Genomic DNA, 57,671 nt, shown 5'->3' with positions numbered 1-57,671 from the left:
CACCCGCAGCGGCCGGTTCCCTGGCGTTATGGAAGCCTGCAGCGCCGCGCCGGTGCCGACGGCCCGGACCGGCAGCAGCGGCGCGGGGCCGGCGACGGTGAGGAACGAGCCGTCCTGGCACAGCAGCTCCCAGGGCAGATGCCGCAGCCGCTGCTCCGCGGTAATGCGCAAGGTGGCTCCGGGCGGCCGGCCCAGCATCGGGGTCATCCACCGCTGATCACCGTCGACGAACGCGGCCAGTTTCGCGCCGAGATCACGCAGCCGCGGCGAGCCGTACACCCGCTGGGCGATCGCGTCCCGGCTGTAGTCACGGTCCACCAGGTCGATCAGCTCGTCGACCGTGGCCCGGTCCAAGCCACGGGTCTGCGGCGCGGTCCCCTCCGTGGACAGGCGCACCTCACAGTAGCTGGAGGTCTGCTCGAAAATCTCAAGCTCGAACGTGTTCAGCTGGCTCACCGATCGTCTCCGGCCGTCAGCGCTGCGGCGTCTCGGCCTGCTGGAAGACAATCTCCAGCTGCTCCTGGCTGATGTCGGACAGGGCGATCGAGGTACCGTCGCTGAACAGGATCTTGACGGTGCCGCCATCCCGGCGGCGGGCATACCACCAGTCCCAGAGCGTCTTGGCCGTACCGACGCCGGAAAACACCAGCCCGATCACGGCGATCACGATCGCAGCGGACCGCTCGACCTCGACCGGCGAGACGCTGTCACCGGGCGCGGCGTTCGCGGTGAGCACGGCGTGCAGCTCCGCGGCCCACTGCGTGGCCTGCGCGCCAGAAACCTCAACTGTGGCAGTACCCATTGCCTAGCCTTCCTGGTCCTGAAGTTGTATGAGGAATGCCCGCATCGCTTGCAGCTCCGGATGTTCCGTTGACTCAGCCAGAGCGATCGCACGGCGCTGGATCTCGACAGCATCATCGGTGCGCGCCATCTGCGCGAACAGCACGGCCATGTTGAAGCTCGCCATCGCCTCAGCACTGCGATCGCCTACGGCGCGGACGAGCTCAAGAACCTCATGCAGCGCATCCACCGCCCCGGCCAGATCACCCTGCTGAAACCTGACGAACCCGATGTTGTTGAGCGTGGCGGCTTCGCCGGTGCGGTCGCCGACCTCCCGCCGGATGGGCAGCGCCTGCTGGTAGTAGGCCAGGGCCTGCTGCCGATCCCCGAGTTTGTCGTACACGGCGCCGATGTTGCTGAGGGTGACGGCCTCGCCGGTGCGGTCGCCGACCTCCCGCACGATGGGCAACGCCTGCCCGTAGAAGGCCAGGGCCTGCCGCCGATCCCCGAGCCCGTCATGCGCGGCGCCGATGTTGCTGAGGGTGAGGGCCTCGCCGGCGCGGTCGCCGACCTCCCGCACGATGGGCAACGCCTGCCCGTAGAAGGCCAGGGCCTGCCGCCGATCCCCGAGCCCGTCGTACACGGCGCCGATGTTGTTGAGGGTGGCGGCCTCGCCGGCGCGGTGGCCGACCTCCCGCCGGATGGGCAGCGCCTGCCCGTAGAAGGCCAGGGCCTGCCGCCGATCCCCGAGCCCGTCGTACACGAGGCCGAGGTTGCTGAGGGTAGCGGCCTCGCCGGCGCGGTCGCCGACCTCCCGCATGATGGGCAGCGCCTGCCCGTAGAAGGCCAGAGCCTGCCGCCGATCCCCGAGCCCGTCGTACACGAGGCCGAGGTTGCTGAGGGTAGCGGCCTCGCCGGCGCGGTCGCCGACCTCCCGCACGATGGACAGCGCCTGCCCGTAGAAGGCCAGGGCCCGCTGCCGATCCCCGAGCCCGTCATATACGGCCCCGATGCTGCTGAGGGTGGCGGCCTCGTTGCTGCGGTCGCCGACCTCGCGACACAGGGCCAGGGCCTGCCCGTAGTCGGCCAGCGCCAACCGAGGGTGTCCGGTGGCTCGCCGGGCCCAGCCGCGGTCGTAGAACGCGCCCGCATCCGAGCCGAGCGTCAGCGTGGCGCTGGCCAGCGCCACGACGTCCGCGAACCGGGACGTCCGCAGCCACACCCGAGCCACCAGATGCCCGACGGACCGGGCGATCACCGGTTCCCGACCAGCCACCGCCAGCCGATGCACCTCCACCGCCCGAGCGAAGGTGACTGCGGGCTGGCCTCGATTGAACGATTCCGGTCCCGCTGCCCCTGCATCGTCCATCAGGCCTAGCGCCTTCCCTGCCTCGGCTCTGCGACCAACGAAAAGCCCCACCCCGACCGCATCCACCCAAGCGGTGCGGCGGCTCGGTGAACCGCGAACGCCGCAGCCATTCACGTTTACACACGCGTCAATATCGAACAATCGCAAACCGGACACACGAACCAGAACACATAGCCCCGCACCACACACCGAACGGCCACCACATTCCTAACCGCCAAACCATTGGGCACAAGGAGAGCAGTCCACGCCATTCAGCGTGAGCGTGCGGCGCCAGTACCGCAGTCGCGCTGGCCGCAGCGGACCGACGCTTGCGCACCGTCACCCAAGCTCGTCGGACCAGAACCCCCATCACAGAGCCGTCGGCTCGACCTTGCGCAGCTCGAAGTGCTGCTGGAACGCTTGCCACTCGTCCTCGGTCGGCTCACGGTATTCCGCGGCCGGGCGGACGGCGCGGCGAGCATCGAGGAACGCCGGTTAGGGTTCGTACGTGGTGATCTTCCGTGAGGTCGGGGTGTGGCCGAATGGCGGCTTCGCCGACCGGCCGTGGTTGCCCGAGCCGGACGAGGACGCCTTCGCCGGCAGCGACGAGGCACCGGCGTCGTGCGGCGCCGAAGACCTGCAGTGGCCCTACGTCTAGCAGACCCTGGAGGCCCGATCAGGGCTGGCCTGATTGAGCGTCGCGGTGCGGGGAAGAGCGGTGCCGTGGACTCCGATGCACGGACCGGCGCGGCGATCGAGGAACACTGGCGGGCGTCGGAGGCCGACGAGGTCGAGGCGGAGCACGCCATCTACGCCGAGGACGCGATCCTGGACTACCCCCAGTCGGGTGAGCGGTTCCGGGGCCGCGCGACGATCGCCGCGCAGCGGGGCGGGCACCCGGCCCACCGGCACTTCACGGTGCTGCGGATCTCCGGCCACGGCCACCTGTGGGTGAGCGAATGCGTCATCACGTACGACGGCGCGCCCACCTACTCGGTGAGCATCATGGAGTTCGCCGGCGAGCAGGTGGTGCACGAGACCCAGTACTTCGCGGACCCGTTCGGCCCGCCGGCGTCGCGGGCCGCGCTCGCGGAGCGGATGCCCGGTTGAAGCGGGGGCGGATGCCCGGTTGAAGCGCAGCGCACCGCTGGCTCGCTTCCGCGCTTCGCGCGACCAGGGGCACAGCCACGACCGGGGCGGACGCCCAGCTGAACCCCGGCGGGGCTGTGGCAGCATGGCCGGATGGGACGACTCGACAGCCAGCGGGAGTACTGGGACACGGCCGGCACGACGAAGACGTTCGGGTACCCAATCGAGCTCGGGTGGCTGGACCAGGTGCCGCGCGACGCGCCCGTCCTCGACTACGGCTGCGGATACGGGCGGCTGACCGCCGAACTGACCGGCCAGGGGTTCACGGCGGTCGAGGGCGTCGACGTCTCCCCCGCCCTGGTCGGCCGCGCCCGCGACGAGCACCCCGGGCTGCGGTTCGCGGTCCTCGACGACCCGCCGCGGCTGCCGCACCCGGACGGCTCGTTCGCCGCGGCGCTGCTGTTCGCCGTGCTCACCTGCGTCCCGGGCGACGACGCCCAGCGGGGCCTGGTGGCCGAGCTTAGCCGGGTGCTGCGGCCCGGCGGGCTGCTCTACGTCAGCGACCTGCCGCTGCAGGACGATGAGCGCAACCGGGAGCGCTACGAGCGCTTCGCCGGCCGGCACGGCACGTACGGCGTGTTCGAGACCGACGACGGCGCCGTGCTGCGCCACCACACGGGCGAGTGGCTGCGCACGCTGTTCGAAGGGTTCGACACGGTCCGGGAGCGGGAGCTCGACGCGCGGACCATGAACGGGCGCCCGGTGCGGGCGGTCCAGCTGCTGCTGCGCACGAGGGTGCGCTGATCGAACAACTCCTTGGACACCGGGCTCACAGCTTGAACACCTTCGCCGGCTGATCCGAGACGAGGCTCGCGATGGTGTCCAGGGCCTCGTCCTCGTCGAGGCGGTGCTCGGCGACGAGCCCGGCCAGGAACCCGGCGTCGAGGCGGCGGGCCATGTCGTGGCGGGCCGGGATGGAGCAGAACGCCCGGGTGTCGTCGATGAACCCGGACAGGCGGCCGAAACCGGCGATCTCGGTGACCGCGGCCTGGAACGCGCGGATGGCGGCCGGATTGTCCAGGAACCACCACGGCGCCCCGGCGTACACCGACGGGTAGAACCCGGCGAGCGGGGCGATCTCGCGCGCGTACACGGCCGGGTCGACGGTGAACAGCACCAGGTGCAGGGCCGGGTGCGTGCCGTAGCGCTGCAGCAGCGGCCGCAGCGCGCGGGTGAACTCGGCGGCGACGGGGATGTCGTGGCCGGTGTCGGGGCCGAAGGCGCGATGGGTGGCGGGGTGGTGGTTGCGGTACACCCCGGGGTGGACGGTCATCACGAGGCCGTCGTCGCACGACATCCGGGCCATCTCCAGCACCATGTGGCGGCGCAACGCGGTCGCCTCGGCGGCGGTCGCCTCCCCGGCCAGCGCGGCGGCGTACACGCGGCCGGCCTCGGCGGGCGTCATGGGCTCGGCGGCGGCGTCGGCGTGCCCGTGGTCGGCGGAGACGGCGCCGTGCGCGGCGAAGTACCGCCGCCGCTGCTCCAGCGCGGCCACGTACCCGGCGTAGTGGCCCGTGTCGGTGTCCGCGGCCGCGCCGAGGCGCCGGATCGCGTCGGGCCAGCCGGGCCGGGCCGGCTCCAGGTACCGGTCCGGCCGGAACGTCGGCACGATCCGGGCGTCCACCTGCGGGTCGGCGGCCAGCGCGGCGTGCGCGGCCAGGTCGTCGGCCGGGTCGTCGGTGGTGGCGAGGAACCGGATGCCGAAGCGGCGCAGCAGAGCCCGCGGCCGGTAGGCGTCCTCGGCCAGCCGCTGCGCGATGTGGTCGTAGAGGGCGTCGGGGTCGCCGGTGCCGGGCCGCTCGGTGACGCCGAAGATGTCGTGCAGCTCGGACGCCAGCCAATACTGCACGGGTGTACCGCGAAAGGCCGGCCAGTGCGCGCAGAACGTCCGCCACACCTCCCGCGCCCGGCGCTCCGGCAGCGGTCCCTCCCCCACGCCGAGCCGATCCAGCGGTACCCCATGGGCGTGCAGGATCCGCGTGACGTAATGGTCGGGCTGGATGAACAGCGCGGCCGGATCGGTGAACGGGGCGTCGTCGCGCAGCATCGCCGGGTCGACGTGGCCGTGCGGGGAGATGATGGGCCGGTCCCGCACCGCCTCGTACAGCCGGCGCGCGATCGGCCGGACCGCCGCGTCGGGCGGCAGCAGCCGGTCGGGGTCGGGTCGCAGAGTCGCCACCCGTGCAGCTTCGACCGGCCGGGGCCCAGGCGCAATCGGTTGCCAGGTGTTGCTATGGTCTGGCAACCGATTGCCGGACCGACGGGGAGCGCGCGTGGCCGACGCGGACGGCGGGCGCAGGTCGCCGACCACCATCTACGACATCGCCCGCGAGCTCGGGGTGAGCCCGTCGACGGTGTCCCGGGCGCTGCACAAGCCGGGCCGTACCAGCGCGAAGACCGAGGCCCGCATCCGGGCCGCCGCGGAGGCGCTCGGCTACCGCATCAACCCGCTCGCCCGGGCGCTGCCGACCGGCCGGACCGGCACGCTGGGGCTGATCCTGTCCGACATCACCAACCCGGTGTGGTTCGAGCTGATCCGCGGCGCGGAGCGGGTCACCGCCGAGCACGGGCGCACCCTGGTCCTGGCCGAGTCGCAGGAGTCGCCGGACCTGGAGCGGCGCACCGCCGAGCGCCTGGTGCCGTCGGTCGACGGGTTCGTGCTCGTCGCCTCCCGGCTGCCCGACGCCGGCATCCGCGCCCTGGCCGCAAGCAAGCCCCTGGTGGTGGTCAACCGGTTGGTGTCCGGCGTCGACTGCCTGGTGCCGGACGTGGCGCCGGGGCTGCGGGCCGCCCTGGACCATCTGGCCGCGGCCGGGCACCGCGCGCTGGCGTTCCTGTCGGGCCCGGCCGCGTCGTGGATGAGCCGGACCCGCTGGGAGATCGCCTTCGAGGAGGCGCCGGCCCGCGGCCTGTCCATTGTGGAGATCGGGCCGGGCGCCCCGACGACCGCGGGCGGGCAGGCCGCGCTGCGGCGGGTCCTGGCCAGTGGGGCCAGCGCCGTGCTGGCCTACAACGACCTGATGGCGATCGGGCTGCTGCGGGCCTGCCGGGACGCCGGCGTTGCGGTGCCCGGCCGGCTGAGCATCGTCGGCTTCGACGACATCTTCGGCTCCGACTTCACCTCGCCGCCGATCGCCACGATCCGTTCGCCGCTGGGGGCGCTGGGCGGCGACGCGGTCCGGCGCCTCATCGGCGCGCGGGACGCCTCGCCGCCGCTGGCCACCGAGTTCGTGCCCCGCGGCTCCACCGCCCCGCCGGGGTACGGGCCCTGAATCGTCACCTTGCTATATGCCAGGTTGTCTCATAGTCTCCTAACATGACTATTCAAGGCGCGGTGCTGCGCGCGCCGAGCTATTTCGTGCTGGCCGCGCTCCTCGACGGCCCGCTGCACGGCTACGTCATCATCAAGCGGGTCGAGGCGCTCTCCGACGAGGCGGTGCGACTCGCGGCCGGCTCGCTCTACGCGGTGCTCGACCGGCTGGCCGAGGCCGGGCTGGTCGAGGTGGTCAGCGAGGAGATCGTCAACGGCCGGGCGCGCCGCTACTACGCGCTGACCCCGGACGGCGAGGACACCGTGCGGGCGGAGGCCGCCCGGCTCGCCGCCGCCGCGGACATCGTGACCAACCAGGCACTGCGCCGGCGCGTGCTCGGCACGACCGCGGTGCGGCCGGCATGAGCGACCCCCTCGCCCGGCGCTACGGGCTCTTGCTGCTGGCCTACCCGTCCGAGTACCGCGAACGGCGCGGCGACGAACTGCTCGGCACCGTGCTCGACGACGCGTCGCCGCAGCAGCGCTGGCCGAGCGGGCGCGAGGCGGTGAGCATCGTGGCGCAAGGGTTGCGCGCGCGGCTCGGCGCCGCCCGGTGCCGCACGCCCGGCGCGGTGTGGTCCGAGGGCCTGCAGATGGGTGCGCTGCTGCTGCTCGGCTTCGCGGTCGCCGGGCCCGTCGACGATCTCTTCCAGGGCGCGGGGTGGTCGGTCCGGACGGGCATCGTGGTGCTCCTCGCGCTGGCCGGAATCGTCGCGACGCTGCGGGCCCGGTGGATCGTCGCGCTGGCACTGACGGCCGCGGGCCTGACCGTGCTCCTGCTGGATCGGTGGCTGTCGTGGTGGTTCGGCGCGGCCGTGGTGGCGCTCGCCGTGCTGGCCGTCCGGTTCCGCTCGGCGCGCCGGGCGCGCTCGGCGGAGTGGCTGCTGGTGGCGCCCGCGGCGGTGGCGGTGGCGCAGCTGCCGGATCGGGTGGCGTTGCCGGTGGGCGTGGCGGTCATCGCGGGCTTCGTGCTCGTGTGCCTGATCGGGGTGGCGCTCGACCCGCGGATACCGATCGCGGGCGCCTGGCTGCTGGTGGCCATCGCGTTGGACAACACCGCCGGCTTCCGGCTGTACGGTGACATCCCGGACTCGGACACGCGGTTCGTCGTGCATCCGGCCCCGGTGTCCTACGTCCTGCTCGCCATGGTCGCCGGGCTGTTCCTCGCCGGCCATGTCAGGAGCCGTCAGCTGACCCGGCTGTAGTGGCTGCCTCACCAGTCGTGGACGGTGCCGTCGGCGAGCCTGTTGAAGGGCAGGTACGCCTGCGCGTACGGGTACTTGCCGGCCTCGTCGAGGTCCAGGTCCACCCCGATGCCGGGCTGCTCGCCGGGGTGCAGCAGCCCGTTGTCCCAGGTGAACGTCTGGCGGAACACGGCGTTGGTCTTCGCGCCGTGCGGCATGTACTCCTGGATGCCGAAGTTGTGGATGGCCAGCCCGAGGTGCAGGGCGGCGGCCATGCCGACCGGCGAGATGTCGGTCGGGCCGTGCATCCCGGACTTGATCTGGTACTGCGCGGCGAAGTCGAGGACCCGGCGCAGGTGCGTGATCCCGCCGGTGTGCGTGACCGCGGAACGCACGTAGTCGATGAGCTGCTCGCGGATGATCTGCTGGTAGTCCCACACCGTGTTGAAGACCTCCCCGATCGCGAGCGGGGTGACGGTGTGCCGGCGGACCAGCCGCAGCGCCTCCTGGTTCTCCGCGGGCGTGCAGTCCTCGAGCCAGAACAGGTCGTACGGTTCGAGGGACCGGCCGAGCCGGGCCGCCTGGATCGGGGTGAGCCGGTGGTGGGCGTCGTGCAGCAGCGGCAGCTGCGGCCCGAACTCGTTGCGGACCGCCTCGAACACGGTCGGCAGGTGCCGCAGGTAGGAACGGGTGTCCCAGTCCTCCTCGGTCGGCAGGGCGCCGCGCTGGGCGGGCTCGTGGTCGTAGCGGACCCCGGCGTTGGCCTCGAACCGGGCGTTGGAGGCGATGCCGTAGATGTTGTCGAGCCCGGGCACCCCGGACTGGATGCGGATGGCCCGGAACCCCTGCTCCTGGTGCTCCCGGACGCTGTCGAACAGCTCCGGCAGCTCCTTGCCGGAGGCGTGGCCGTAGGCGAGCAGCCCGCTGCGGCAGGCCCCGCCGAGCAGCTGGTACAGCGGCATCCCGGCCGCCTTGGCCTTGATGTCCCACAGCGCCACGTCGACGGCGGCGATCGCGGCCATGGTGACCGGGCCCCGCCGCCAGTAGGCGCTGCGGTACAGGAACTGCCAGGTGTCCTCGATCCGCGCGGCGTCGCGGCCGAGCAGCAGCGGGACCACGTGGTCGCGCAGGTAGCTCACCACCGCCAGCTCCCGCCCGTTGAGGGTGGCGTCGCCGAGCCCGGTGAGCCCGTCGTCGGTCGTGAGCTTGAGCGTGACGAAGTTGCGGTCCGGACTGGTGACGATGACTTCGGCCCGCTCGATAATCATGCCGTCATCTGACCGTCTCCGTCCCGGCGTGTCAACCGGTTGCCAACGCCGCGCCGCCGACGGCCGGTCACGCGGGCGAGGTGACGCCGCGGCACACCCGCCCCGCGAATCATGGGCGCATGAGGAATCCCGAGCGGGAACGGGTCGCGTCGTTCGGGCGCGCCGAGGACGGCCTGAGCGCGTCGAGCCCCTGGTACCTGTGGGGCCCCTACCTTTCCGAGCGGGCCTGGGGCACCGTCCGCGAGGACTACAGCGAGGGCGGCACCGCCTGGGAGGCCTTCCCCCACGACCACGCGCGGTCCCGCGCGTACCGCTGGAACGAGGACGGCCTCGGCGGCATCAGCGACGCCGAGCAGCGGGCCTGCTTCGCCCTCGCCCTGTGGAACGGCGAGGACCCGATCCTCAAGGAGCGCATCTTCGGGCTCACCGGCAACGAGGGCAACCACGGCGAGGACGCCAAGGAATACTGGTGGTACCTCGACGCCCTGCCCAGCCACGCATGGCTGCGCTGGCGCTACCACTACCCGCAGCGCGAGTTCCCGTACGCCGACCTCGTCGCCGGCAACGCCGGCCGCTCCCGGGACGAGCCCGAGTACGAACTGCTCGACACCGGCGCCTTCGACGACGACCGGTACTGGATCGTCGAGGCCGACTACGCCAAGGCCGACCCGAACGACGTCCTGGTCCGCATCCGCGTCACCAACGCCGGACCGCAGCCGTCGACCATCCACCTGCTGCCGACGATCTGGTTCCGCAACACCTGGGCCTGGGGCGGCGACGGCGCCCGGCCCCGCCTCGCCGCGACCGGGCCGGACACGATCGGCGTCGAGCACGAGGGCCTCGGCCCGCTGGTCCTGCAGGCCGCGCCGGGGCCCGACGGGACGATGCCGGAGCAGCTGTACTGCGACAACGACACCAACGCCGAGCGGCTCTACGGCTCTCCGTCCGCCGTCGCCTACCCCAAGGACGGCATCAACGACCACGTCGTGCACGGCGCCGCGACCGTCAACCCGGCCATGGAGGGCACCAAGGCCGCGTTCTGGTACCGGCTCACCGTCCAGCCCGGCGAGACGGTCCACGTGTCGCTGCGCCTCGCGCCCGAGGCCGACCCGAAGGCGTTCGGCGCCGGCTTCAGCAAGATGCTCCGCCAGCGCAAGACCGAGGCCGACGCCTTCTACGCCGACCTCGCGCCCGAGGGCACCAGCGACGAGGACGCCCGCATCATGCGGCAGGGCTTCGCCGGCATGATCTGGGGCAAGCAGTTCTACCACTACGACGTCGACCGCTGGCTGGCCGGCGACCCGGGCCAGCCAGCCCCGCCGCCGGGCCGCCGCGGCGGGCGCAACGCCGGCTGGCGGCACCTCGACGCCTGCGACATCATGTCGATGCCCGACCCGTGGGAGTACCCCTGGTTCGCCGCCTGGGACTCCGCCTTCCACGCCGTCGCGCTGGCCCACCTCGACCCGGCCTTCGCGAAGTACCAGCTGATCCTGCTCTGCCGCGAATGGTTCCAGCACCCCAACGGGGCCATCCCGGCGTACGAGTGGGCCTTCGACGACCTCAACCCGCCCGTGCAGGCGTGGGCCGCGCTGCAGGTCTACGACATCGACGGGCGACGCGACCTCGCGTTCCTCACCCGGGTCTTCTCGAAGCTGGTGCTGAACTTCACGTGGTGGGTCAACCGCGAGGACGCCGAGGGCAACAACCTCTTCGAGGGCGGCTTCCTCGGCCTGGACAACATCGGCCCGATCGACCGCTCCCACCTGCCGCCCGGGTACACCCTGGAGCAGTCCGACGCCACGGCCTGGATGGCGTTCTACTGCCTCAACCTGCTGGAAATGGCCCGGGAGCTGGCCGCGCACAACCCGGCCCTGGACGACCTGGTGGTGAAGTTCCTCGAGCACTTCGCGCTCATCAGCGAGGCGATGCAGGGCAACGACCTGTGGGACGAGCAGGACGGCTTCTTCTACGACATGCTGCGCGGCCCCGACGGGTCCAGCACGCCGCTGCGGGTTCGCTCGATGGTCGGCGTCATCCCGCTCTTCGCCACCAAGGCCATGCGCGAGGAGGACTTCAACCGGGTGCGCCGGTTCAGCAAGAGCCTCGCCGAGATCCCCGAGGAGCAGGTGATCCCGGCCGGCGGCGACCGGTACGTCGCCGTCGGGGTGGCCGGGCGGGGCCGGGTGCGGCGCGTCCTGCCGCACCTGTTCGACGAGGAGAGCTTCCTGTCGCCGTACGGCCTGCGGGCCCTGTCCCGCTGGCATGCGGCCAACCCGTTCAGCGTGCAGCTGCCCGGCTGGACCGCCTCCGTCTCGTACGAGCCGGCCGAGTCGAGCAGCGGGATGTTCGGCGGCAACTCGAACTGGCGCGGTCCACTGTGGATGCCGCTGAACTACCTCGTGCTGCGCACCCTGGAGGACTACGACGCCAACCTCGGGGACTCGGTGAAGATCGAGTACCCGACCGGTTCGGGTGAGCACCGCAGCGCCGGGGAGATCGCGGAGGACCTGCGGCAGCGGCTGTTGTCGCTGTACCGGCGCGGTGGCGACGGGCGGCGCCCGGCCCACGGCTGGGTGGACCGGTTGCAGCACGACCCGCGCTGGCGGGACAACCTGCTGTTCTTCGAGTACTTCCACGGCGACAACGGCGCCGGGCTGGGTGCGATGCACCAGACCGGGTGGACCGGCCTGCTCGCCGAGCTGGTGGCCCGGCCCACGAAGCACCGGACCTGACCCGTTCCCGCTCGCCTGCAACGCCTTCAACCAGCGCTCGCCATCCGTCGGCGCTCGCTTTCGAGCAGCGCTCGCCCTCGGCCGACGCTCGCCATCCGCTGGCGCTCGCCTTCTACCAGCGCTCGCCTTCTACCAGCAGGAGCAGTGAGATGATCGCATTCGGCCGGCAGGTGTGCGGCGACCTCGACCAGGCCGCGGCCCGCGAATGGCTCGTCACCGACGGGCTCGGCGGGTACGCGATGGGCACGGTCGCCGGCCTGCGCACCCGCCGATACCACGGCCTGCTCGTCGTGGCGTCCCCCGGCGGCAGCTCCCGCATGCTCGGCTTGGCCGCCGTCGACCCCGTCGTCCGCATCGGCGACCGGGTCGTGCGCCTGGCCACCGACGAGTGGGCCGGCGGCGGCGTCGACCCGGCCGGGCACGTGCACCTGGCCGAGTTCGCGCTCATCGACGGCGTGCCCCGCTGGCGCTGGGACCTCGGCGACGTCGTCCTGCAGCGCGAGGTCGCGATGGCCCACGGCCGGCCCGCCGTCGGCGTCGTCTTCCGGCTCCTGCGCGCCCCCGGCCCGGTGACGCTCGACCTGACCCCGCTGTGCACCTGGCGTGACGCCCACGCCGAGCGGACCGCGTCCGGCACGCCCGGCGTGCGCCCGGTCGCCGGCGGGTTCGAGTTCGAGGACGCCTACCGGGTCGCCGGCCCGGGCTGGGTGCCCGGCGGCGACTGGTACCGCGGCGTCTACGCCCGCGACGAGGCCGCCCGCGGCCTGAACCCGGTCGAGAACCTCTTCGCCGCCGGGCGCTTCACGGCGGAGCTTGCTCCCGGCGGTACCGCGGAAATCACCGCCGCCGCGGCCCCGTTCGACGGCGTGCTGCCCGCCGCCACCGACCTCGTCGCCGAGGCGCGCCTGCGGGCCGCGGAACTCGCCGCGCAGGCCGGCGCGACCGACGACATCGGCCGGCAGCTGGCGATCGCGGCCGACCGGTTCGTCGTCGACACGCCGACCGGACCGTCGGCCGTGGCCGGGTACCCGTGGTTCGGCGAATGGTCCCGCGACCTCATGACGTCGTTCGAGGGGCTGCTGCTGTCCACGCACCGCTACGCCGAGGCCCGCGAGGTGCTGCGGCGGGCCGGCGCGACCATCTCCGAGGGCATGCTGGCCAACACCGCCGACACCGGCACCCTGGAGTACAACACCGCCGACGCCGCGCTGTGGTTCCTGCACGCCATCGGGCGCTACGTCCACGCCACCGCCGACCTGGACCTCGTCGCCGAGCTCGGCGAGTCCATGCAGGAGATCCTGTACCGCCACCGCGACGGCGCCCGCTACGGCATCGCCGCCGATCCCGCCGACGGGCTGCTCACCCAGGGTAAGCCGGGCTTCGCCCTCACCTGGATGGACGCGCGCATCGGCGGCCACCCGGTCACCGAGCGGCAGGGCAAGGCCGTCGAGATCAACGCGCTGTGGATCGAGGGCCTGTCCGTGACCGCCGAGCTGTGCAACCGCATCGGCAAGCGCAACGACTGGGCCGCCGCCGCGGAGCGGGCCACCGCCTCGTTCCGGCGCCGGTTCCCCCGCCCCGACGGCCGCGGCCTCTACGACGTGGTGGACGGTCCGGGCGGGGACGATCCCGCCGTACGACCGAACCAGCTCCTGGCCGCGTCGCTGCCGCACGGACCGCTGCGCGACCCCGGGATCGTCGAGACCTGCCGGGCGGCGCTGCTCACGTCGGTCGGACTGCGCTCCCTCGCCCCCGGCGAGCCGGGCTACACCGGACGGCACCGCGGCGGCCCGGCCGAACGCGACCGCGCCTACCACCAGGGCACCGTCTGGCCGTGGCTGATCGGCCCGTTCACCGACGCGGCCGTCAACGTCGGCGCCGACACCACCGGCCTGCTCGACGGCCTCGAGCTGCACCTGGCCGAATGGGGCCTCGGCTCGGTGTCGGAGACCACCGACGGCGACGCCCCGCACGCCGGCACCGGCTGCCCGTTCCAGGCCTGGTCCGTCGCCGAGCTGCTCCGCGCGCGCCAGGTCGTCGGCGCCCGCTGACCCTCGCTCAACTCACGCTTGCTGCTTGCGCGAGGCCCGTCACCGTCGGTGGCGCACCCCTGGCGGCTCGCAGGGCCCGTCCGGCCGTCTGCGCATGTGACGCCGCGGCGGCGTCACGACCGGGGCGTCCGGGGCAGCGGCACACCAAGGCCGGTGACCGTGCGCACACCCAGAGCGATCGGGTCCTGGCGGCCGAGGCCGTTCAACGCGACCCGGACCGCGACGTGGCCGTGGCCGAGGGCGGCACCCAGCCGCTCCACCGCCCACAGCAGCACGCCCAGCGCCGCGTCCGGGCCCTCGAGGTCGCCGCCGTCGACGGCGGCCACGATCCGTGCCCCGGCGGCCTCGGCGGTGCCGACCCACCCGCGGCCACGCCTACCGGCCCGGTCGGCGACCGCGGCCATGACGTCAGGGCCAAGGTCCTGCAGCCATTCGTGGACGGGGCGGCCGCGGCCGGAGCCGCGCAGCCGGGCCAGCACCGAGTCGAGGAACGCGTCGCCGGTCGGCTCACCGGACAGCTTGAGGCGGCCGTGCGCGTCGAGGTCGAGCCGGCCGAGCAGGCGCAGGTCGGTCAGCACTGCCGCGGCCAGCGCGGCTGGCAACGTGTCCCCCTCGATGGCGCGCCGGCCGTCGGGGTGATGACACAGCGCGAAGAGCTGGTCGGCCAGGCCGCACGCGCCGATCGGGCCGCCGCGGCCCAGCCTGCCGTGCCGCGACACGACGCCGAGGCCGGCGAGCATCTCGCGCAGCCGCGGCACATCGGCGGGGTCGGCGCACGCCGCGGCGATCAGCTGGCCGAGCGGCTCGGGCGCCAGCCGCAATGGCGCCGACCACCGGTGCTCCCATCGGGCCACGCCCTCGGCGACAACGGCCGCGGCGACGTACTCCCCCAGGTCGGCCCCACCGAACCCGCCGTCGTCCCAGCGGCTGGCCGGGCCCAGACGGTCGAGCAGGCCCGCAGCGCCGGCGGCGGACAGCAGATCCAGCACGTCGTCGAGGTCGCCGGCCCGCCGCAGCCGGGCCGCGTCGAGCTTGGCCTCGCGGCGCGCGGCCGTCTCCACGGCCCGGTGGAAGTCGGCGGCCCGCAGCGCATCGGCGAGGACCTCGGGCCCGGCGACCAGCCCGGCCGCCGGCGGGCCGTCGTCGGGCGCGTCGAGCGGATCGCCGAGCGCGGCCAGCCGGGCGGCGAGGGGCTCGTGGGTGCCGAGCGGGTCGGGCGGCCCGGCGGAGATCGGCCTGGCCGCCCGCGGTGAGCGGGCGAAGCGCTCCAGCAGCTCACCGGGCTCGTACGCGGACGTGCGGGCCCACCGCGCGTAGCTGGCCACGAGCAGCTCCCAGGTGGCGTGCAACGGCGCGAGATCCCGCAGGGCGGCGGCGAGGGCCCCGGGTCCGGCGGCGCGGGCGGCCGCGGCGTCGGCGGCCCGTTCGGCGCGGCGCAGCACCGGGCGGGCGACCGCCGAGTACAGCGCGGCGTAGCCCGCCAGCAGCAGGCCGCCTGGGCTGTCCTCGTCGACCTCGGCGATGGTGCGCCGCATGGCGGCGAGGCCGCGGTGGGCAACCCGGGCGGTGCCGGCGTCGTGGCCGAGCTCGTGAGCGAGGACCGCGCGGACGCGGTCGACCGGCCAGGCGGCAAGCAGCGGCGCGCCGACGTACAGGCGGCGCCGGCCGGGGAGCACACCCAGCGGGTCGGTGTCCGCCCACACGTACGCGTCGACCGCGGCGACCAGGCGGATCTCGTCTGGCGGGCGGGCGCCGACCACCTCGGCCAGCTCGCGGACCAGCCGCCACAGGCCGGGCGCGGCCGCCTCGTCGACGGGGTGGCCAGCGTCCGGCGGGCGGGCCCGCGCTATCACCGCGTGCGCGAGGGCCGCCAGCAACGCCACGGCGGCGAGGATCGAGATAGCGCCGCCGGCCTGCGCGTCCGCGTTGCCCGGGAACGCGACGAACAGCCACGCCGCCAGCCAGCCAAGACCGACCACCGCGGCGCCGCCGAGCAGGTAGAACCCGCCCAGCAGCGCCGCGGCCAAGACCGCCCCCGTCATCCGCCCAGGGTGCCAGCCCGGGTCAAACCCGGCGGGGCCGGGGCGCCGCCGGACCGCCCGCCGCCGCAGCGTCGACAAGCGCCCAGTGCACGTCATATATGCACCGGCCGATCTGAGCCGCTTCGGCGATCCAGGTGCTCACCCTGACTCTGCACTGGCCGATCTCGGCCGGTCTCCGTTGCAGCCTCGCCTATGTGCGAGAGGGGCCCGCAGGTCGCCGGCCGCGCTGGTCGATCGCGGCCGGTGCCAGCCCTTATGCAACAGCCGCTAAATCTCTTGCCGTCGACGCTCCACCGGGCCGTCGCGGTGCCGGCGGGCGAACGCAGTCCGGTACGCCGACGGCGTCATCCCGTGGCGCCTGGTGAGGTGCTGCCGCAACGATTCCGCGGTGCCGAGGCCGCTGCGCCGGGCGACCTGCTCGATCGGCAGGTCGGTGACCTCCAGCAGTTCCCGGGCCCGATCGATGCGCTGGTGCAGCAGCCACTGCAGCGGGCTGAGCCCGGTCTCCTTACGGAACCGGCGGGTCAGCGTCCGCGTGCTGGTCCGGGCGTGCGCCGCCAGGCCGGCCAGCGTGAGCTGCTCGGCGAGGCGTTGCAGCGCCCAGGCCCGGGTCTCGGCCAGCCAGGTGCCGCTCTCGGGCGGTAGCGGCGCCTCCACGAACTGCGGGTGCCCGCCCGGGCGGATCGGCGCGACGACGCCGAGCCGCGCCACCGCATTGGCAGCCGCAGCGCCGTAGTCGAGCCGAACGATGTGCAGGCAGAGGTCGAGTCCGGCGGCGAGCCCGGCCGAGGTGAGTATCGAACCGTCGTCGACGAACAGCACGTCCGGCTGAAGGTCGACCGCCGGGTACCGCTCGCGCATCTCCTGAGAGAACCGCCAGTACGTGGTCGCCGGGCGCCCGTCGAGCAGCCCGGCCTGGGCCAGGACGAAGGCGCCGGTACAGATCGAGGCGATGCGCGCTCCCCGCCCGGCCGCGCGACGCAGCACCTCCACCACGCGTGGATTCTCCGCCTCGCGCGCCCCGGTGCCGGTGACGATGACGGTGTCCGCGTCCTCGACCGGGTCGAGCCCGTCCCGGATCACCACGTCCAATCCGCCGTACGCCGGCACGACGCCCGGCTCCGGCGTGCAGGTCGTCACCTGATACCCCGGGCGGCCGTCCACCTGCACGGACGGGAACACGACCTCGGGGATCGCGAGGTCGAACGTGGTCACGGGTGGCACTGCGACGACGGCGATCCGATGCATGGCTCGATTCTAGGGAATCATGGCGTTCGAGCCACTACTCCACCCGTGCGACGGTCGGCAGAATTCGCACCGGGCCCGCCACTTCGGCCGGCCCGACCTGGAGAGGAAACCGATGTCGTTGCACGTGATCGCCGGCGCCGGAGGCACCGGCAGCCCCACCGCCCTACTGCTGGCCGACGCAGGCGAACGGGTCCGCCTGATCAGCCGGCGCGGCGGTGGGCCGGAGCACCCGCTCATCGAGCGGATCGCCGCGGACGCCACCGACGCCGACCGATTGACGGAACTGACCAGGGGCGCGGCAACCCTGATCAACACCGCTATGCCGCCGTACGACCGCTGGCCGGCCGAGTTCCCCGCGCTGGCCGCCGCGCTGCTCACGACGGCCGAGCGCACGGGTGCCGGGTACGTGATGATGGGCAACACCTACGGCTACGGCCGGGTCGACGGGCATTTCACCGAGGACCTGCCGATGGCCCCGGTCGCGGTCAAGGGTCAGGTCCGGGCGCAGATGTGGCTCGACGCCCTCGCCAGCCATGAGGCGGGGCGGGCCCGCGTCACCGAGGTGCGGGCCTCCGCTTTCCTCGGTGCGGGCGCCGGGTCGCTGTACAACTGGCTGGTGCCGGCGCCGGTGCTGGCCGGTCAGCCCGCGGCGTTCCCCGGCGACCTGGACGCACCGAAGACGTGGTCCTATCTCGGCGACGTGGCCCGGACCTTGACGACGGTCGCCCGGGACGACCGATCCTGGGGCCGGGCGTGGCACGTGCCGTCGACCGCCACCATCTCGGTGCGCGACCTGACCGGCAGGCTCGCGGAGCTGGCCGGCGTACCCACGCCACGACTGACGTCGATGTCCGTCGAGGACCTGACCGAGGCCGGGCGCCGCAACCCGATCATTGCCGAGGTGGTCGAGATGATGTACTCCCTCGTCAATCCGGATCTGCTGGACTCGGCGGTGACCGAGCAGATGTTCGGGTTGGTGGCCACCCCGCTGGACGACGTACTGCGCGAGACGGTGCAAGCGTTCCCACCCACGCCGTAGCCACAAGTACCCGGCCCTGTTCGACGCCATCCTTTCAGTGAGCCATGCCCCCTTCGGCGTCGGGCGAGCCGGTCACGCGGGCTGGCTGGTGGGGTTGCTGACCGGTCAGTCGCGCTGCGCCTGGAGTTCGGCGAGGAGGCCGTCTCGGTCGGTGAGCAGGGAGCCGAGGATGCTGCGGCTCACCGCGAGCAGTTCGGCAACCTGCGGGGTGCTCAGCGCGTACAGGACCAGGGAGCCGTCGCGGTAAGAGGTGACGATGCCTGCCCGGCGGAGCACGGCGAGCTGCTGGGAAAGGTTGGACGCCTCGACGTCGATCTCCGCGAGGAGGTACCGGACGGGGCGCGGCCCGTTCTGCAGCAGCTCCAGGACGCGGATGCGCACCGGGTGGCCGAGTGTGCGGAACATCTCCGCCTTCGCCTGATACAGCGGCACCGACACGCCTGCACCCCACCTCCGGCTGGGCTCCAAACTCCCAAAGCTAGCAGCCAGGCTCAACGCTGGCGCGGACGCCCGCACACCAGCCGGCAGGAACGTGTGAGCACTTTCGCACTTGCAAAAGTTCGCAAGTATCTGGGTGAATCTCCTCGACCCTACGTGTCGCGGCGGCTGGACATGACGGACACCGTGTCCGACCTGATTGTCCGTTCATCGGCCACGCTGCGCTGTGGCGCGCATGCGCCGTGGACCCGTCCGTGCCGTCGGCGGCCGGCCTCGCACCGATTGAGGGGAGATCGCACATGCCCGAGATGGACATCGCGCTGAAGGAGGCCATGCAGATCGACGGCGCGCTCGGTGCGGCGCTCGTCGACCACAGCAGCGGCATGGCGCTGAGCGTGGTCGGGGGAAGTCAGGACTTCGACCTGACGATTGCCGCTGCGGGCAACTCCGACGTCGTGCGGGCCGAGCTGCGCGCCATGGAACTGCTCGGGCTCGAGGGCGCGATCGAGGACGTCCTCGTGACCTTGAAAGATCAGTACCATCTCATCCGGCCGCTGACCGGCCGCGCTGGCCGCGGCCTCTTCCTGTATCTGGTGCTGGCCCGGTCCCGGGCCAACCTTGCTCTTGCCCGCCACCACCTGCGGCGCATCGAGGAAAACATCCAGATCTAAGGTCTGTATCGAAGTCCGGTCGTAATGCCGGGCTTGGTCGACAGGTCGGGGTGTGCGTCTCGTCGTTCCGGTGTGGTCTCGGCCACTGGTGTGGTTGCGGGTCTCATCCGGGGTTGTCGAGGGCTCGTTCCGAAGGTTCGCCGAGCGCCCTGCCGCTGGCCGTGCTGGCTGGTGGTGGGCTGCGGCCGCCGCGACCGTCCACCAGTGTGGTGGGGGTCGGGGTGGTGGGTTCCGGTTGACTCGGTCAGGGCTCCTTGCAGCCCTACGTTGATGGTCTCGACCCCGTACCGGTCGAGGGTCGCCCGCGCCGCGTCCCAGTCGACCCGGGCGGTGGCCGGATGGGCCGGGTCGGTGAGCACGGTGTGCGCGCCGACCAGCGCGGCGACGAGGTCGCGGTCCCCGGCCAGCCCACAGCCGCGGCAGTGGTGGCGGCGGTCCGCCAAGCCCTTCGGGACCCGGTGGCCGCAAAGGCAGTGTTGGGTCCAGGCGGTGTGCCGGGTTCCGGCCCGCACCAGCCCCGGCCCGCGGCCGGTGTTGGCGGTGTGGGCGGCGACCGCGGTCGTTTCGCGGCGCAGCGCGGTGAGGAGCATGCCGGGGGTGAAGGCGTGGATACCGCGGCCCCACCGCCGGGCCCAGACACGGATATCGGCGTCCTCGACCACCAACCCGGCGCCATGGACCGCGACCAAAGCCGCGGCGGTGATCCGGGCGCGGGTGTGCCCGGCCCGGGTGCGGGCAGCACCGTCGGCGGCGGCCCGCCCCCGTAGCTGCTGGTAGGTGTTGGTCAGGGTGTCGTGCCGGTAGGCGCGGACCGGTATCCCGGCCGTGTTCGCGACCCGTGGCCCGCCGGGCACGGTGACCTGCACCGGTGGGAGCCCGGCCGCGCGGCGGCGGTCGGCGCGGCGCTGCTGACGTGGCGAGAGCCGGTACTGGCCGGGGTTCGCGGCACGGCGGGACCGGTCCAGGGCCCGGTTGCGGCGCCGCTGCCGCAACCGCTCCTCCACCAGAACAGCGTCCTGCTCACCGGTGCGGGCGACACGACTGGCGGCCAACCCGCCGTCCGGGCCGACCGGGACGGACACGACGGTCAGGTTGGACACGTTGACGTCCACCCCACCCCGCCGCTCAAGCAGGGCGGCAGCCTGACGGCGCTGGGTCACGGCGGGCGAGGTGTAGCCGGGGCCGAGGACCATCAGGTGCGCCTCATACCGCCACCCACCCAGGCTGCCCGGATCACGGTGCCGGACCAGATCAATCTTGTGCCAGCGGCCCGGGTCGGCGAGATAGTGCTCCAGGACCGGCCGGCGGCCCGGGCCTTGCGGCAGCCGCACCGGCACGACCAGGTCGCCCCCGCCGAGGCCGGTGCACACGATCGCGAACGGGCCGTCGTGATCCCACCACGACCGCACCGGCACCCCGCCGGCGATGGCGGCGACGGCCGGCATCCGACGCGGCTGCCACAACCGGCCACCGCGCTCGAACGTGGTGCAGTGCCCGGCCAGGCTCCCCACGAGCCGGAACGTCTCCCACTTCCGGGCACGAGTATGGGAACGAGATCGGCCCGGGATCATAGAGAATTCCCACCAGCCGCCCGGCCGGGGCCGGCCATGCCGACGGCCGGTGACATCAGGGAACAGATGCCGCTCAGTCGCTTCCCACACCCCGTCGGCCAGGTGCATGGCCAGGGCCTTCGTCAGGTACCGCCGTAGATGTGGTGCACCGTCCAGATGCCGATACGCGGCATGTTCCAGCCCGCTACGCGACAACCCCAACCGGCCACGGACCGCCTCCGGGCCCGCCGCCGCCCGCTCACAGCGCGCGGCCCAGAAGGCGTCGACCCGGGCCCGGGCGTCACGCTGCACCGCCCGCCGGACCGTGAACGCGGCCGCGAACACCCGCTCCAGCACCTGCCGCACCCGCGGCTCATGCACATCCAGCGGCAGACGCAACACCGACACCGGACCCTCGTGCCGCCACGGCACCACCCGATTCGGCCCACGACGCCGCGGTCCTGCCCCCGCCACACATCGACACTACCCAACGTGGCGCTCAGCCAGAAACCGCGACGACACCTACTACGGACAGCAGCGCTGATGACACAGACTTTGATACGCCCCCTAGGTGGCTGGTGTTCAACGCCTGGATCACGTGTCGTGATCGAAAAAACACGGCTGTGCTGGCGACTGGGCGCCGAACGGCGCCCGTCGAAGGTCGAGTCGACCCTTCGCCGAGGCCCGAAAAACGCGCTTAACACCAGTCACCTAGTGCGGCGCCCGCGGCGCAGCCACCGGCCAGGGTGCCGGAGTTGCGGTTGATCACGTCGTGGCCGCGACGGCGCTGCCGCTTCCGGCGCCCCAATGATGCTGGCGAGATTCTCCCGACCGGGACCGGCTCGGGCAGCCAATCCACCGACCACCCCATCTGGGCCAAGGTCGTGCCGTGCCGCAGCTCGCCGGTGTACCGGTGTGCTACGGGAGTGGGTCAGGCCGTCGCCTGCCCGCGCGTGCGCCAGCCGAGACTGTGACCCGGCTGCGATCGTCGCGTGGACCTCGACGAGGAGTTCGGCTTCGGTGAACGGCTTCGCGACCAGCGTGACCGACGGGTCGAGGGTGCCTTGTGAGGGAAGGCATCGCGGGACACCGACGCGGCGCCGACGATGGCGCCGCTGCTGTCGCGGATCGGCGATACCGCCAGCGACACGGTGATGGTCCGGCCGTCGCCGCGGACCCGCTCGGTCAGGTGCTGCTCGACCTGCTCACCGTCGGCGATCCGGGCCAGCAGCCGGTCCTCCTCCCAGGCCCGCTCCGGTGTGTAGAGAACGTCGATCCGGCGCCCGAGCATCGTCGCAGCAGGGTAGCCGTAGAGCCGTTCCGCACCGGGATTCCACGAGGTGATGATGCCGTCGAGGGTCTTGCCGACGCTCGCCTGCGCGTTCACCAGGACGATCGTGCGGGCTGCGTCGACCCCGACGATCGCGTCCGGGGACGCCTCGATCAAGCCGGCAGCCTGCGCCGACCACTCCACCGTCATGGCAGACACCACCTCGCCGCGAACGCCGGGAAAGGATCATCGAATCACGTTCGCTTGGCCCGCACGGCGGAAATCCGGCCGATCCCGTCGGACCCGCCCGCCGAGGCGCCAGACACCGCTACAGCTTCGTATCGCGCCGGGTCGGATGCCCGAACGCTGGCCAGCGCAGTACCGGGCCGGCTCGTTCGGGCCGCGTGGTGGGGGCCGGGAGCCCAGGGCGCGACACCCAGGGGCGACGGACCTATAGCCGCGTCCGGGAGCCGGAAACTCGTGTACGTCGTCGCTTGACGGCGCTGATGCGTGGCCGCCGGTCGCCCCAGCCGGGGTGCCACTGCACGTCGTGGAGCCGCGCTCGGCGAATCGCGTCACGGTACTGCTCGTCGGTGAACAGCGTCAGGGTGTGTTCCTCGCGCCAGTGCCGGATGCCGGCGCCCGTCTCGCCGAGCAGGTAATGCATGGTCAGCGTCGACGTGGTGCCGGTGTGACCGGACACGCACATCCTGGTGAGGTGCCGGCGGTGGTCGGTGGCCGTGGCGGTGTCGACGGGGCCGGAGATCCATTGGCTTGGGGTGAACCATGGCTCGAGCAGCAGGACACCGCCCGGCTCCAGGTGCGCAGCGAGGCAGTCCACGGTCTGGTTGAGCTCGTCGACCGACCGCGCATAGCCGATGGACGAGAACAGGCAGGTGACCGCGCTGAACGTGCGGGTGAGCTGGAAATCGCGCATGTCGCCGGCGTGCACCGCGATCCCGTCGAGGCGGTCGATGGCGGCCTTGCGCATCGGTTCGGCGAGTTCCAGCCCCTCGACATGCGCGAAGCTGTGGCGAAAGTGGGACAGGTGCAGCCCGGTGCCGCAGGCGACGTCCAGGAGGCTGTCCGCCGCCGGATAACGCTGCCGGATCAGGTCGGTGATGTCGTAGGCCTCACGCTGATAGTCCTTGCCCGCGGCAACGGTGTAGATGAGCTCGTAGGCCAAGGCAAGATCCTGGTCGTGGGCCACGTTCGTCGTTCCTTCGTCGGCAGGCCGGTTGCAGCTCATGGCGTGGCGCACGACGTGGCCCGCCGCACGAGAGATTGGTTCCGGCGGGCCACGTCGAGTCTGTGCGGCTACCGGATGCGCAGGCCGGTGAGCTCGTGGCCAGCCACCGCCAGCGTCACGGCTCGCACCGTCGCCGGGTCAGCCATCGCTGTCCCCTCGCCGGCGCGCCGCAGCGGTACGGTACGCGCCCACGTTGCGCGGACAGCAGCGGCGGTCGCGTCGTGGCGCCCGAGGTCCGGCGGAGATCAGGTACAGCCGATCGGCGATGGCCCGCAGCAGATCGGCGAGGTCGGCGCGATCGCCGCCTCGCCGCAGCGTCTGCGCGCCGTGCAGCGCGGCCAGCAGTATCGGGCCCTGCTCGCCCCACAGCGGCGCGTACCGCTCAATCCGCACGACGAACCCGGACAGGTCGCAGGTCGCGGTTGCCATGTGGTCCGGCCGGCCGTCCATAGCGGGCAGCAGTCCACGGGTCACGGTCAGGTAGGCGTCCCACGCCGTTCGCTGTGCTGCCGGCATCCTGCCCGCCAACCTCCCTCGGTGCGTCAGTGCATGTGGGGGAAGCCAGCCTGGACCCGATCGCTCCGCCCGGGATGCTGGCCCCAACACGAATTGAAGACCTGTTCAATTCATCATGTCTACACACGCATACTGGCGGGTGATACACGTCACAGCGCTACGGGATCTTCGGTTCGGACCGGGACCGGGCCGACGGGTCCGGGTGATCCCGTGACGCAGTCTTCGAGCGCCACAGTGGTCGACCAGCGTCCGCCGGTACTTCGGAGGACGCCGCAGGTCGTCGGCGGTTGCCTCCGAAGTCGGCGTTCGCCGGGGTTCCGGACTCCGCCCGAGGTCATCATCGTCGCCCAGCGCCGCCCGCGATTACTGGCGGTCAGTGGACGACGAGGGGAAGCTCGACTTGTAGGGAGGTGCCGTGACCGACCGGGCTGTCCAGCGTGATGGTTCCGCCCAGTGCTTCGACCCGGTCGGTGAGCCCGGTGAGGCCGGATCCGCTTGCTGGGTCGGCGCCGCCGATGCCGTTGTCGCGCACCGTCAGGCGCAGTCGGCCGTCGCTGACCGCTGTGTCGACGTGCACGACGGTGGCATGTGCGTACTTGGCGGCGTTGGCCAGCGCTTCGGCTACGACGTAGTAGCCGGCCGCCTCGACCGGTTCGGGCAGCCGGTCGGAGCACACGTCGAGCCGCACCGCGACGGCGGAACGGCGGGCGAGGGATTTGAGTGCCGGTCCCAGGCCTCCGTCAGACAGGATCGCCGGGTGGATGCCTCGGGAGATCTCCCGCAGCTCGTCCAGCGCGCAGTTCAGCCCATCGGTGAGCGCTGACAGCCGTGCCCGCAGCTCGGACGCGCCGGCCGGCAGGTCCGCCTCGACCATGCGCGCGGCCACGGCGAGCGAGACCAGCCGCTGCTGGATGCCATCGTGCAGGTCTCGTTCGATGCGTCGACGGGCCTGATCGGCCGCGATCACTACACGGGTCCGGGAGGCGACCAGGTCGGCTCGGGCCTGGGCGTTGGCGATCGCGGTGCCGACCAGGTCGGTGAAGTCCGCGATGCGCGCTTCGGCGTCGGCGGCCATTGGCTCTTCCTGCCTCGTGAAGGCCACAGTCAGTCCCCAGAGGCGTCCCTCAACGGCGATCGGGGCGCCCACCGCCGAGCGGATCCCCAACTCGCGAATCTGCGCGGCGAGCGGGCCGGAACCGCCCGCGTAGCTGCTGACCCGGACGGAACGGCCGGTGTGCCACACCTGAGCCGAAACAGGGCTATCCTCCAGCGATCCGCGTGTGCCGACCGGGAGCCCCGAGCCACTGCTCGCGAGCACGGTGATCGTGCCGTCTGCCTCATACCGGTCGATTACCGCACCGTCGGCGCCGATGAGCCGATCGAGTTCTGCGGCGACCGCGTCGAAGACCGCGGTCGGTGGCACGCCGCGCGCGACCAGCGTGGCGACGCGTCGCAGCGCGGCCTGTTGCTCAACGACCTGGGCGAGGTCTCCGTCAGCCCCCATCACCAGCCGCCTGGCGTCTTGTGATCCTGGCTCCGCTACCTAGCGTACCTCTCGACGACCAGCTCGATGTCTCTGTGGACGGTGCGGATCGCCGCAAGGACCTCGTGACGGTGGCGGCAAGACGCCCGGCCCGACGACCTGCCCGCGACGCACCGCCAGCACCTGGCCGACCTTCGTGGCCGGCGTGCCGAGGGCGCGCCAAACTCAAACGTCTCGTCGCCCGCAGCGTGCTGACCGAAGCTGAGCCCGGTCTGTTCGCCCTCGCCCAGCCCGTCATTGAGGCGTGTTTGATAAGCCGGTCAGCGCCATTCGGTGATGATGGTGATGGTCAGGACGGCTTGGAAGCGGACGGCCTGTCGCAGGGTCTTGGAGACCACGGCGAGCGGCACGCCAGATATGGATGAGGGTGGCGGCGAGGTGGCGCAGATCGTGGACGCGGATGCGGGGCAGGCCGGCATCGTCGGTAAGGGTTAGGCGAGCTCGAGGTCAGCGCCCCAAGTCCTTCGGACGCGTCCGAGTGTTGAAACGGTGACCACTACGGCGACAAGGCCCGCAGTTGTTGCCACAGTCCACCGTCCACCTGGATCGGTCGAGACTGCGAGCGGAGACCATGAAGCGATAGCGGGTTCCATTTGTGAAGCAATAGTCAACGAAAAGTACAGCATCAAGACCAGGCCGCTGGCGACAAAGGCGCCAAGGTAGGGGGCTACGCAGAATGCTAGCGCCGTCAAAAACACAACATTGGCGGCCACCCGGGGGTAGTCCCCGGCCGGCATTGCTACGAGGGTTGCGGCGGCAAGGATGAGCTGGGGACCGACGAACCCGGCAGCCAGGGCGAACGCCGAAGGGACCCATCTGCGGCGGGGAAGACCCAGTCGATCAATAATCCACAATCTTGGACGAAGGATCACGATTCCGAGGCTGACCAACAGGACGGCACCGAGTTCCGGCAATCTCATCGTTACAGGCAAATACGCCTGGGCGAAATCGATTTTGAAACCACGTCGTGAAACGATCGCGGACGCAATGCCGAGAATGGCCGAGGCGACGAGGAACAATCTACCTGATCGTGAAGCGAAAAGTATGGACGCGCTCACGGTGTCACGTCGCCCATAATCGCACATTGGCGGACCTGCGTGCGGTGAGGCTCGATCCACACTTTCAGCTCGGCATCGGACATGGCGGCGAAGCGCCCGGCCTGGCCTGTCGAATGATCCCCCTCTAGACGGCTCTCCAGCATTCTCATGGCCCGCGTCTGATCGTTGTTGCTATTCAGGCCGAATGTCGATAGACACGCGTTCCCCCCGGCGGCGATAAAGACGAATTCCGATCGTGACGAGACGATATCCAGAGTTGGAGAAAGGTCGTAATAGAATGTCGTGGCCTCATCCGCGCTCAGCGAGGGAAGCTTGAGTGCGCGATCGTACACCTGCCGAAAAGGGAATCCCTCTGTTCCCACGACCGCGACAATGGGCTCTATTGCTCCCACCAGTGCAGCGAGCTGGGCCTCGTGGCCCTTATGGACACAGACTTTCATTCCTGCGGCCGCGCCGCATACGGTTGGCGTCGACGCGTCCTCGACGAACAAGGCTGGCTTGTTGGCCACGCCGACAGTGAGGAACGCCAGCGGCACCAGCCAGATCAGCGCCCGGCTTGGTGCGGGCCATCGGCGGTCAAACCAGCGGTGCGAGAGAATCCCGCCGGCGGCAGCGAGCGCGATGACGCTGAGTAGCACAATGAACGCGATTCGGAAGATGACCAACGTCGGCGCCTCGTGGAAGCCGAGCCTCGGTGGGATGTGCAAAACCGGTGCCACGGCCGCGAACGTGTCGCCGGAGTATCCGACGAATGTGGTAACAAGGGCGAGAGCGAACGCGGCAGGTGCGATGAAGGCCGATCGCGCAATTAGGCCGATAAGCCACCCGAGGATGAGGAACGCGTTTAGGACCAACAGTCCTGTGGCAGCGACAGCCAGGTCCAGAGTGCCGTAGGTTGCTGAGCGTAGCGTCAGAGCTAGAACGGGAGCAAGCGCGAGCAGATACCCGACCGTGACGACCGCGGCCAGTGGGGCGAGATTCTGTGCGAGGAATTGACCGCGATCGCGGGGAAATTTTGGTAGCGCGAATGGTCGCGTGGGAGGGGTCAGCCGACCGCCGAGGTAGGCGCCCAGGAACGCCGCCAGGGGTCCGGTTAGGTCCAGTCGTTGGTGAAACAATGCTGACGTACCGGCCCACTCCTGGTAGGGCCACGACAGCATCTGGAACACGGTGGCGAAGGTGAGCCCGAATACCGCCAGGCCGGCAAGGACGTAGAAGGGCGCACCAAGCGGCCAGAACATTCCGACGCGTCGATCAGACATGGTCGCCGCCTAGCCGCTCGATGATTCCCGCATACGCTCGCTCGAAGGGCGACCCGAGCCCTACGTCTACGCTCGCGTCTGCCACCAGCGCGGCCAGCTTCTCCACTGCATCATCGAAAACCATCCGCCCCCCTGCAAGAATGCCCACCCTCTGACACAGGTGAGTCACATCTTCAACGAGGTGGGTCGAAAGGATCACGGGCAATCGTGTCCCGATGTCGGCGATCACCTCTCGCAGGTTAAGCCGCTGCCCCGGGTCCAAGCCAACAGTAGGCTCGTCGAGGATGAGCAGCTCAGGCTCGTGCGCTAGAGCCGTAGCAACACCGAGACGCTGCCGCTGCCCGCCAGACAGAGTCCTGACCTTCGTGTCGGCGCGTTCCTTCAAGTTCACCCGATCGAGAGCCTGGCCTGCCGCAGCACCGCAGGCTCTTCGCGGTACCCCATTTACCCAGGCGGCGTAGCTTATCGTGTCTCGCACGCTCATTTCGGCCGCGAAGGTGAAGTGTTGCGGCACAAACCCGATCCGTTTTCCGAATCCCTTGTCTTTGCTGTTGTGCTGGCCGTCGGCCCCTATCGCTGTTATGGTGCCCCGGCGTGGTGTGGTGATGCCTGCGATCAAGTGCAGGAGGGTGGTCTTCCCTGCGCCGTTCGGCCCCAGAAGACCGGTGACACCGGCGCTGACCTGCCAGGACAGCCCATCGAGAACGACCCTTCGTCCATAGCCGGCAACAACATCATCCACTATGAGATTCATCGGCACCCGCAACTAGGTTGACGCAGAGGACCGCCGGCGCGTATCACCCACCGGCGGTCCCACACTCTATAGCGCCGCCGTGGCCCGTGCCTGCCACATCCGGACACGTTGGCTTGCCCGCAATGAGGACTCAGCCCACCCGATGAAATCGGCACATCACAATGCGTGATCGTGATCGACGCTGACAATCTTCTATCACCACCACCAAGGAAGGTCACCTTCGGCGAATGGCCCGTCCGGTCACATCGGCGGGTTCAGGTGCGCGAGTTGCCAGCCGCTGCTGTACCGGTGCACAGCCAGTCGCATGGCAGCACTTCACAAGCTCGAGGTGGTCGCGTTGACGTGGCCGGCGATCGGCTCACCGGGTGGTGGCCGGGCCGATGAGGTGGGTCCGGGCGTATTTGATCGCGGTCGGCGTGTCCGGGAAGATCAGCTCGTCACGCCGCAGTTGCTCGGCGACACCGAGCGTGGCCAGCACCTGGTCATGGCCCGGCGCAATGCCCGACAGCAGCACGGTGATCCCGCGCCGCCGCAGCCGGATGATGGCGTCGCCGAGGACGTGTGCGCCGGTCGCGTCGATGGTGGACACCCGCGACATTCGCAGGATCACCACCCGTACGTCGGCAACCTCGGACAGTTCGATCAGGAAGTGGTGGGCGGCAGCGAAGAACAGAGGACCGTCGAGTCGGTACGCGACGATGTGCTCGGACAGCAGTTGATGCTCCTCGGCGCTGTGGTCACCGGCCTCCAACGGCACCTGCTCCAGCCGGGCGGTGCGCGCCACCGCACGCAGCGCGAGCGCCATCGCCACGCCCATGCCCACCGCGACCGCCGTGACCAGGTCGAACACGACCGTCACCGCAAAGGTCAGGGCAAGCACCAAGGCGTCGCTGCGCGTCGATCGGGCCAGAGCGATCAGGGCGCTGGCCTCGACCATGCGCACCGTCGTGGCCAGCAACACGCCAGCCAGGGCAGCGAGCGGAATTCGGGACACCAGCGGCGCAGCGGCCAGGACGATCGCGGCGAGGGCCACCGCGTGGGTGAGCGACGCCAGCTTCGACCGTGCACCGGCACGGACGTTGACCGCCGTCCGGGCGATCGCGGCGGTCGCCGGGATACCGCCGAACACCGGAGCGACCAGATTCGCCAGTCCCTGGCCAAACAGTTCACGGTCCGGGTCATGCCGTTCGCCGACGCTCAACCCGTCGGCAACCGTCGCCGACAGCAGGCTCTCTAACGCTGCCAGGGCCGCAACAGCCAGCGCGGACGGCAACAGCGTCCCGACAGCGGCGGGATCCAGAAACGTCAGTGACGGCGCCGGTACACCGGCCGGGAGCGCGCCGATGCGCGTCAGCTCGATCGGAGCCGACTCGGCCAGCCCTGTTGCCGCCGCAACCGCTAGCAACGAAAACGGCAGTCCCGGACGCCATCGCGCGCCGAGCAGCATCACTGCCGCAACACCGACGGCAACCACGACCGGAGCGGGATGAGGATGGCGGACGAACCGTGCCAACGCGTCACCGGCAACCGCCCACACCTTCTCGCCGTGTGCATCGGCGACACCCAGCGCCGCAGGAACCTGCTGCAGGGCGATCACGACCGCGATCCCGGCGGTAAAGCCCTCAACCACCGGGGTGGGCAGATACCGCACGTACCGGCCCAGGCGCGCCACCGCCAACCCGAGCAGCACCACACCCGCCATCACACCGACCATCAGCACACCGGCCGCACCGAACTGCTGCATCACCGGCACCAGCACGACAGTCATCGCGCCGGTCGGCCCGGACACCTGCAGGTTCGACCCACCGAACACTGCAGCGATCGCACCGGCCACCACTGCGGTGACCAGCCCGGCCTGCGCACCGAGCCCCGAGGTGACCCCGAACGCCAACGCCAGTGGCAGTGCCACCACCGCCACCGTGAGGCCCGCGACCAGATCGGCCCGGGGGCTGCGGCGCACTGCGTCCCAGTCCGACCGCTGCGGCAGCAGCCCGGTCAACCGCGCAACGGTCGTCCGGATCGCCCCAGCCGTCACCGATCGAGCCCGCCGGCCTGTAGCAGCGTCAGCAGCCCGCCGCGGTCAGCCAGTACCGAACTGATGTCGGTCAGGAGCTCAGGCACCGGCATCGGACCGTCCTGCAACAACTCCAGCACCCGAATCCGCACCGGTTGCCCCAACGTGCGGAACAACTCCGCCTTCGCCTGGTACACCGGCACGGACGCGCCACCAACGTCTCCCGGCATCGCCCACCCCTCACCTCGCCTGCGCCGACTTTAGCAGTTGCGAACATTATAAAGTCGTCAACTACAAGGTGTTCAATGGCGCCAGTCGGAATCTGGAGGAGTGATGGACGCTGGCGGTCCGGGAGTTGCTGGCGCAGGTTGAGATCGAGGCGTCGAGCCTGTCGCAGCAGCTGGCGGTGCTCCGGCGGGCGGGCATCGTGACGCCGGTAGCGTCTGCTACGCGTTGCCGGGCCGGACGTCGCCGATCTCATGCGTACTGAGCGCAGCTTCCTCACCCAGATTCTTGCCGGGCAGGCGGAGCTGCTCGACGAGCTCTGCGGACGCCGGTTGCGACGTACACGTACAGGGGCGGTCGGTCAGGTGTCAGAGGCGAGGATGCCGCGCAAGCCGTTGAGGTCCAGCACCCTGCCGACGATCCCGTTGGCGTTGGCGACAACGATGGCGGCGGCTTGCTCCCGTTCGGGCCGGTGCGGAGACCCGCGACGCCGCACGTGACCGGGTGCCCCCGCTCCTCTGGCTACCTCGTCGAAGACGGTGAGGCCGACGCGCGGAGGTCTGCCAGCAGCCCGGCCTGGCCGGACAAGACGCCGGTCAGGATCTTCCGGGCCACAGTGAGCAGCTCAGCGACATCCGGGCTGGTCAGGGTGTAGAAGACCGCTGATCCTTCTTTGCGCGACACCACGAGGTTCGCCCGTCGCAGAACAGCCAGCTGCTGGGACAGGTGGGCCGGCTCGATCCCGACTTCGGGCAACATCTCCGAGACGGCGTGCTCCCGTTCGCTCAGCAGCTCCAGCACCCTGATGCGGGCGGGGTGTGCCAGCGTCTTGAAGAATTCGGCTTTCAGCTGGTACAGCGGCGGGCTCGCCACACTCACCCCTTCGTCCGCGTCCGGGAGGTTCGCCCCGGTCCGGGCACCGCGATCGATCGCGCCCTGGGCTGGGTCGGCGGGCCGCAGTCAGCCGGCCGCGGAGCAGCCGTTCGGCCCGCTGCAAAGTTTAGCAAGTCGTTGTCCGCCCGCCTCGCCGCGACAGCGCGGTTCGGGACGCTCCGCGCCGTCACCGTCGCGATCCCCATCGACCAGGGGCACACCGGTAAGCCCCTACCGGCGGGCGCGGCAGCCTGCCGTGTGCGCAGACGAATCGCCCGGCCTCCGGCTCCCGCGGCGACGATTCGCGAGACGGATTGACGAGTTCCGAAAGACACGATCGACGTCTCTCGAAGGCTTTCGATACGTTCATTTCCGGCCGGTTGCCGCCACGTTACCTGCCGTTTGATTCCTCATCCCGCCGCATCGCCAGCCGAGCTGGAAAGGAAAACCATGGCTCGCATCCGCAGCCCTCACTCATCGACATCCGCCCCGACCGCGGCCCGCCGCGTGGTGGCTTGGACCACTGCCGTGCTGACCACACTGGCCACGGCGTGTTTGATGGTGGTGTCCAACCTGTCGCCGGCCGGAGCCGCCGCCGGCCTCGATCCCAGCCAGTTCCACGGCGTGCACTGGTCCCGGCTGGGCGACAACTTCAGCCCCGACCGGCTGGTCCTGCAAGGGTTGTCGCCGAACGACGACTACAACACCACCCGGAGCAAGGCCGACGCGATGTTCGCGTCGTTCCAGAGCGGTCTGGGGGCCAACACGGTCCGGCTGCCGATCAACCCGGCCACCACGGCCTGGGCCTCCTACAACGGTGTGATCGACGCCGCGACCGCCAGGGGCTTCAAGGTGATCCTGTGCTACTGGGCGCAGGACGGCAGCAACATGGTCCCCAGCAGCCTCCTCAACACCTGGAACCAGATGTGGGACACGCTGGCCGCCAGGTACCTGAGCAACCCGCTGGTCTACTTCGATCCGATCAACGAGCCCATCGGCTTCAACACCACCCAGTGGCTGGACTTCGCGGCCACCTGGATCGCCCGCATGAACGCGGCCGGCCTGCCCAACAACCGGATGTTCATCGAGGGCGCCCAGCTCGACGGCGGCGGCTGGGGCAGTGACATTCGCCCGCTGTGCAACGACGCCCGCTTCAACGGTGTGTACCTCGCCCTGCACCGCTACGCCTTCCCGTACGGTTCACGCACCTACGACCAGTGGGTCACCGACCTCACCACCCTGATCGGCAACTGCGCCGACCGCACGGTCATCGAGGAGTTCGGCGCGTCCGCGGACACCGGCGTCGACTTCAACGCCACGCCCAGCGGATCGACCGACAAGGAGGTTGCGTACCTGCGCGCCCTCACCGACGTCGTCCACAACCTCCACCTGGGCGCGATCTGGTGCCACACCATCGGCGGGCGTACGTCCACCCCGGACCACGACACGCTGAACAACCTGCGGCTCGGTACCGCGTTCGACGCAAGCCTCGGCAACACGCCGCTGTGGCAGCCCAACACCACGGCGATCGATCGCCTGGAATACGCGTGGGGCGGGCCCACCCCCGGCCCGACAGGACTGCGGAACGCCGGCTCCAACACGTGCCTCGACGTCCCCAACTCGTCCCAGACCAACGATGTCCAGCTCCAGGTCGCGGGCTGCGTGGACGCCACCAACCAGCGCTGGACCAGGCAGGCAAACCAGTCGATCACCGTCTACAACGGTACGAAATGTCTGGACGCCCTCGGTTCCGGCAGAACCAACGGCACCCGCGTCGTCATCCATGACTGCCTGGGCAGCAACAACCAGAAGTGGCGGGTCTTCTCCGACGGGACCATCCGCGGTGTCGACTCCCACCTCTGCCTGGATGCCGACCCGAGCAGCGCCCAGAACGTCCGGCTCTGGTCCTGCGGCAGCGGCACCAACCAGAAGTGGACGCTGAACATCGACGGGTCGACGCCTCCGCCGTCGCGAGTCGAGGCGGAGTCGTTCTCGTCGCAGTTCGGCACCCAGAACGTGGCGGATGCGAACGCGACGGGTGGCGTCCGGGTCGGTTACATCGACGGCGGCGACTGGCTCGGCTTTGCGTCGGTGAACGTGTCCGGCGCGACCGGGATCACCGCGCGGGTGGCGTCGGGCGGCGCCGGCGGTCAGATCCAGGTCCGGTCGGGCTCCCAGAGCGGTCCGCTGCTCGGCACCCTGAACGTGGCGAACACGGGCGGATACGGGAACTTCGTGGACGTGTCGGCCGCGCTGTCGGCCGGCTCGGGTCCGGTGTTCCTGGTGTTCGTGGGCACGGGTACCGGTGGGTTGTTCGACGTGGACAACTTCGTGCTGACCGGTGGCACGCCGCCACCGCCGGGGAACCTGGCGCTGAACCGGCCGGCGTCGGCGTCGTCGTCGTGCAACGCGAGCGAGGGCCCGGCGCAGGCGGTCAACGGGACCGTCAACGGCGGCAACTCCGACAAGTGGTGTGCTCTGGATGCCACGAAGTGGTGGCAGGTCGACCTGGGATCGTCGATGTCGGTGAGCCGGTTCGTGGTGCGCCATGCCGGCGCCGGCGGTGAGAACGCCGCGTGGAACACCCGTGACTACGACATCCAGGTGTCGACGGACGGGACCACGTGGACGACGGTGTCGCAGGTCCGCGGCAACACTGCCAACGTGTCCACCCACACGATCGCCGCGGCCCAGGCGCGGTACGTGCGGATGAACGTGCTGGTGCCGACGAGCAACACGGACACGGCGGCCCGCATCTACGAGTTCGAGGTCTACGCCAGCTGAACGGCTGTTCGCACGACGAGGGGCCGGCCCGTGCGGATCGGCCCCTCAGCGCGCGCAAGCCACCGCGACGAGCACAATCGCCACGAGAACCACTTGGGCCCAGCGCGTCGGGCTACACACGCACCTGTTCGTCGGCCTGGGCCTGGACCTCGTCCAGCGAGTCGGGGATCTCGGCACCCGCTGAGGCGTCCGGCAGGTCGTCCTCCATCCGATGCAGGGGACGGTAGGCCAGGCCCAGCGCGCCCCAGATTGCCAGCAGCACGCCGCAGGCGAGCAGGATCAGTCCCGTACCGCGGCCATCCCCGACCCCCACGACCCGCCCGACCGTGTCCGCGAGCGCGCCCCCCGGCCGCAGCAGCGGCGCGACCGCGTCCGTGAACGGCGGCGCGGTCAGGAACGCGACCGGCGTCATCGCCACGGCCAGCATCTGGTTCGTGGCGAGCACCCGGCCCTGCAGCTCCAGGCCGACCTTGACCTGGATGATCGCGAGCCAGTGGGCGTTGAGGATGGTGAGCGAGGCGTACCAGATGAGACTGCCCGCCGCCGCGAGCCCCGTCGACGGCCGCAGCCCGACGAGCGCGGCTCCGAGGCCGACCCCGATGACGAAGCCCACCATGCCCGTGGCGCGGCGTTCGGCGCCGCCCCACAGCACCATGGCCAGCGCGCCGAGGCCGGCCCCGACGCCGCTGAACGCGGTGACGAGGCTGACCGCCGTCGTGCCGCCGAACGCGTACACGGTCGGCACGGTCACGGCCAGGGCGAGCATCGCGAGGTAGTTCTCGACCACGAAGAACCCGATCATGATCATGAGCGGGCGGCGTCGGACGAGGAACCGCCAGCCGCCGACGATCGCGCGGACGAAGGTCTCCTCCTGCCGGCGGAAGAGCCGGTCGGGCAGGCGCACCAGCAGCAGCGTGCCGATGCCGGCGAGCAGCGACACCACGTCGACCGCGACCACCCACGGCATGCCCAGCGCCGTGATCAGCGCGCCGCCGGCCAGCGGGGCGATGAGCATGCCGATGCCCGGGCCGAGGTTCGCCAGCGCGTTGGCCTGGCCCAGGTAGGGCTTCGGCACCAGCTGCGCGACCGCGGCCAGGTAGGCGGGCCGGTGGAAGGCGGTCACCGCGGACAGCAGCCCGGCCAGCAGCCCGACGCTCCAGATCTCCAGGCGGCCCAGCGCCAGCAGGGTGACCACGGCGGACATGACCACCGCGCCCGCCCCGTTGCAGGCCAGCATGATGCGCCGCCGGTCGATCCGGTCCGCCACGGCCCCGCCCACCGGCAGCAGCACGATCGAGGGCAGCAGGGCCAGCATGGTGACGAGGGCGTAGTCGGCGACGCGGCCGTTCTGCTGGTACGCCCAGACGCCCAGGGCGAACGAGCTCAGCGCGGCACCGATCAGCGAGGTGGTCTGGCCGGCCGTCATGACGTAGAACTCGCGCAGGTCGCGACGGGCCCGGCCGCCGGTGACCGCGGTGCTGACCACCGCCGGCGTCCGGCCCGCGCCCCACTCCCGCAGCGCGCCGGCGATCTCGTCGGCCGCGGCCGCCGCCTGGTGCTTGAGGAAGTAGTGCCCGGCCCGGGGCAGGACCGCCAGCGCGACGTGATCCGCGAAGGCGCCCCATTCCGCATAGCGTTCCTGGTACAGCTCCGTCGAGCGGTCCCGCGCCCCGATCAGGCACAGCACGTGCGCCCGCAGCCGCCGCCGGTCGGGCCGGGTCAGCTCGCGGGTGAACCAGGTCTGCGACTCGTCCACGTCGTGCCGCAGGCTGCGCAGGATCACGCCGGCGTCGAGGCCCTCGTCGTCGTCGAGGCCGCCGAGCGTGCGCAGGAAGTCGCGGTACGCCCGGTCGGAGGTGAACCACGTGGCGTGGAAGCGCCCGTGCAGCCAGGACGACACCCGCCCCGGCAGCCGCGCCGCCGGGAAGCTGCCGCCGACGACCAGCCCGGCGACCTCGCGGCCGTCGGACTCCAGGCGCAGGGCGAGCTCGGTGGCGGCCGCCGAGCCGACGCAGTGGCCGTAGACCAGCACCGGGCCGGTCGGCAGGTCCGCCACCACGCGGTCCATCAGCTCGGCCATCGGCAGCGGCGGCTCGTCGGGCCGGGCCGGGTCGTGCCCGGGTAGCTCGATCGCCAGCACGGCCGCGCCCGGGAGGCGCTGCGCGAGCTCGGTGGCGAGCGGCCCGTACGCCGCGGCCGAGCCGCCGCCGTAGGGCACGCAGACGACGGTCAGCGTCGCGTCGGCCGGGCCCGCGAGGCGGTGCAGCAGCCCGGTCGAGCCGGTGTCGCCGTCGAGGTAGGCGGCCAGCTCGCGCACGGTCGGGCGGGTGAACAGGTCGATGACGCGCAGCTGCGGGTCGATGGCCCGCACGGCGCGCACGGCCTTGAACGAGTCGCCGCCGAGGGCGAAGAAGTCGTCGTCCAGCCCGATCTCGGCACCGTCGAGGACCTCGGCCCAGGCGGCGGCGACCCGCAGCTGCGTCGGGGACTCCGGCGCGACCCGGGTCGCGGCGCCCGGCGGCTGCGGTGCGGGCAGCGCGGTCCGGTCCACCTTGCCGTTGGCGGTCAACGGGAGCCGGTCGAGGACCACGAACGCCGACGGCACCATGTAGTCCGGCAGCCGGTCGCGCAGCGCGGCCCGCACCACCCCGGGATCGGCCGTGGCGGGCGTGATCCAGGCGGCCAGCCGGCGGGTGTGCGCCTCGCCGACGGGCAGTACCACGGCCTCGCCGACGCCGGGGACCCCGCGCACCGCGGAGGCGACCTCGTTGAGCTCCACCCGGAAGCCGCGGATCTTCACCTGGTCGTCGACGCGGCCCAGGATCTGCACCAGGCCGTGGGCGTCGACGCGGACGCGGTCGCCGGAGCGGTACCAACCCTGCTGAAAGCGGTCGTCGACGAGGTGCAGGTATCCGCGGGCCACGCTCGGGCCGCCGATGCGCAGCTCGCCCGGCACGCCGTCCGGCACCGGCCGGCCCGCCCGGTCGGTCACCCGGCACTCGACGTTCGCGAACGGGCGTCCGATGGGGACGGTGCCGATGCGGCGGTCGGCCGGAACCTCGCGCACGTCGCAGCCGAGCACGGAGACCGTCGTCTCGGTCGGGCCGTAGTGGACCTGCACCTCGAGGTCCGGCCGGACCCGCTCGATGCGGTCGACGAGCTCCCACGGGCACGGCTCGCCGGCCAGGACGAGCAGCTCGCGGGGCAGCAGCGCGGCGAGGTCGCCGTGCGCGGCCAGCAGCTCCAGGTGGCTCGGCACCAGCTTCATCGCATCGACCGGATGCTCGGCCAGGTAGGCCGCGAACGCCTCCGGGTCCGTGGCGGTCTCGCGATCCACGAGGTGCGCCACGCCGCCGGTGGCCAGCGCCCCGAACAGGTTCGTCATGCCGAGGTCGGCCGCGTGGGTGGACACCAGGGCGTAGGAGCCGTGGTGCCCGATGCGGTCCGCCACCGCGTGCAGGTAGTGCGCGATGTTGCGGTGCTCGACCATGACGCCCTTGGGCCGGCCGGTCGAGCCGGACGTGAAGATGAGGTACGCGAGGTGGTCCATCGCCACCACCACGGCCTCGGCCGGCTCGCCGGTCACGTCCGCGACCACGATCGCCTCGCGGCCCGGGACGCGGCACGGTTCACGGCCCGCGAACGCCGCCTCGGTGAGCACGAACCGGACCTGCGCGGCGTCGAGGATCTCCGCCACGCGGCCGTCCGGGTAGCCCGGGTCGACGGGCAGGTAGGCGGCGCCGGCCTTGAGCGCGCCGAGCATCGCCACGGGCAGAGCCGTCCCGCGCTCGGTGAGCACCGCGACCGGCTCCTCGGGCCGCACCCCGGCCGCCAGCAGCCGGGCCGCCACCACCCCGGCGCGCCGGTCCAGCTCCACATAGGACAGCCGGCCGTCCGCCGCGACCACCGCGGTCGCGTCCGGCGTCGAATCCGCGTGGCGGGCGATGAGCTCGTGCAGCGGCCGGTCCAGCGGGTAGGACACCCGCGGGCCGTCCGGCCCGGGCCGCACGCCGGGCTCCAGCGCCAGCTCGCCGACGGGGCGGTCGGGCTCGGTGACCAGGCCCGTCAGCAGCGCCAGGAACCAGTCCACCAGCCGCCGGGCGGTCTCCTCGTCGAACAGGTCGGACCGGAACACCAGCGTGCCGCGGTAGCCGTCGGCCACGCGCGACAGCGCGAGGTTGAGGTCGTACTTGGCCGTGTGGGTCGGCAGCTCGACGCCCTGCGCGTCCAGGTTCGGCAAGCGCAGCGGTACGGCCGGCTGCTCCAGCACGTTGAGCAGCACCTGGAAGATCGGCGTGTGCCCCAGGTTGCGCTCGGGCTGCAGCCGCTCCACGATCCGCTCGAACGGGGTCTCGGACTGCGCGAGCGCGTCGATCGCCATCTCGCGGACCCGGTTGAGCAGCTCCCGCCCGGTCGGGTCGCCGGAGCAGTCGGTCCGCATGACCAGCGTGCCGATGAAGCAGCCGATCATCTTCTCGACGTCCGGGTGGTGCCGGCCCGCGACCGGGACGCCGATCGGGATGTCGTCCGTGCCGCACACCCGGGCCAGCAGCGCCTGGAACGCGGTGAGCAGCACCATGAACGGGGTGGCCCCGCAGGAGGCGGCGAGGCCGGCGATCGGGCCGGCCAGCTCCGCGGGCACGTGCACCGGTACCTGCCCGGCCCCGTGGCCGGCCACCGCCGGGCGGGGCCGGTCGGCCGGCAGGTCCAGCACCGGCGCCAGGCCCTGCAGCCGCTCGACCCACCGGTCCAGGGCCGCGGCCGACGGCTCGAGGCCGGACTGCCAGCGGGCGTAGTCGGCGTACTGCAGCCCGGGCGCGTCGGGCGCCGGGCGGCCGTCGAGGCGGCGGGCGTACCGGTCGGCGATCTCGCTCAGCGCCAGATCGACCGACCACGCGTCGAAGGCGATGTGGTGGACCACGAGCAGCAGCACGTGTTCATCCGGCCCGTCGCGGCGGATCAGCGCCCGCAGCGGCGGCTCCTCCTCGAGCCGGAACGCCCGCTGCCGGAACGCGTCCAGCTCCCCGTCGGTCTCGACGGGCACGTCGTCCGCGCCGCCCAGCACCGCGGTCGGCACGCCGTCGCGGTCCACGAACCGGGTGCGCAGCACGTGGTGGCGTACGGCCAGGTCCCGGATCGCGGCGGTCAGCGCGGCCACGTCGAGCGGGCCGGTCAGCCGCACGGTGGCCGTCACGTGGTAGGCGCCGCTGTCCGGCTCCAGTTGGTGCAGGAACCACAGCCGGGCCTGGGCCGGCGACAGTGGCGCCGGCGAGCCCGGGTCGGGGGACGCGGGAATGGTGGTGGCGGTGCGGGCGGCGTTGCGGCGTGCCGCGGCCAGCCGCTGCTGCAGCAGCGAGCGCTGGGTGTCGGTGACCGTCACGCCTGCGTCACCTCGGCAAGCAGCAACGCCTCCAGCGCGGCGGCGAAGTTCGCCAGCACCGGCTGCTCGAACTGCAGCCGCACCGGCACCGCGAAGTCCAGCGCGTCGCGGAGCCGGCCCACGACCAGCGTCGCCGACAGGGAGTGCCCGCCCAGCGCGAAGAAGTTGTCGTACACCGACAGCTCATCACGCTGCAGCACGGCGCTCCACACCTCGGCGACCAGCTGCTCCGCCTCGGTGCGCGGCGCGACCCGCTGCTGCACCTCGTCCCGCGGCTCGGGCAGCGCCGCGCGGTCGACCTTCCCGGAGGCGTTGACCGGCAGCGCGTCCAGCGTCATCCAGCGGCGCGGAACCATGTAGTCGGGCAGCGCCGCCCGCAGCAGGGTCTCCAGGGCCTGTGTGTCCGGCGTCGAGCCCGGCTGCGGCACCACGTAGCCGACGAGGTGCGCGTCCCCGGTCGGGTCGGCGACGGTCACCACCGCCTCGGCCACGCCCGGCGCCGAGCGCAGCTGCGACTCGATCTCGCCGAGCTCGATGCGGTGCCCGCGCACCTTCACCTGGTGGTCGCGGCGGCCGAGGAAGTCCAGCAGCCCGTCGGTGCGCCAGCGCACCAGGTCACCGGTGCGGTAGCAGCGCTCGCCGGGCCGGACCGGGTCGGCGACGAACGCGGCCTCGGTCAGGTCGGGCCGGCCGTGGTAGCCACGGGCCACACCGGCCCCGCCGATCCACAGCTCGCCGATGGTCCCGGGCAGCGCGAGGCGACCGGCGGCGTCCACCACGTAGACCCACTCCCCCGCCATCGGGATGCCGATGGGCACGGTGTCGCCGACGGGGGCGGTGACGCGGTACATCGTGGAGACCACGGCGGTCTCGGTCGGGCCGTAGCCGTTCCAGCACTCGCCGAGCCGGGCCGTGAGCTCGCGGGCGAGTGCGGGGTCGAGGGCCTCGCCGATGGCGATCCCCCGCACCTCCGGCGACTGCCAGCCGGCCGCGACGAGCATCCGGAACGTGGTCGGGGTCGCGGTCATCACGGTCACCTTGGACTCGGCGATGCGCTGCGCCACGAGGTGCCCGTCGACGGCCACGCCGCGCTCCAGCAGCGCCAGGCGGGCGCCCTTACCGAGGCCGCACCACAGCTCGAGCCCGGCCACGTCGAACGAGAGCGCGGTCAGGCCGAGCATCACGTCGTCGGGCGTCACCGGCACCAGCTCGCAGTTGGCGGCGACGAACGCGGCGACGGCGCCGTGGTTGAGCTCCACCCCCTTGGGGCGGCCGGTCGAGCCGGAGGTGTAGAGGATGTACGCGAGGTCGTCGGGGCCGGGCGCGGGGAGCTCGCCGGGCTCGGCGGCCAGCGCGTCGGCCAGGTCGACGAGGACGGCGCCGGTGCCCTCGACGAGCGGGCGGGCCACGTCCAGCGTCCCCGCGGCGGCGAGCACGACCTTGGCGCCGGAGTCGCTGAGCTGGTACCGCAGCCGCTCGGCCGGGTGGTCGGACTCCAGCGGCACGTAGGCCGATCCGGCCTGCCAGACGCCGACCAGCGCGGCGGGCAGGTGCCGGTCGCGGGGCAGGCAGATCCCGACGGGCGAGCCGGACCCGGCCCCGTGCGCGCGCAGCGCGGTCGCGATCCGGGCCGCGGCCGCGGCCAGGTCGCCGTAGCTCAGGGTGCCGTCGGAGGCGTCGACGGCGACGGCCGCGGGGCGGGCGTCGGCCTGGGCGAGGACCGCGTCGAGCACCGTGGCGGGCGCGTCGGCGGGCAGGTCGGGGCCGGTGCCGAGGGCCACCAGGTCGGCCCGCTCGGCGTCGCCCAGCAGGTCGAGCTGCGAGAGCGGGCGGTCGGGCTCGGCCAGCATCCCGTCGAGCAGGGCGAGCAGCCAGCGCGCCCAGCGCTCGACCGTCGCCCGGTCGAACAGGTCGCGGCGGTAGTGCAGCTCGCCCTTGTAGCCGCCGCCCTCGGCCTGCAGCGACAGGCTCACGTCGAACTTGTTGAAGTCGAGCGGGGCGTCGAGCCGCTCGGCGCGCACGCCCGGCAGCACCGGGTCGCGCTGGGCGGTCTCGAGCAGGTACAGCATCGACTGGAAGATCGGCGTCGTGGCGGTGGAGCGCTCGGGCGCCACGGCCTCCACGACCCGCTCGAAGGGCGCGGTGGCGTGCGCGAACGCCTCGAGGGTGGTCTCCCGGACGCGGTCGAGCAGCTGCCGGCCGGTTGGGTCGCCGGACAGGTCGGTGCGCATCACGAGCGTGTTGATGAAGCAGCCGACGACGCCCTCGGTCGCGCGGTGGTGGCGCCCGGACTCGGGCACGCCGACAGCGACGTCCTCGCTGCCGCAGAGCCGGCCCAGCAGCGCCTGCCAGGCCGCGAGCACCACCATGAACGGCGTCGCGTTGCACTCCCGGGCGGTCTCGCGCACCCGCTCGGCAAGGGCCGGGGACAGGCTGAACGGCAGGTAGCCGCCGCTCCAGTCGGCCACCGCCGGGTAGGGCCTGTCAACGGGGAGCGCGAGCACCGGGGCGAGCCCGGCCAGCCGCTCGACCCACCAGCCGACGTGGTCGTCCGCGGTCCGCGTGGCCTGCCACTCGGTGATGTCGGCGTACTGCAGCCGCGGCGGGGCGGGCGGCGCGCCCTGGCCGAGCCGGGCGGCGTAGAGCGCGCCGATCTCGTCGAGCATCAGGCCCTGCGACCACGCGTCGGTGGCGATGTGGTGCACGGTCAGGGCCAGCACGTGGTGCTCGGCGCCAAGCCGGAAGAGCACCGCCCGCATCGGCGGCTCGCGGTCGAGCTCGAACGGCCGGCTCACCTCGGCCCGCAACGCCGCGTCCAGCCCCGGCTCGTCGATGTCCGCCAGGGACAGTTCGATCCGGTCGGCCGGGCCGGCGACGGCGTGCGCGGGCGGCGCGATGACGCTGCGCAGGACCTCGTGCCGTGCGGCGACCTCGCGCAGCGCGGCCAGCAGCGCGTCGGCATCGAGCGGGCCGGTCAGCCGCAGCACCGTGGGCACGTGGTAGATCGACGTGTTGGTCTCGAACTGCGCGTTGAACCACAGCCGGGCCTGCGACGGTGACAGCGGCTGCGGCGCGTCCGGGTCGGACCGGCGCGGGATCTCCGCGTCGGCCCGGGCGGCGGCGCGGGCAGCCGCGACCCGCCGCTCCATGATGGCCCGTAAGGTGTCCTGGTCAGACAAGGTCATAGCGTTTCCCTAGTTACCGGTGGCCGGTTCGGCCACGATGTCGTCCATAACAAGCCGCTCGAGCTGCCCCGCGAAGTTCGCGAGGACCGGATGGTCGAACAGCAGCCGCACGGGAACCGCGCAGCCGAGCGTCTCGCGCAGCCGGCCGACGGCCCGGGTCGCGGCGAGCGAGTGCCCGCCGAGACCGAAGAAACTGTCGTCGGCGCCGATGCGATTGGTGGTGAGGATCTGGGCCCAGACGTCGGCGACCAGCTGCTCCATCATCGACTCGGCCGGCCGGTGCGGCCGGTCCTCGCCAGGCTCGGGCAGCGCGCCGAGGTCGACCTTGCCGCTGGGCGTCATCGGCAGCGCGTCGAGCACCACCCAGCGATGCGGCACCAGGTAGGAGGGCAGGCTCGCGCGCAGGTGGGCGGCGGCCTGCTCGGCGGTGACCGGGCCCGCGACGTAGCCGACGAGGTGCGCCTCCGCGCCCTGGCCCCGCGCGGTGACGACCGCGTGCTCGACGTCGGGGTGGGCGCGCAGCGCGGCCTCGATCTCGCCGAGCTCGACGCGGTAGCCGCGGATCTTCAGCTGGTGGTCGCGCCGGCCGCAGAACACGATCTCGCCGTCCGGCCGGCGGCGGACCAGGTCCCCGGTGCGGTAGCACCGCCCGCCGGGCACGACGGGGTCGGGCACGAACGCGGCCTCGGTCAGGTCCGGCCGGTTGTGATAGCCGATGGCCGGCCCGGCGCCGCCGATCCAGAGCTCGCCCGCGACACCCGCCGGGACGAGCCGCTCCAGCGGATCCATGACGTAGAGCAGCTCGCCGAGCATCGCGTGCCCGATCGGCACGGCGTCGCCGACCTCGAGGACGCGGTACGCGGTCGACAGCACGGTGGCCTCGGTCGGGCCGTACACGTTCCACAGCTCCCGCACCACCGGCAGCAGCTCGCGGGCCAGGGCCGGGTCGAGCGTCTCGCCGCCGGCCCACACGCGCAGGTCGGCCCCGCCCGTCCAGCCCGCCGCGAGCAGGGTGCGCAGGATCGTCGGCGGCACGTTCATCACGTTGACGCGGTGCTCGGCGATCTGGCGGCCGAGGCGGTACCCGTCCACCGCGCTGTCGCGGTCGACCACCACGCAGCAGGCTCCGACGCCGAGCGCGGACCAGATCTCCGCGCACGAGATGTCGAAGCTGAGCGTGGCCACGGCGAGCATCCGGTCCCCGGGCCCGAAGCCGGGCTCGAAGCGCAGCGCCTCGGTAAGCGCGGCGACGCTGGACTGCGCGACGGCCACGCCCTTCGGCTTGCCGGTCGAGCCCGAGGTGTACAGCAGATAGGCCCGATCGCCGGGCCCGACGGCGGGGAGCTCGGCCGCGGGCGCGGCCGGCGCCCGGTCGAGGTCCAGCGCGCCTGATCCGGCCGCGGCGGCGGTCGTGGACCGGCAGAGCACGGTCTTCGCGCCGCCGTCCGAGGCGAGCCAGGCCAGGCGCTCGGCCGGCAGCTCCGGCTCCAGCGGCAGGTAGGCCGCCCCGGCCCGCCAGATCCCGAGCAACGTCGCCGGCATCCGGTGGTCGCGCGGCAGGCACACGCCGACGACGTCGCCGGTCTCGATGCCCCGGTCCAGCAGGATCGCCGCGATCGCGGCCGAGTCGTCCCACAGCTGCCGGAACGTCATCTCGTCGTCGGCGCCGACGACGGCCACCTCGTCGGGGCGCTCCCGCGCCTGCCGCTCGATCGCCTCGACCGCCGTGGCCGGCGCACCGGCCGGGATCGGCGCACCGGCGGCCAGCTCGAGCAGCTGCGCCTCCTCGGCCGCGGTGACCAGCGGCAGGCGGTACAGCGGGCGGTCCGGGTCCGCGGTGACCTCGGCGAGCATGCGCAGGAGCCGGTCCGCGAACGCCTCCACCCACTCGCGATTCGTGAGGCCGGTGTCGTACTCCACCTGAAGCTCGACCCCGTCGGCCGTCTCGTTCACGAAGACGGTCAACGGGTTCTGCGCCCCGCCGCACCCCAGCTCGCCGAGCAGCTCCAGCCGCACCCCGCCCCGCTCGACCCGGACCGGCATCCCGGCCGGCTGCGCGGAAAGCACCACCGGGGTCAGCATCGCCCCGCGCGACTGGGTGCCGACGGCCGCGAACAGGTCCTCGGTGGACGGCCGGGGCCGGTCCAGCGCCCGGGCCGTCGTCGCCGACGCGGCCGCGACGGTGTCCCGGACGGTGGCCGCGGGCTCTAGCCGCAGCCGGATCGGCAGCACGTCGACGAGCGGGCCGATGACCCGGTCGAGTTCGGGTCCGGCGCGCCGGGCCACGACCACGCCGACGAGCACGTCTTTGCGGGCGGTGAACCCGGCCAGCAGCAGCCCGAGCGCGGTCAGCCAGTCCGCGAAGACCGGGGTGCCGCTCGCCGGCGGCACCGGGCGGGTGATCCGCTCGCCGCGGAAGCCCGCGGTGCCCGGGAACAGCTCGCTCGGCGGCGACGCGCCGGCCAGCTCGTCCCGCCACGCGTCCGTCGCGCCGTCGGGCGTGAAGGCGAGGTCGCCGACCTGTACCGGCGGCGGCTCGACGGTGCCGGGCGCGGCCAGCTCGGTCGCGAGCTCGGTGAGGAACGTGCCGGTGGACCAGCCGTCGAAGGCGATGTGGTCGGCGACGACCACCAGCTCCGACACCCCGGCGGCGAGGCGGATGAGCGCGACCCGCAGCAGCGGCGCGGCGCCGGTCAGGTCGAAGGCGTGACGGGCGGCGGCCTCGGCGATCGCGTCCGCCTCCCCGGCGCGCTCGGCCGCGGGCCGGTCGCGCAGGTCGTGCTCGGCGACGGGGACGTCCGTCCACGCGCCCACGACCGCGATCGGCTCGCCGTCGCGCTCTACGACCCGGCTGCGCAGCACCTCATGACGCGACACCAGCGCGGCCAGCGCCGAGCGCAGGGCGGGCGCCTCGACCGGCCCGGTGAGCCGGACCCGGAACGCCACCGTGGTCACGGCCGGCACCGAGCCGACCTGCCGCAGCGTCCACAGGCCGCGCTGGGTCGGGGTGAGCGGGTACTCGAGCACGCCCTCGTGCCGCACCGGTCCGCTCGCGGCCGGGGCCGAGCCCGCCTCCGAGCCCGCCTGCGCCAGCGCGGCGAGGGCGGCGACGGTCGGCTCGGCGAGGAACGCGGCCAGCGGCACCGTGGTCGCGAACTCGCGGCCGGCGAGCGCGCAGACCCGGGCCGCGGCCAGCGAGTGCCCGCCGAGGTCGGCGAAGCGGTCGTCGACCCCGATCTCGTCGATGCCCAGCACGTCGCCGACGATCGCGGCGAGCCGCTCCTCGGCGCGCGTGCGGGGCGCGACGAACGCGGTCTCGGTCCCGCGCCGGGCCGCGAGCGCGGGCAGGGCGGCCCGGTCGATCTTGCCGTTCGGGCTCAGGGGCAGCCGCTCGGTGATCGCGAACCGGGTCGGCACCAGGTGTTCCGGCACCCGGCGGCGCAGCCACGCGCGCAGGCCGCGCTCGTCGAGGCCGGTCGCCTCCACGTGCCCGACCAGGTAGGACACGCCGTCCTCGTCGGTGGCGGCGACGACACCGGCACGACGCACGGCCGGATGGCGCACGAGCACCGCCTCGACCTCGCCGGGCTCGACCCGGTAACCGCGGATCTTCACCTGGTCGTCGGCGCGGCCGGCGAACCGCAGCCCGGTGCCGTCGGTGCGGACCAGGTCGCCGGAGCGGTACCAACCGTCGCCGAACCCGCCGCTGTCGCGGTTCAGGTAGCCGCGGGCGACCACCGGGCCGCCGATCCACAGCTCGCCCAGCTCGCCGTCGGCGACCGGCTGCCCGTCGGCGTCGCGCACGGACATGACGGCGCCCGCGATCGGCTGCCCGATCGGCGGCTCACCGGTGTCGTCGCGGCCGACCTCGGCGATCGCGCAGGTCGTGGTGCACTCGGTCGGACCGTAGAGGTTGAGCACCCGGCGCACACCGGGGTTGGCGTAGATCCGGTCGACCAGCGCCCGGGTCAGCGGCTCCCCGCCGGCGAACACGGCCCGCACGCCGCTCGGCAGCGGCTCGCGCAGCAGCGCGGCGAGCGCGGACGGCACGCCGTAGACGGTCGTGACCTCGTCGCGGGCCGGCAGCGCGGACAGGGCGAGGACGTTCTCGGCGAGGATGACCGTGCCACCCGTGACCAGGGGCAGGAACAGCTGGGTGATCGAGGGGTCGAAGCAGATCGACGCGGTGGCGAGCAGGCCGCTCAGCTCCTCGGCGGTGTACGCCTCGGCCTCGTACCGCAGCAGGTTCATCGTGTTGCGGTGCTCGACGACGACGCCCTTGGGGCGGCCGGTGGAGCCCGAGGTGTAGATGACGTACGCCGCGCCGGTGCCGTCGCCGGGCCGGTCGAGCGGGGTCGCGTCGGCGTCCGCGGCGATCTCGTCGACCGGCACCGCGACGGCGTCCAGGCCGGCAAGCGTCGTGGCCCGGGTGGTGGCGACGAGCCGCATCTTCGTGTCTGCGGCGATGTACGCCAGCCGCTCGGCCGGGTACGCCGGGTCCATCGGCACGTAGGCGGCACCGGTCTTCAGCACGCCCAGCAGCGCCGGGAGCAGGTGCTCGTCGCGGCCCAGGCACACGCCCACGAGCTCACCGGGACCGGCCCCCGCCCGGGACAGCTCCCGGGCGATCCGGTTCGCGCGGGCGTCGAGCTCCGCGTAGCGCGTCCGGACGGTGCCGGCGATCACGGCAACCCGGTCCGGTGTGCGCCTTGCCTGCTCTTCGACCTGTTCGTGGACACGCTGAAACACGCGCAGCCCTCCCCAATATCGGACGGCCGTGCGTTAGCCGTTTTCCTGCCGGAAATAATGCCGCACCAATCCAAGGGCACTCTCGTGTTCATCCAGTGCAGTCAAAGGGCCTGCGATCACCGGAAACGCGGCCTCACCTCGCAGAACCGGCGCCGATCGGCGTGCGGGAAGGCCAAACCCTATTCAGCACCCTAGCGATGATTTGGCCGGGATCGCCCCACCTTGCGAGTCCGAGCACATGGCACGAATTGGGGTTGTGCCGCCGCGGGACCTCCCCGCGGACCGGGTGCTGACGTATGCGGCGCGATGCCAGCACATGCCGTGTCTGGAACCACGAGCACAGCACGGTCAGCGGCACGGCCGGCACCAGCAGCGTCAGCGCCAGGCATCCACTGCTGCTGCAGGAGGGAGCCGGAGGAGATCGCGGCCGCGGGGCGGTGGAGGTGTTGGCGGCGAGCGCCGCTGCCCGGCCCGGCCGGTCACCCGCGCTCGTTGAGTTCGATGTCGAAGCGCAGTTCGGCCTCGGCGGCGGCGAGTGAGCCGGCCACCGCCGCCCGGTCGGGGCCGGCGGCGAGGAGGTAGCCGAGCTTCGCGCCGGCCCGCGTGTAGGGCACCACGGCGTCGCCGAGGCAGGCCGCGACGACCACGTCGGCGATGCCCGGCACGGCGCGGGCGGCGGCGATGCCGTCGACGCCGACGAGCTTGCCCTCCGCGGGCGCCCCGAGCACCCGGAACGCGGCGTGGCCGCGGGGCTGCGGCGTGACCTGCACCCGCTGGCCGAGCGCCGTGCGCACGTACACGTCGGTGGCGTCGACGCCGTAGGCGAGCCCGAGCAACTCGGCGACCCCGTTGCCGCCGGTCCGCGCGCCCCACTCCCCCACCACCAAGCGGTCGTCCGGGGTGAGCAGCAGGTCGACGTTGAGGGCTCCCCAGCGGTACCGCAGCGCCGCGCACAGCGTGTCGAGCACCGGCCGGGCCCGTTCGGCGAGGTCGCCGGCCGGCATCCAGTGCTCGGTGGTGACGAAGTACGGCGGGTCGGTGAGCCGCCGCTGCGTCACCCCCGTCGCGGCGACGCGCCCGTCGACGACCACGGCCTCGGCGGTGAAGTGCCGCCCGGTGAGGAACTCCTCGACGATGACGACGCCGCGGCGGGAGTACGCGCCGGCCGCCGCCAGTGCCGGTGCCAGCCCGGCCGGGTCGTCGACGCGGCTGATGCCGCGGCTGCCGCTGGAGTCGGTGGGCTTGACCATCAGCGGGTAGGGCACACCGGCGTCCGCGACGCCCCGCCGCGCGTGCCGCCGGGGCCCCTGCCACCAGCGCGGGCCGGGCAGGCCGAGGCGGTCGCAGACGGCGCGGAAGTAGCCCTTGTCGACCGAGGCGCGCACCGCCTCCTGCGACAGCCCGCAGGGCAGCCCGAGCCGGGTGGCGAGGGCGTACTGCGAGGGCAGGTTGACGTCGCTCGCCGGGGAGACGACCCCGTCGATCCGGCGGCCACGCAGCGCGGCGGCGAGCGCCGGCACGGCCAGCGTGCTGACGTTGAGCAGCTCGTCGGCGGCGGCGGCGCCGGGCGCGTCGGCGCGCGCGTCGGCGCAGATGGTGTGCACACCGAGGCGGCGGGCGTGGCGGAGGGTGCCGAGGGCGCCGTCGGCGCCGCCCAGCACGAGCAGGGTCGTCATGAGGCGGCCGCCAGCCGGGCCGGCCGCTGCGGGGTGCGGTCCTGCGGGTCGAGCAGGTCGGCGTCGGCGACCGGCACGTTCGCCTCGCGCACCAGGAACAGCGGCGTGCGGGGCTGGCCGCGGCCGATGTGCACCAGGTAGCGGCCCATCACCGCGAGCGCGGCCAGCGCGGTGCCGGTGGCGAGGTACAGCAGGGCCGTGCCGGGCGCGCCGGCAAGGGTCAGCGCCAGGCCGGCGAACGCGGCGAGCGCGCCGAGCAGGCAGGCGACGATCGCGGCGGCCATCGGCCGGTCGGAGTAGGAGATGAACAGCTCCACCGAGTGGCGGGCGAGGCTGCGCCAGCGCACCTTCGGCTCGCCGCGCAGCCGCGGCCGGTGCGCGGTCGGCACGGTCGTCCACGCCGCGGTGAGGCGGGGCACGGTGGCCAGGAAGTACGGGGTGCCCAGCCGCAGGTCGACCACCCGGCGCGCGAGCGAGGCGCGGACCAGCCGGAACGTGGTCGCACCGGCGGGCAACTCGATGCCGAGCAGCTTGCGGGCGAGCAGGTCGTGGACCTTCGACGCGGCCCGGCGCGGCCAGCGGTCCTTGCGGTCGACCCGGATGCCGAAGACGGCGTCGTGCCCGGCGCGGGCCGCCTCGATCAGCCGCCGGCCCTCGGCCGGTGGGAACTGCAGGTCGGCGTCCAGGTGCAGGATCCAGTCGTTGCGGGCGTAGCGGTAGCCCGCCGAGAACGCCGACTCGATGCCGAAGTTGCGGGTGAAGGACAGGTAGGAGACGCGGCGGTCCCGGGCGGCCAGGGAGCGGACGCGCTCCAGTGTGGCGTCGGTGCTGCCGTCGTCGACGAACAGGATCTCCAGGTCGTCGTAGCCGGCCAGCTCGGCGACGATCTCGTCGTACAGCGGGCCGATGTTCTCCTCTTCGTTGAGGCACGGGACCACAACCGTCAGCGTAAATGGATGCACCTGTAGGCCTTCCATCGTCACGGTGGCGAACACACGATCGCATTGATGACTGCTGTCAATATCAATACCATCGTCAACCACCAGACCCAAACGACCGATCAGCACGACTACGGTCAATGGAGCGTCCACCGACGACGGGAAGCTGCGATGTATGTACTCGGGTTGAGCCAACACCACGACTCGGCCGCGGCGCTGCTGCACAACGGCCAGATTGTCGCGTTCAGCGAGGAGGAGCGATTCACGCGGATCAAGCATGACGGTGCATTTCCCGCGGAGGCGGTCAAATGGTGCCTCACGCACGCCGGCATCACCCTCGCCGAGGTCGACCACGTCGCCTACTTCTGGCAGGCCCCACGCGAGGTACTGCACGCCGGTTTCCACTTCCTGCGGCACCTGCCGGCGACCCTGGCGGTGTTTCGCAACGACGGGGGCGACTACGCCGGCCGGGCGCAGAGCCTGCGCTCCACCCTCGCCGGCGGCGGCGCGCAGACGCACTCCGACGACTACCACGTCGGCGGGGCGCTGCTGCTGCACCTGCGCCGCTCGATGACCCTCGGCCGGATCCTGCGCGACGCGGTCGGGCACACCGGCCCCACGAAGTTCCGGGTACACCTCGTCGACCACCATCACGCCCACGCGGCCAGCGCCCTGCACCTCTCGCCGTGGACCGACGCGGCCATCATCACCTGGGACGGCATCGGCAGCGACGGCACCTCGACGTTCCTCGGCGTCGCCGAGGGCGACCGCATCCGCGACGTCCGCCGGGTCCGCTTCCCGCACTCCCTCGGGGCGATGTACGCCTGCGTGACCGGCTGGCTGGGCTTCCACCCGTCCCGCGACGAGGGCAAGATCATGGGGCTGGCCGCCTACGGGCGCCCGACCTTCGTGGAGGAGTTCCGCGACCTGGTCCGCCTCGAGTCCGACGGCCGCTACGCGCTGGACCTCAGCTGGTTCCGGCACCACGCCACCGGCAAGCACCAGGTTTCGCAGAAGTTCGTCGACCGCTTCGGCGCGCCACGGGCGAAGACCCGCGACGCCGTGGCGCAGCACTACGCCGACGTCGCGTACGCGCTGCAGAACACCCTCGAGGAGGCCGGGCTGCACGTGGCCCGCTGGCTCGCCGGACACACCGGCCGCACCCGGCTGTGCACGGCCGGCGGCGTGGCGCTCAACAGCGTCATGAACGGCAAGATCCTGCTGCAGACTCCGTTCGAGGAGTTCTTCGCCCAGCCCGCCTCGGCCGACGACGGCTCGGCGCTGGGCGCGGCCATGATCGTCAGCAGCCGGCTCGGCGCGCCCCGGCACCGCGGCAACGCTATCTTCCTCGGGCCCGAGTACCCCGAGGCGGACATGGAGAAGGCGCTCACCGAGGCCGGGCTGACCTACGTACGGCAGGAGCGGATCACCCGCACGACGGCCGAGGCGGTGGCCGGCGGGAAGATCGTCGGATGGTTCCAGGGCCGCATCGAGGCCGGCCCGCGGGCGCTGGGCAACCGCTCGATCGTGGCCGACCCGCGCGGCGCGGACACCAAGGACCGGCTCAACGAGAAGGTCAAGCACCGGGAGCCGTTCCGCCCGTTCGCGCCGTCCTGCCTCGCCGAGCACGCCGGGGAGTACTTCGCCAGCGGCTACCCGAGCCCGGTGATGCTGCTCGTCTTCGACGTGCTGGAGCACCAGCGGGCCCGGGTGCCGGCGATCACGCACGAGGACGGCACCGCCCGGGTGCAGACCGTCGCCCGCGAGGACAACCCGCGGTACTACGAGATGATCAGCGAGTTCCACGCGCTGACCGGCGTGCCGATGGTCGTCAACACCTCCTTCAACGACAATGAGGAGCCGATCGTGTGCACCCCGGCCGACGCGGTGCGCTGCTACCTCAGGACCGGCATGGACGCCCTCGCGCTCGGCCCCTTCTGGACGGAGAAGTCGTGATCCGACGCTGGGGCTGGCTGCTGGCGGGCGTGGCGGGCGGCGCGCTCACGCTGCTCATCATGGTGGTGCTGCCGCCCGACCGCACCATCGACAATCCGGCGGAGTTCGTGCTGCGCATCAGCCCCGTCGTCTTCGCGGTACTCGCCATCAGCGGCTTCCCGCAGCGGCCGGGCCCGGGCCTGGCGCTGCTGGGCCTGGTCGTGCTCGGCTACATGGGCGTGCTCGACTCGCTGCACATGCTGCGGGTGCTGCGGCTCGCCGACGCGAGCGACCAGGGGGCCGCGTTCCCGGCCTTCTACCAGATGGCGATCTTCATCAACGCGTTCACGATCCTCGCGGTGCTGTTCGGCTACCGGCTCGGTGGCGCGCCGCCGGGCCGGGTGCTGCGGCTGGGGTTCGCCGCCACGCTGGTGCTGGTCTCCGGGCTCAACGACATCACGTTCTTCTACCTCTACGACTGGCCGCAGGGACGCCCGGCCCGCTTCGACTGGGCCTCGCACATCACGGTGTTCACCGGCTCGCCGGCCACGCCGGTGGTGGCGATCGCCTTCTGCGCGGTGCATCTCGTGCTCGCGGCGCTGGTCCTGGCACTGCCCTGGCTGCGCTCGCGGGTGGCTACCGCAGAGCGCTCAGCAGCCGCCGCGCCACGTTGACGCCCTGGCGCATCGCCTGGTCCATGTCGATGTACGTGTAGGTGGCCAGCCGGCCGGCGACGGCCCGCGGCGGTCCGGGCAGCTGCGTGAGCAGCTTCTCGTACTTGCGGTGCAGCTCGCGGTTGGCCCCCTGCACGTCCTCGACCGGATAGTGGCGGGCCGGGGCGTTGGGGTACTCGTAGCTGACCATCGTCCCCGGCCCCCGCTGGCCGCTCATCCATTTCGTCTCGATCGCCCGGGTGTGCGGGTGCTGCGGGCCGGGCGTGTTGAGCACCCCGGCGGGCAGCACGTGCTCGCGGCCGGGGAACCAGCGGTGCACGAACCGCACCCCGCGCCAGGCCAGCGCGCCGAGCGCGTCGGCGAAGAACTCGTCGAGGGCGCAGGTGAGCACGACGGCGGCCGCGCCGCGGCACAGGTCGTCCCAGTCGGCCACGGTGACCGGCGTGCCGAGCGTCACCGGCACGCCACGCAGCAGCCCGTCGACCAGGCGCCGGTAGCCGCCCTCCGGCCAGCCCTGGTGCGGGTCGCGGAACAGGTCGCGGTAGCCGTCGTCACGCAGCTCGATGCGGCGCGGCGCCCACACCGCGGCGAGGTCGCGCGGATCGCAGCCCCACTGCTTGCGGGTGTACCCCTCGATGTACTCGCGGTAGAGTGTCTCGCCCATCAGCTCGATGCACCACGCCTCGAGGTTGTCGCCGCTCGGCAGGGCCGGGCGGGCGGCCAGCTCGCGCTCGATGACCGGCCACTGCGGCAGCTCGCGCAGCTCGGCCAGCTGCGGCGGCCAGCTCATGACCCGGCCGAAGACCTCGGTGCGCACCTGATGGCGGTAGGGCAGCATCGGCACGAGCTCGTTGACGAGCCGCCACACCTCCTCGTCGCGGGTGTGGAAGATGTGCGCGCCGGTCGGCTCGTAGAGCATGCCGGCCGCCGACGCGGTGCGCAGCTGCCCGCCCCAGTCCCCGTCCGCCTCCACGACCTCGACGGGCCGGCCGGCCCGCTGCAGCTCGTAGGCCACCGTCGCACCGGCCAGGCCGGCACCGACGATCCGCACCGGGCGCATACTCGTGATCGGCACTGATCAACCTCCAGGACACCTCACCGACGCCTGCAGTACATCATGATGGTGATCGATGCGAAGGCGGGATGACGGACTTCCGTCCTCACGGCCCGTCGGACCACACCTCGGCGTCGGCCAGGAACGCCGTCGAGGAGGGGCGCGGCGCGGCGGTGACCCGCGGCGCGCCCGGCACCGCGACGCCCGCGACGTGCAGGGTGCCGGCGTGGCACGGGACGTAGACGTTGCGCAGCCGCAGGCCGTTGCCCGGGAACCGGGCCACCTCGATGACCCGGCGGTCCAGCGGGCCGCTGATGTCCAGGCGGACGTCGGCGGCCTCCGCGCGCACTCCGGTGGCGTGGTCCAGTTCGAGGCGCACCGGCGCCTCGAGCACCTCCGGCTCCGGCCAGGGCAGCCCGTCCACCTCGGGGAAGTGGCGCACGAACGCCTCGGCGACCCAGTGGCCGAGCTCCGGGGCCTCGGTGAGCACCCGTGGACGCCCCTCGTGCCAGAGGACCAGGGCGCGCCCGGCGCCGCGCACCGACCAGTCGACGCGCCACACGGAGGCGAAGGCGACCGGGCGGCGATCGTCGCCTGCGAACAGCGTCAGCCCCGGGTTGGCCCCGAACAGCAACACCGCCACGCAACGTCTCCCGTCCGCCAGGCATGCATCGATGTACAAGCATACCGTCGATCGATGGGCTTAAGCTGGTGACACCGCCGAGCACCGAGGAGTGAGCATGGGGGAGCTGGACGTGCAGTTCGCCGACCCCACCGCCATCGACCCGCCGGCGGGCTGGGCCGAGCTGGTCCGCGATGCGCCGCTGCACCCGGTGTGGGACTGGTCGCTGGTGCGCACCATGGCGGCCGCCCGCGACGGCGCCGCGGTCGCGGCGGTGGTCCGCGACGGCGACCGGGTCGCCGGCCTCGTCCACGCCCGGCTCATCGGGCCGGGGCGGTCGGTCGCCGACGTCGAGTGCCCCGGGTCCATGTCCCTGCCGGGCGTGGCCCTGCCCGGCATGCCACTGCCCGGCGTGGCGCTGCCCGGCGATCCGGCGACCGGGCCGGACCCGGCCGGGACGGGCCGCCACGGCGGGCCGCTCGCCGCGGTGGTCGAGGCGTTCGAGGCCGCGCTGCGCCGCGAGCGGGGGCGGCGCATCCGGGCGGTGTCCTACCGGCAGGTCTACGCCGGGGCGCTGCCGGTCCTGGCCCGGGGGATCGGCCTGGTGCGCCGCGGCGACGACGTCGCCGTGCTGCGCAACCGGTTCGCCGACTACGAGCAGTACCTCGCCGCGCTGCCCGGCAAGCGCCGGCGCGACCAGGGCCGGCTGGTCCGCCAGACCGACAGCGACCCCGGCGTGACCGTCCACTTCGGACAGGTGCCGGAGGACTTCGACGCCGCCGCGTTCCACGCCCTGGCCGAGCGGACCGGCGAGCGCAACCAGCGCCGCCGGTGGCCGCCGCGGCGGCGCTGGCCGCCGCAGTTCCACGCCGCGCAGGCCGCGCTGCCGGGCGCCCGGCTGCTGCGCTACGCCGACGCCGACGGCCGGCTGCTGGCCGCCACCATCACGTTCGACCATCCATCGGTACCGCTGGCCGGCCCCTGGGCCGCGGTCGACCCGCACGAGGGCGGCCGGGCCGGGGTCTGGTACGAGCACTTCGCCCGCTCGCTGCGCTGGGCGATCGAGTCGGGCCGCGCCGGCTACATCGCCGGCAAGGGGCTGATGGCGCAGAAGGCGGAGCTCGGCTTCGAGGCGGTGCCGCAGTGGACGGTGCTGCGCCGGCTGGCCGGCCGATGACGCCGCGACGCTCAGGGCAGGCGGCGCAGCACCAGCCACTGCGGCACCTGCTCGTACCCGAGCTCGCACTTGAGCTCCACGAGGCCCTTGCCGCCGATCACGCCGGCCCGGCCCGACTCGATCGCCCACCGCAGGATCCGCGCGTGCTGGTCGAACCACAGCCCGCGCGGCCCGCCCTCGTGCGGGTCCAGGGCGCCCCAGGGGCCGGCCAGCGGTACCGATGGATGGTCGAAGTTGATCCCCAGACCCACCAGCTCACCGCCGGTGCGCGCGTAACGCGCCGCCAGCACGCCCGGCACCCGGGCCAGCGCCGCGCGCTGCGGGTGCGACAGCCGCCGCGCCCGTGGCCAGCGCCGGGTCTCGTGGCGGCGGCTGGTCGCGTCGGCGAGGGCGTTGAACCGCGCGACGTCGACCCCGCCGGCCAGCGGCCCGAACGACGAGTCCAGGCCGGGCTCACGCTCCACGAGGCGGACCTGGCGGCGCTGGCTGGCCCGCCGCGAGCCGCTCAGCCCGGCCAGGTAACGCTCGTAGCTGGGGTACTCGTTGTAGAACATGGTCACCGGCAGGCCCCGGCCGACCAGGCTGAACCGCCCGGCCACGGTGGGCAGCTCGCCGGCGAAGACGGAGCGGTACGCCACGGCGCGCACCCGCCGGCGCTCGCGCCGCACCGCCGCCTCGAACGCCGCCACCGCCGCGGCGAGCAGCGCGCGCCCCGGCCCGCCGACCCCGGCGGGGTCGAGGACCGATGGCAGGCCGCCCGGCAGGACCAGCCCCGGCATCGACGACGACCCGGGACAGGAGACGTCGGCGAGCGTGCGGGCGGGGCCGGCCAGCCGGGCGTACACCAGGCCGGTGACAGCCGGGCCGTCGCGCAGCATCGCGGCGAGCGCGGCGCCGCGCCGCCGGCCCGCGGTGGCGTGCACGACCGGCCAGTGCCACACCGGATGCACGGCGGCGGACGCCACGAACGCGTCCCAGCCGGCCGGCGGCTCCGGCCGCGTCGCATCGACGAACTCGACGGTGAGGTCCACCCCGCGGAGAATATCGGTCGGCGGCAATGGAGGACAGCGGATGCGCGCACGCACTGTGGCGGTGCTCGTCGCCGGGCGGGGAGTCGCCCGGGCCGCGCAGTACGCGGCCGGCCTGGCGCTGCTGGCCGCCTGGGGCCCCGTCACGTTCGCCGGCTACGCCGCCGCGACCGGCGTGATGAGCTGGCTGTTTGCCCTGTCCGGCGGCAGTGAGCGGGCGGCGCTGGTGCTCGTCGGCGGCCCCGGCGGGCGGCGGGCGGAGCCGCTGTTCGTGTGGTTCGCGGTGCTGCCGTTCGGCGCCGCGCTGCTGGTCTGGCCCCTCGTGGCGCTGCTCGCCCCGGGCACCGCGGCGGTGACCTACGCCGCGGCGGCCGCGATGTACACCGGCACCGGCTGCGCCACCGTGCTCGTCGGGCTGTGGCGGCTGCGCGGCGCGATGCACGCGGACGCCGCCGCGTTCACGGCCGTGGCCGCCGGCTACGGCGTCGCGGTCGCCCTGGCGGTCCTCGGCGGCGCGGGTGTCGGCCCGGTCCTCGCCGTCCTGGCCGGCACCGCCGGGCTGGTGACCGCCGCGCTGCTCGCCGCGCTGTGGCGCACGGTGCCGGTGCGCCCGGCCGTGTCGCGGGCCGAGGCCGCCGGCGCGGTGCGGGCCGTGGTCCTGCTCGCGGCCGGCGAGGCCGTGGCCCTGGCCGGGATCCCCATCCTGTACGCCGAACAGGCCGGACGGGTCGCCGCCGCGCAGATCAGCGCGTTCTACGTGGCCGTGCTCGCCTCCGGGGCGGCCGGCATGCTGTGGGGGTACCTGCTGCGGCTGTGGCAGCCCCGGCTGTCGGCGTGGCTGCGCGAGCGCCCGGCGGCGGCCGGCGCGGTGGTGCACCGCGTCGCCTGGGGCGCG

At 72.6% G+C, this 57,671-nt stretch carries 42 protein-coding genes and 1 pseudogene (1 of these 43 running past the window's edge); 16 read left to right on the top strand and 27 right to left on the bottom strand.

Translation table 11 applies throughout. From position 1 onward, the window contains the following. The 3 genes in view from AB0M46_RS31525 to AB0M46_RS31515 are tightly spaced (at most 3 nt apart) and all read right to left on the bottom strand, a layout consistent with a single transcriptional unit that may run on beyond the window. On the bottom strand, positions 1 to 585 hold the start of the coding sequence (locus AB0M46_RS31525; protein WP_363341943.1) for a CHAT domain-containing protein. 1,818 nt of this gene lie to the left of the window's left edge; only the first 585 of its 2,403 coding nucleotides appear in the window; its start codon is at positions 583 to 585; the stop codon falls past the left edge of the window. Then, positions 473 to 802 (bottom strand): hypothetical protein, encoded by a 330-nt coding sequence (locus AB0M46_RS31520; RefSeq protein WP_363341924.1) that lies wholly within the window; start codon positions 800 to 802, stop codon positions 473 to 475. Before AB0M46_RS31520 ends, AB0M46_RS31525 begins: the two co-directional genes overlap by 113 nt. Before the next feature lie 3 nt (positions 803 to 805). Further along, positions 806 to 2,290: a tetratricopeptide repeat protein gene (locus tag AB0M46_RS31515; protein WP_363341922.1), complete on the bottom strand. Its 1,485-nt coding sequence runs from the start codon at positions 2,288 to 2,290 to the stop codon at positions 806 to 808. Between the two features lie 346 nt (positions 2,291 to 2,636). On the opposite strand from AB0M46_RS31515, the gene AB0M46_RS31510 reads away from it, so the two are divergent. The 3 genes from AB0M46_RS31510 (at position 2,637) to AB0M46_RS31500 (ending at position 4,021) form a co-directional block, all read left to right on the top strand. Beyond that, positions 2,637 to 2,786 carry a hypothetical protein gene (locus AB0M46_RS31510; protein WP_363341920.1) on the top strand — a complete coding sequence of 50 codons (150 nt, stop codon included), beginning with the start codon at positions 2,637 to 2,639 and terminating at the stop codon, positions 2,784 to 2,786. Between the two features lie 65 nt (positions 2,787 to 2,851). Further along, positions 2,852 to 3,238, top strand: a complete 387-nt coding sequence (locus AB0M46_RS31505) for a nuclear transport factor 2 family protein (protein WP_363341918.1) — start codon at positions 2,852 to 2,854, stop codon at positions 3,236 to 3,238. A 132-nt stretch (positions 3,239 to 3,370) separates the two neighbouring features. Then, on the top strand, positions 3,371 to 4,021 hold the full coding sequence (locus tag AB0M46_RS31500; RefSeq protein WP_363341916.1) for a class I SAM-dependent methyltransferase: 651 nt from the start codon (positions 3,371 to 3,373) through the stop codon (positions 4,019 to 4,021). A gap of 25 nt (positions 4,022 to 4,046) precedes the next feature. Here the strand turns inward: AB0M46_RS31500 and uxaC are convergent, their stop codons facing one another. Further along, positions 4,047 to 5,456 carry a glucuronate isomerase gene (uxaC, locus tag AB0M46_RS31495; RefSeq protein WP_363341914.1) on the bottom strand — a complete coding sequence of 470 codons (1,410 nt, stop codon included), beginning with the start codon at positions 5,454 to 5,456 and terminating at the stop codon, positions 4,047 to 4,049. Positions 5,457 to 5,550: 94 nt separating this feature from the next. Here uxaC and AB0M46_RS31490 point away from each other — a divergent pair, with 94 nt between their 5' ends. From AB0M46_RS31490 to AB0M46_RS31480, 3 genes are read left to right on the top strand one after another with little or no spacing between them, the layout of a single operon-like run. After that, complete coding sequence (locus tag AB0M46_RS31490) at positions 5,551 to 6,549, top strand: LacI family DNA-binding transcriptional regulator (RefSeq protein WP_363341912.1); 999 nt, start codon at positions 5,551 to 5,553, stop codon at positions 6,547 to 6,549. 44 nt (positions 6,550 to 6,593) lie between these two features. Beyond that, positions 6,594 to 6,953 (top strand): PadR family transcriptional regulator, encoded by a 360-nt coding sequence (locus AB0M46_RS31485; protein WP_363341910.1) that lies wholly within the window; start codon positions 6,594 to 6,596, stop codon positions 6,951 to 6,953. Next, entirely contained in the window at positions 6,950 to 7,792 is an 843-nt protein-coding gene (locus AB0M46_RS31480; RefSeq protein ID WP_363341908.1) for a hypothetical protein, read from the top strand. Before AB0M46_RS31485 ends, AB0M46_RS31480 begins: the two co-directional genes overlap by 4 nt. Before the next feature lie 8 nt (positions 7,793 to 7,800). On the opposite strand, the gene manD is transcribed toward AB0M46_RS31480, so the two are convergent. Then, a complete protein-coding gene (gene manD, locus AB0M46_RS31475; protein ID WP_363341906.1) occupies positions 7,801 to 9,039 on the bottom strand; it encodes a D-mannonate dehydratase ManD in 1,239 nt (412 codons plus the stop codon). A 119-nt stretch (positions 9,040 to 9,158) separates the two neighbouring features. Here manD and AB0M46_RS31470 point away from each other — a divergent pair, with 119 nt between their 5' ends. Both AB0M46_RS31470 and AB0M46_RS31465 read left to right on the top strand, forming a co-directional pair. Continuing rightward, on the top strand, positions 9,159 to 11,771 hold the full coding sequence (locus tag AB0M46_RS31470) for a glucosidase (RefSeq protein ID WP_363341904.1): 2,613 nt from the start codon (positions 9,159 to 9,161) through the stop codon (positions 11,769 to 11,771). 149 nt (positions 11,772 to 11,920) lie between these two features. Further along, positions 11,921 to 13,822: an amylo-alpha-1,6-glucosidase gene (locus tag AB0M46_RS31465; protein ID WP_363341902.1), complete on the top strand. Its 1,902-nt coding sequence runs from the start codon at positions 11,921 to 11,923 to the stop codon at positions 13,820 to 13,822. Between the two features lie 113 nt (positions 13,823 to 13,935). Here the strand turns inward: AB0M46_RS31465 and AB0M46_RS31460 are convergent, their stop codons facing one another. Beyond that, on the bottom strand, positions 13,936 to 15,864 hold the full coding sequence (locus AB0M46_RS31460) for a GPP34 family phosphoprotein (RefSeq protein WP_363341900.1): 1,929 nt from the start codon (positions 15,862 to 15,864) through the stop codon (positions 13,936 to 13,938). 267 nt (positions 15,865 to 16,131) lie between these two features. Continuing rightward, entirely contained in the window at positions 16,132 to 17,112 is a 981-nt protein-coding gene (locus tag AB0M46_RS31455; RefSeq protein WP_363341898.1) for a helix-turn-helix domain-containing protein, read from the bottom strand. Positions 17,113 to 17,224: 112 nt separating this feature from the next. On the opposite strand from AB0M46_RS31455, the gene AB0M46_RS31450 reads away from it, so the two are divergent. Next, on the top strand, positions 17,225 to 18,151 hold the full coding sequence (locus AB0M46_RS31450; protein WP_363341896.1) for an NAD-dependent epimerase/dehydratase family protein: 927 nt from the start codon (positions 17,225 to 17,227) through the stop codon (positions 18,149 to 18,151). Positions 18,152 to 18,256: 105 nt separating this feature from the next. Here AB0M46_RS31450 and AB0M46_RS31445 read toward each other — a convergent pair whose 3' ends face one another. Continuing rightward, entirely contained in the window at positions 18,257 to 18,589 is a 333-nt protein-coding gene (locus tag AB0M46_RS31445; protein WP_363341894.1) for a metalloregulator ArsR/SmtB family transcription factor, read from the bottom strand. Between the two features lie 299 nt (positions 18,590 to 18,888). Here AB0M46_RS31445 and AB0M46_RS31440 point away from each other — a divergent pair, with 299 nt between their 5' ends. Continuing rightward, positions 18,889 to 19,260: a hypothetical protein gene (locus AB0M46_RS31440; protein ID WP_363341892.1), complete on the top strand. Its 372-nt coding sequence runs from the start codon at positions 18,889 to 18,891 to the stop codon at positions 19,258 to 19,260. Here AB0M46_RS31440 and AB0M46_RS31435 read toward each other — a convergent pair. From AB0M46_RS31435 to AB0M46_RS31390, 10 genes are all read right to left on the bottom strand, one after another. Continuing rightward, positions 19,257 to 21,218 (bottom strand): hypothetical protein, encoded by a 1,962-nt coding sequence (locus AB0M46_RS31435; protein ID WP_363341890.1) that lies wholly within the window; start codon positions 21,216 to 21,218, stop codon positions 19,257 to 19,259. The two genes, AB0M46_RS31440 and AB0M46_RS31435, sit on opposite strands and share 4 nt — an antisense overlap. 523 nt (positions 21,219 to 21,741) lie before the next feature. Further along, positions 21,742 to 22,290 (bottom strand): PAS domain S-box protein, encoded by a 549-nt coding sequence (locus AB0M46_RS31430; RefSeq protein ID WP_363341888.1) that lies wholly within the window; start codon positions 22,288 to 22,290, stop codon positions 21,742 to 21,744. Positions 22,291 to 22,531: 241 nt separating this feature from the next. Next, a complete protein-coding gene (locus AB0M46_RS31425) occupies positions 22,532 to 23,290 on the bottom strand; it encodes a class I SAM-dependent methyltransferase (RefSeq protein WP_363341886.1) in 759 nt (252 codons plus the stop codon). A gap of 177 nt (positions 23,291 to 23,467) precedes the next feature. Then, positions 23,468 to 23,845 carry a hypothetical protein gene (locus AB0M46_RS31420; protein WP_363341885.1) on the bottom strand — a complete coding sequence of 126 codons (378 nt, stop codon included), beginning with the start codon at positions 23,843 to 23,845 and terminating at the stop codon, positions 23,468 to 23,470. A gap of 373 nt (positions 23,846 to 24,218) precedes the next feature. After that, the gene (locus AB0M46_RS31415; RefSeq protein ID WP_363341884.1) at positions 24,219 to 25,349 is read right to left on the bottom strand and encodes a GAF domain-containing sensor histidine kinase; all 1,131 of its coding nucleotides are present in this window, start codon (positions 25,347 to 25,349) and stop codon (positions 24,219 to 24,221) included. A gap of 470 nt (positions 25,350 to 25,819) precedes the next feature. Beyond that, on the bottom strand, positions 25,820 to 26,407 hold the full coding sequence (locus tag AB0M46_RS31410; RefSeq protein ID WP_363341883.1) for a hypothetical protein: 588 nt from the start codon (positions 26,405 to 26,407) through the stop codon (positions 25,820 to 25,822). Positions 26,408 to 26,442: 35 nt separating this feature from the next. Then, positions 26,443 to 27,708, bottom strand: a complete 1,266-nt coding sequence (locus AB0M46_RS31405; protein ID WP_363341881.1) for a hypothetical protein — start codon at positions 27,706 to 27,708, stop codon at positions 26,443 to 26,445. Continuing rightward, on the bottom strand, positions 27,701 to 28,462 hold the full coding sequence (locus tag AB0M46_RS31400) for an ATP-binding cassette domain-containing protein (protein ID WP_363341941.1): 762 nt from the start codon (positions 28,460 to 28,462) through the stop codon (positions 27,701 to 27,703). Before AB0M46_RS31400 ends, AB0M46_RS31405 begins: the two co-directional genes overlap by 8 nt. A gap of 358 nt (positions 28,463 to 28,820) precedes the next feature. Beyond that, a complete protein-coding gene (locus AB0M46_RS31395; RefSeq protein ID WP_363341879.1) occupies positions 28,821 to 30,461 on the bottom strand; it encodes a SulP family inorganic anion transporter in 1,641 nt (546 codons plus the stop codon). A gap of 32 nt (positions 30,462 to 30,493) precedes the next feature. Further along, positions 30,494 to 30,679 (bottom strand): hypothetical protein, encoded by a 186-nt coding sequence (locus AB0M46_RS31390; RefSeq protein WP_363341877.1) that lies wholly within the window; start codon positions 30,677 to 30,679, stop codon positions 30,494 to 30,496. Between the two features lie 152 nt (positions 30,680 to 30,831). Between AB0M46_RS31390 and AB0M46_RS31385 the strand changes: the two genes are divergently transcribed. After that, the gene (locus tag AB0M46_RS31385; protein WP_363341875.1) at positions 30,832 to 30,966 is read left to right on the top strand and encodes a hypothetical protein; all 135 of its coding nucleotides are present in this window, start codon (positions 30,832 to 30,834) and stop codon (positions 30,964 to 30,966) included. Positions 30,967 to 31,223: 257 nt separating this feature from the next. Here AB0M46_RS31385 and AB0M46_RS31380 read toward each other — a convergent pair whose 3' ends face one another. Beyond that, entirely contained in the window at positions 31,224 to 31,574 is a 351-nt protein-coding gene (locus AB0M46_RS31380) for a metalloregulator ArsR/SmtB family transcription factor (RefSeq protein ID WP_363341873.1), read from the bottom strand. 528 nt (positions 31,575 to 32,102) lie between these two features. On the opposite strand from AB0M46_RS31380, the gene AB0M46_RS31375 reads away from it, so the two are divergent. Beyond that, positions 32,103 to 34,358 (top strand): carbohydrate-binding protein, encoded by a 2,256-nt coding sequence (locus AB0M46_RS31375; protein WP_363341870.1) that lies wholly within the window; start codon positions 32,103 to 32,105, stop codon positions 34,356 to 34,358. Between the two features lie 112 nt (positions 34,359 to 34,470). Here the strand turns inward: AB0M46_RS31375 and AB0M46_RS31370 are convergent, their stop codons facing one another. The 5 genes from AB0M46_RS31370 to AB0M46_RS31350 form a co-directional block, all read right to left on the bottom strand. After that, positions 34,471 to 39,738 carry an amino acid adenylation domain-containing protein gene (locus AB0M46_RS31370; RefSeq protein ID WP_363341868.1) on the bottom strand — a complete coding sequence of 1,756 codons (5,268 nt, stop codon included), beginning with the start codon at positions 39,736 to 39,738 and terminating at the stop codon, positions 34,471 to 34,473. After that, complete coding sequence (locus tag AB0M46_RS31365) at positions 39,735 to 42,923, bottom strand: amino acid adenylation domain-containing protein (protein ID WP_363341866.1); 3,189 nt, start codon at positions 42,921 to 42,923, stop codon at positions 39,735 to 39,737. Before AB0M46_RS31365 ends, AB0M46_RS31370 begins: the two co-directional genes overlap by 4 nt. Positions 42,924 to 42,932: 9 nt before the next feature. Further along, entirely contained in the window at positions 42,933 to 47,672 is a 4,740-nt protein-coding gene (locus tag AB0M46_RS31360; protein WP_363341864.1) for an amino acid adenylation domain-containing protein, read from the bottom strand. Between the two features lie 479 nt (positions 47,673 to 48,151). After that, positions 48,152 to 49,348 carry an ATP-grasp domain-containing protein gene (locus AB0M46_RS31355; RefSeq protein ID WP_363341862.1) on the bottom strand — a complete coding sequence of 399 codons (1,197 nt, stop codon included), beginning with the start codon at positions 49,346 to 49,348 and terminating at the stop codon, positions 48,152 to 48,154. Continuing rightward, the gene (locus tag AB0M46_RS31350) at positions 49,345 to 50,286 is read right to left on the bottom strand and encodes a glycosyltransferase family 2 protein (protein ID WP_363341860.1); all 942 of its coding nucleotides are present in this window, start codon (positions 50,284 to 50,286) and stop codon (positions 49,345 to 49,347) included. Before AB0M46_RS31350 ends, AB0M46_RS31355 begins: the two co-directional genes overlap by 4 nt. A 186-nt stretch (positions 50,287 to 50,472) precedes the next feature. Between AB0M46_RS31350 and AB0M46_RS31345 the strand changes: the two genes are divergently transcribed. Further along, positions 50,473 to 52,242 carry a carbamoyltransferase C-terminal domain-containing protein gene (locus AB0M46_RS31345; protein WP_363341858.1) on the top strand — a complete coding sequence of 590 codons (1,770 nt, stop codon included), beginning with the start codon at positions 50,473 to 50,475 and terminating at the stop codon, positions 52,240 to 52,242. Further along, the gene (locus AB0M46_RS31340; protein WP_363341856.1) at positions 52,239 to 52,895 is read left to right on the top strand and encodes a hypothetical protein; all 657 of its coding nucleotides are present in this window, start codon (positions 52,239 to 52,241) and stop codon (positions 52,893 to 52,895) included. The genes AB0M46_RS31345 and AB0M46_RS31340 overlap by 4 nt, the downstream gene beginning before the upstream one ends. On the opposite strand, the gene AB0M46_RS31335 is transcribed toward AB0M46_RS31340, so the two are convergent. Further along, positions 52,858 to 53,970 carry an FAD-dependent oxidoreductase gene (locus tag AB0M46_RS31335; protein WP_363341854.1) on the bottom strand — a complete coding sequence of 371 codons (1,113 nt, stop codon included), beginning with the start codon at positions 53,968 to 53,970 and terminating at the stop codon, positions 52,858 to 52,860. The two genes, AB0M46_RS31340 and AB0M46_RS31335, sit on opposite strands and share 38 nt — an antisense overlap. Before the next feature lie 85 nt (positions 53,971 to 54,055). After that, on the bottom strand, positions 54,056 to 54,592 hold the full coding sequence (locus AB0M46_RS31330) for a hypothetical protein (protein WP_363341852.1): 537 nt from the start codon (positions 54,590 to 54,592) through the stop codon (positions 54,056 to 54,058). 97 nt (positions 54,593 to 54,689) lie between these two features. On the opposite strand from AB0M46_RS31330, the gene AB0M46_RS31325 reads away from it, so the two are divergent. Then, a complete protein-coding gene (locus tag AB0M46_RS31325; protein ID WP_363341850.1) occupies positions 54,690 to 55,748 on the top strand; it encodes a GNAT family N-acetyltransferase in 1,059 nt (352 codons plus the stop codon). Positions 55,749 to 55,759: 11 nt separating this feature from the next. Here the strand turns inward: AB0M46_RS31325 and AB0M46_RS31320 are convergent, their stop codons facing one another. Beyond that, entirely contained in the window at positions 55,760 to 56,779 is a 1,020-nt protein-coding gene (locus tag AB0M46_RS31320; RefSeq protein ID WP_363341848.1) for a hypothetical protein, read from the bottom strand. A gap of 40 nt (positions 56,780 to 56,819) precedes the next feature. Between AB0M46_RS31320 and AB0M46_RS31315 the strand changes: the two are divergent. Beyond that, positions 56,820 to 57,671: pseudogene (locus AB0M46_RS31315) on the top strand (hypothetical protein); the annotation flags it as partial.

This window comes from Dactylosporangium sp. NPDC051485, assembly GCF_040682015.1.
In the GTDB taxonomy this organism is placed as follows: domain Bacteria; phylum Actinomycetota; class Actinomycetes; order Mycobacteriales; family Micromonosporaceae; genus Dactylosporangium.
The sequence above is the reverse complement of the archived record's forward strand: the minus strand, read 5'-3'. Positions and strand labels throughout refer to the sequence as shown.

Coding starts and splice junctions, on each gene's coding strand:
- AB0M46_RS31520 (WP_363341924.1), bottom strand. CDS start 802: ATGGGTACTGCCACAGTTGAGGTTTCTGGCGCGCAGGCCACGCAGTGG.
- AB0M46_RS31500 (WP_363341916.1), top strand. CDS start 3,371: ATGGGACGACTCGACAGCCAGCGGGAGTACTGGGACACGGCCGGCACG.
- AB0M46_RS31485 (WP_363341910.1), top strand. CDS start 6,594: ATGACTATTCAAGGCGCGGTGCTGCGCGCGCCGAGCTATTTCGTGCTG.
- AB0M46_RS31480 (WP_363341908.1), top strand. CDS start 6,950: ATGAGCGACCCCCTCGCCCGGCGCTACGGGCTCTTGCTGCTGGCCTAC.
- manD (WP_363341906.1), bottom strand. CDS start 9,039: ATGATTATCGAGCGGGCCGAAGTCATCGTCACCAGTCCGGACCGCAAC.
- AB0M46_RS31470 (WP_363341904.1), top strand. CDS start 9,159: ATGAGGAATCCCGAGCGGGAACGGGTCGCGTCGTTCGGGCGCGCCGAG.
- AB0M46_RS31465 (WP_363341902.1), top strand. CDS start 11,921: ATGATCGCATTCGGCCGGCAGGTGTGCGGCGACCTCGACCAGGCCGCG.
- AB0M46_RS31460 (WP_363341900.1), bottom strand. CDS start 15,864: ATGACGGGGGCGGTCTTGGCCGCGGCGCTGCTGGGCGGGTTCTACCTG.
- AB0M46_RS31455 (WP_363341898.1), bottom strand. CDS start 17,112: ATGCATCGGATCGCCGTCGTCGCAGTGCCACCCGTGACCACGTTCGAC.
- AB0M46_RS31450 (WP_363341896.1), top strand. CDS start 17,225: ATGTCGTTGCACGTGATCGCCGGCGCCGGAGGCACCGGCAGCCCCACC.
- AB0M46_RS31440 (WP_363341892.1), top strand. CDS start 18,889: ATGCCCGAGATGGACATCGCGCTGAAGGAGGCCATGCAGATCGACGGC.
- AB0M46_RS31430 (WP_363341888.1), bottom strand. CDS start 22,290: ATGACGGTGGAGTGGTCGGCGCAGGCTGCCGGCTTGATCGAGGCGTCC.
- AB0M46_RS31420 (WP_363341885.1), bottom strand. CDS start 23,845: ATGCCGGCAGCACAGCGAACGGCGTGGGACGCCTACCTGACCGTGACC.
- AB0M46_RS31415 (WP_363341884.1), bottom strand. CDS start 25,349: ATGGGGGCTGACGGAGACCTCGCCCAGGTCGTTGAGCAACAGGCCGCG.
- AB0M46_RS31405 (WP_363341881.1), bottom strand. CDS start 27,708: ATGTCTGATCGACGCGTCGGAATGTTCTGGCCGCTTGGTGCGCCCTTC.
- AB0M46_RS31400 (WP_363341941.1), bottom strand. CDS start 28,462: ATGAATCTCATAGTGGATGATGTTGTTGCCGGCTATGGACGAAGGGTC.
- AB0M46_RS31365 (WP_363341866.1), bottom strand. CDS start 42,923: ATGACCTTGTCTGACCAGGACACCTTACGGGCCATCATGGAGCGGCGG.
- AB0M46_RS31355 (WP_363341862.1), bottom strand. CDS start 49,348: ATGACGACCCTGCTCGTGCTGGGCGGCGCCGACGGCGCCCTCGGCACC.
- AB0M46_RS31325 (WP_363341850.1), top strand. CDS start 54,690: ATGGGGGAGCTGGACGTGCAGTTCGCCGACCCCACCGCCATCGACCCG.